A 57671-nucleotide genomic window follows, 5' to 3' on the forward strand; every position below is an offset into this window, starting at 1 on the left:
TCCTTCGTCTTTTTGTTTCCTCGTGAAAAAATTTTTAGCTGTGGCCCAACAACAAATCCAGAGAGTGGCTGCCCAATTTTCCGATCCAGTTGAACCGACATTGACCGCAAATCCCTGGTCAATTCACGTAATGGAAAAAAGAGAACTTCAGAACTGTAATAAGCGACAAGAACCAATAGAATCAAAATTAAAAACATGAAAATGGCCAAACGAAAATTAACTGTGCTCCACCAACTCATGAGCGTCGGGTCAAGAACCATGCCCACTTGAATCATGATTCCTCCACTAGGAAAATTAAAAACTCGCACATTCCGGCCTTTAATAGACTCCGTGCTCCATCGATCCTTATTATTAAATCCTAATGGAAATTCAGATCCAGTAAAGTTTTGAGCCAAAAGTTGACCTTCAGAATTGAAAATATTAATAATTTGATCAACTCTCTCCTCGCCCAAAAGATCATGTATCAGATCATCAGTCGATTCAAGATTTTCAATTAAACTCACTGACAATCCGGAGGCAATCAGAGTCGAGGCTATGGTTTCAAGGCGCAGGTCCAATAGACGCATTTTTTCATTTTCAAAAAATAAAAACTCAAGAACAGAAACAACAGAAATGGATCCAACCAAAAAAGCGAAAACTACAAAGAAGAATCTTTTTCTCATCTATTCTTCAATCCAATATCCAAAATTTCTCTTGCTTTCAATCCGCGCTGAACTACCAGAAGCCTCTAATTTTCGCCTTAAGGTTTTGATTGTGCTTTCAACGACATTTGATTCAGTCGTCCTGTCAATTTCCCAAACTCTGTCGAGAATCTGAAAACGATTGTAGACTCGACCGGGATAATCCATGAATAGACTCAAAAGTTGATATTCCTTTCTGGTCAAATCAATCTTAGTCGAACCAACCGAAGCATTTTGAGTTTTCAAATCTATGAACAAATTGCCTAACACGCGAAGGTTCGCATCTACCGCATGGGCACCATTGGAACGACGAATCACAAGTCGCAGCCTCGCGGAAAGTTCCTCCAAAGAAAAGGGTTTTGACAAATATTCATCTGCACCTGCATCAATAATCCGGGCCTTCTCGGACGGTGTGTCGAGTGAGGAAAGAATCAAGATTCCCGCCTCCGGAAACCGGCCCTTCAGCTTTTTTATTAGAGTGGCGCCATCCTGACGACCTAACATTCGATCCAAAATAACAACAAGGGGAGGTTCAGTTTCGGTGGCCATAAAAGCCTCGACTTCTCCAACGGAAGTACAAGCTACCACCTGGTAACCCTCACGCCCGAGCGCCTGAGTCAAATATTGAGAGAGCCGTGGATCATCTTCAACCAGCAGGAGAAACATAAACGCGTTACATCTCATTTTTTGGGGTTCTGGTCACCAACTATATGCATGGGATGAAAGACGGCCCGACCAAGCAAAACAGCTCCCTGCTGATAAAATTGGTCAGCAGGGAGAAATCTGAGAAGAAAGGAAATTTACATTGCTTTGGATTCAATGCACTTCTTAAGCTCTTCACCTTTGAGATTTTTGTTTTCGGTAAGACAAGCCTTCTTTGCTTTCTGTTCATCCTTACTCACCTTCTTTGAAGCCTGAATAGGAGTTGTGGTATGACCACCCCCCTCTGCGAATGCAATTCCTCCAGAGGCCAACATTAGGACAACTAATAATTTGTTCATGATCTGAACTCCTTTTTTTGTTCAGTTAATAGTTGATTCCACTTTAACTCTTTAGGATGGTTTTAAGGTGAAGCGAAAATGAATATTTTCTCACAATCAAATCCTCCAGACCCTAGAACCAATTAATTATTCGCCTTTTTATGAGTCCTCTTGTAGAGTGCCCTGGCATGTTAGTTTTATTTGAAAATAATTTGAAAAATTTATCTTTTCGAATCGGTGAGTCCGGGCCTCAATGTGCCCATTGTCAATACTGGAAGGCTGGAAATAGATCATGAACTCTCTCGCACCAGGCATCTCAGTGGCCCCCCCCTGGTTATGGGTTTCTTTTGTCGCGGGAGTCCTTGTTCTCCTGATCATCGACCTGAGTCTTTTTGGTCGAAATCATCAAAAAGTTAACCCCAAAGCGGCCCTCATAGAGGGATTCATTTGGGTTGCGATCGCACTTGCCTTCAATTTTTGGTTCGCCTCTGCTTTTGGAAGAGAGCTGGGAGTTCAATTCCTGACTGGATACCTTGTTGAAAAGAGTTTAAGTGTTGATAACCTTTTTGTTATTCTGTTGGTATTTCGATCTTTTCGAATTCCAGAGGCCTATCAACATCGGGTTCTCTTTTTCGGAATTTTGGGCGCTATTGTTCTCAGAGGGATTTTCATCATTTTAGGCGCCCATCTTGTAAATGCGTTTCATTGGGTGCTCTATCTCTTTGGCCTTGTTCTTGTGGTGACAGCAATCAAGTTCATGCGGGACACCGATGACGAAATCAATGCCACGGAAAATTGGTCCATTCGCTTTCTGAAACGCTTCATTCCAACAACCACCCAAACTAAAACGCACCACTTTTTTGTGAAAGAGAGCGGGAAGTTGAAGGCAACACCTCTCTTTCTTGCTCTCGTCGTTATTGAGGTGACTGACCTCGTCTTTGCTGTGGACTCGATACCTGCAGTTTTTGCCGTCACTCAAGACGCCTTTGTCGCTTTTGGATCAAATATTTTGGCGATTCTTGGATTAAGAGCACTCTACTTTGTTCTCGCAGACTGGGTCACAAGATTAAGATATTTGAAGCCGGGCCTTGCCGCTACTTTGGCCTTCATTGGAACTAAGATGCTATTGATGGATTTGATAAAAATTCCAAGTTGGATTTCGCTTCTCGTGATCGTCTCCATTTTGGCCACCGCTGGCTTGAGTTCCTGGTATGTTTCAAAAATTGAGGAACGCCAAAAGGCAAAAAAAGATCCTTTTTCGAATTGAGAAGCCGAACTAAATGCGAAGCAAAATCCTTAAACGACACATCAGAAAAAAAATTAGACATTTGCAACTGTTTGCCGATCGTATTTGGTATCCGCCCATACTCGGATTTCTTGCGGCCTTGGACAATTTAATTCTTGTCATTCCAAACGATGGGCTTCTGATCTCAAGTTCCATGCTCACCCCAAGAAAATGGCTTGTCCTTGCCATCAATGTCACAATTGGATCGACTCTTGGGGCGCTCGCACTCATTATAGTGGTGAAATCGCAAGGTCTACCTTGGATTCTCGAGGTTTATCCCGGCGTTGACCAAAGCCAGATCTGGCTCTGGTCTCTTGACTTTTTTCAGAGATACGGCATGCTCCTTGTTTTCTTTGTCGCTCTCACTCCAATTGCGCAGCAACCAGCCCTGATATTGGCAAGTCTTGCTCAATCATCAACGCAAGAACTGTGCTTCGTGATATTTTCTGGTAGACTCATTAAGTTTATTTTTTTGGCATATCTCGCCTCCCACACGCCAAAGTTAATCAGTAAATTGTGGGGTGTACAAAGAGAACTAAAAGACTTCGACAGTTTGAATGGGACGGAAGAAATGCAAAAACGAAAAGGACCAAAGGAAGTTCGCGACGATGGCTAAACTCAAACATTTTTCCTTGGGCGTTCTGTGCCTTGTTATATTTGTTTTAAACACAATCATATTCGGTGGCCTTATCTGCATTTTCGTCCCCGTTAAACTCCTTTCTGCCACACTGAGTTTCAGGAATTGGGTGTCAGCAAGAATGGTCCAGCTTGCGGAGACATGGATCAGCGTGAACTCCTTGTTTATGAAAAAAATCCACCATGTTCAGTGGGATGTCTCGGGAATCGAAAATCTCAGTTTCGACAAATCTTACCTGATTAGTGCAAATCATCAGTCTTGGGTTGACATTCCAGTTCTTCAGGAAATTTTTAATCGAAGGATCCCCTTCATACGATTCTTTCTTAAGAGTCAACTCCTCTATGTTCCCATTCTGGGCGGAGCCTGGTGGGCTCTTGATTTTCCATTTATGAAAAGACACTCTCGTCAGTATTTATCTCGGCATCCCGAAAAGCGAGGGGAGGATTTTAAAACAATACGAAAAACCTGCGCGAAATTTAAGAATACACCGACGTCAATTTTGAATTTTCTTGAGGGGACAAGATTCACTAGGACTAAGCATGAAGAGCAAAAATCTAACTATCAGAATCTCCTAAATCCAAAAGTGGGAGGACTTGCATTTGTGTTGAACGTCATGGGAGAGCAGTTTGATTCGCTTCTTGACGTCACAATATTTTACCCAAATGGGACTCCAAATCTCTGGGATCTTCTTTCAGGTAAATTGCAGAAAATTGCGGTTAGAGTGGAGCGGTGGCCAATTCCACCAGAATTGACGAACTCCCATCATTTAAAAACCGAAAAAAATCGCAAACTGATGCACGAATGGATCAGAGAAATTTGGGCAAACAAGGATCGCCAGCTCAAATTGATGGCTAAGTGAAGTGGCGCAGGCTACCAAGTTAATTTCGGCGTGGCGTGATCACGTCAATATCCAAGCGCAACACGCCCTCAAGACTTACCTCTTCGTTTAAATTCAAAACGCCCTGTTCGACTTTGTAGTAATCCTTTGGAATTTCCTGAACAGATCCGTTTTTGTAAACCAAGCGAATCCTCCAAACCCATTCCGTCAGAGGATCAATAGCCAACTGATAGCTATGACTGACCCAGTTGACAACTAAATCCAGAACAAAGCCGAGAGACTCCTCATAAGAGCTGAGGCAGACTGGAAAAACACGCGAATTTCCATCTCCCAACAAAGTTCCCAATTGCCTGTAGCGATAGGCTGGATCAATATATTGGCTTTCCGGTTTGCAATCTGGATCACCCGGTGGAACAACGAATTGCGCAACAAAAAATCTATTGGCAAATGCCGTTGTCAAGCGATTCGCCGTCTCGGAAATGATCGTCGCATTGTCGGCAATCATTCCTGATTTCACCCAGGAACCGACACGAGCATTGTATTGCGTTGATGGTTGAATTTTGTAACCCTGATCTCGCCGACAACTGGCTTGATCAAGATTATGACCACTTACTGCGCAGGAGGTCAACAAACCCTGTATATTATCAGTGGAGCACATTTGAGGCGAATCGTATATCTTACCTGAGCACTTCGCGCGTGGTGCCAGGTTGTTGCATTCGTTATAACACTGTCCTTGAACCATGAAAAGCTCACTGGTTCCGCTATTCGATAAAAAATGGACAACGGCACTGTTCCACTCATCTGTCGAACACTGAGTTTTTCCTAATTCACAGGTAGACGGATTTGCGACATTCAAGGTTTTATTTCGAATGGAATGGGAACAGGTGTAGAGACAATCTCGAATGTTTTCAACTGTAGCCCCTCCGCCCAAATGGTTCGCCGCCAGTTGTTTTAGATTCTCATCAGACATACAGCTAACCTCTCCCGCACTTCCGTTTTGTGTGGGGTTTACTCCATTGCAATGATAGATACTTCGGTCGTTCAATGCCAAATTTCGCCAAGGGTAAGTTGGAGCAGGACACTTAACATCGCACTCGAATATGTCTTCTGGATCAATGTAGGCCGGAGACTTCGAATCAGCAAACTCTCTCTGAGTTGCACTGCAGGTCTGGCTGCAATTGGATGGCCTTTCAGTCAAATTTGCCGACCTTAACGAATTGCCGTCGGTCACGCAACTGTGGCGACAACTTTCAATATGGCTCGCATCCAGTCCCACAAGGGCAGCTGTCGAATTACTTTCAGCGGGATTACAAGGCCGAAAACCCTCTGTTTCGCCATTTGCAGAGCATGTCCCGCCAGCGTAGTCAGCAGCAAGAACTGACTTCTCCGTCGATATTTCGTTCTTACAAAACACCATGCAAGAATCAGGAACGAGCCCATAGGGTCTAAGATCAGCGGGAATGGTCGCCAAAACCTGATCACAACTGACCGCCGTGCCAGCTTCATTATTGACCTCACAATAGCCATTTATTGGATTGCCTCCGTTTTTATTGTAGACTCGGCTGGCCGATTCAGCTTGGGGGAGGTTGTCCACCAATGTGTATCTGCGATAACTCACCCATTCTTTTCTCTGTTTAATTTTATAGTTATAGTTTCGTCGGTGTCGACTGTATCGATATTCTATCTTCCAGGTTTCTACGGGCGTCGTTGATTGATACTTGATGGATTCCGTCACCTGCCTGTAGGAATAGCTCAAGTGATTCTCTCGGTTTGGCAAATAGTCCATCTCGTAGCTGTACTGGCATCCTTGGTCACCTGGCTGACAGGCCACACTCGTTGGATCTGCTAGCTCCTTGCGCACTTCCTGCACTTCCTCCTTGAGACAAGAGTTGAGGTTACTTGCATCATCCTCATTTGCAGCGATAATAAACGCCTGATAGGCTTGGGAATTCCTATTTGCCTCAGCAACGCGAAGAACTGAGCACAGTCCCTGTTCTTGATCATCACCAGAAGTCCCTATTCCAGCAATCGAGCTTGAATAGGAATCCGTAAAATCGGCAAACTGTTGGTCAGTCATATCGGACCAAAACGAGAGTGGCAATCTCCCCGCAGAGTGCGATTGAGAGATAGAATAGCGTTTGACATTCCAATAGGAAGTTGATGGAAGAAGGCTTCCAATTTGTGAAAGCGGAAGCTCAATCCAGTCCGTACCGTTCTGATATCGAACAAGTTCAGACATGGAAACTGACGATTTGTCACCCGTTAAGCTTTGGGTTGTTGTGTAAAGTGACATGTTCCCAGAAAATCCTCGAAGTCGACTTGTAACCGTCTGAAAGGCTTCTGCCACATGATTGTGTATCGGTTTCATTGAATTGGAATTATCAAGAATTGTCGAGACCTCAATTGATGGCCGACTTTCTTTTTGTTCCGGATCCAGCGAAATGTGTCTGAGTTCGCCAATAATACCCGCCTTGATCAATTCGTCGCTCGATTCAAACCCCACTCGCGAACAGTTCTGAAATACCAAGCCAACAAATACTGTCAAAGAAAGAATACCGATGATCATCCTAGCTATCATTTTTGAATCCATCATGCCCCACTACTCCCAATGCCGCTGTGCCCATCATTTCTCAGATTACAGTCCCATAACAATTGTATCTGATACTCTTCCAATTGTCTCAATACCAATATCTCGGAGTCTCAAAATAAGCCGCTGAATAGTGGGAGCGCAGGCTATTTTATCATTCACCCCTCACGAGTATCGTTGAAGCGACTTCTGAAATGACTCATTTTGAGTCTAGGAAAAGAATGTCGAAGAAGATCCTTTTCAAAATCTCCGATTCAGATTGCGTTGGCTAAACAAATAGACCAGATGGACTTCACTAGTTTGCGAAAAGGTTCTCCGATTGCAATCAAAGGAACTCCGACCAATGAAAATGCCAGGTATAAACAAAGAGTCCAAAAATCTACCCATAAACGCCGGTACCATGGTTGAAGTTTTCGCATGAGCCAAAGTCGCAAAATCAGAGAAAAGGCAAAAGCTCCCAGCTGAGTCCACCAAAATAGTCGCCAATTGGATTTTGAAAAAAGATCCGATATCGCTTGCAGGAATTCCCTATCGACGACCCCGTTGAGAATATTCACGACAGGTTTAGAAAGCTCCTCAAATTTCTTTTTCATCTCATCAATTTGTTGAAATCCTTTCTCCATTGAACCCTTAAGATCTTCAACGACTTGCTCACGAGTAGTGGATTTCGGAACTTCTTCCGTGGCATAAACTGAGGACGAACCGATAGTCGCAAGTAAAAAAGGAAAAATGAAAATATAACAGCGAGAAAAAAAGGAACAAATGAGGGAACGATCGCAAAAAAAATAACGCATACGCATATTCTCCAAATGACTATTGACTGAATATCAGATTCATCCAAAATTTACACCTTCCTCGCCATTTTCTGAGTAATTTTTTGGCTCTAAAAATGTGCAAACAAAATGAACGAGAATATTCGCCAAATCCGGCAGGAGAATAGATATGAAAAAGGCTAACATTTTGTGCTCTGCTCTGTTCCTTTCTCTTTCATTTGGGGCTTTTGATATTTTTGCCCTCGAAGCAACATCCAATGTCAAATTTAAGGGAGATCTTCGATTTCGAAATGAACTGATCAAGGAGGAAAACAAAAAAGATCGCTTGCGGCAGCGACTGCGAGGGCGCCTCGGATTTGAATCTAATGCCAATGAGTCCATCGAAGTGGGTGGCCAACTGGCAACAAGCGAAGGCAACAAAGCAGCTTCTACAAATGCAACTCTTGGTGGGCCAGAAAGTACCGGGATGAAAAAAGATCTCGCTTACATAGATACATTTTATTTCAAATGGAAGGCATCTGAAGCTCTTTCTGTGACTGGCGGAAAATTCAATAATCCTTTTTACAGACCTGGCGGAAGTGAAATGATTTGGGATAGTGATCTCACTCCTGAAGGATTGGCACTTGCCTATTCCTGCCAATGTTCAGATTCCTTTGCCTGGTTTGCCAAAGGCGGCGGGTTTTGGTCAAAAGAATACGACCAAGAGGCAGATGAAGTCCTGGGTGCGGCACAAATTGGAGCCAAAGCAAAAGTGGGTGATTTTGATCTCACCATCGGTTCTTCCTACTATGACTTTGCTCAGACCGACAGAGCCCCAGACGACCCCATCTACAATGGACCACACACCGTGCCAGTTGACCTAAAGGGATATCAACTCTTAAATCTATTCTTTGATGTGAGCCTGAATCTGGGCGATCATCCCATTCTGTTTTATCTTGATTTTGTTTCTAACCGAAAGGTCGATGACGATAACACAGGCTACACTTTAGGAGTGAAGTACAACAGGGCAAAAGAAGTCGGCTCCTGGGATATCGAACTTTACCATCGAGAACTCCAGCCGAGCGCAGTGATCGCCAACATCGCAGACGGAGATATTGGTTCCAGCGATGTTGAGGCCACTCGCTTCACGGCAAATTACATGCTGGCTCAAAATTCTTTGACTCGTGTTTCATTTCTGACCAATCAATTGAACGCAAGCACTAGCACCAAAACCAAAACTGACACGGTTCAGTGGGATTTTGTTTTTAGCTTTTGATTTTTCTGATATTTGCGCTTTATCTCAATGTGAAATTTTGTCAAATAAATGATCACCCATTAGATCCTGACACTTTTTAACTGTAGTAACTGCCCGAGATCAACATTGATCTCGCATCCTCTTTGCAAAGTACATTGTTTGGGGGATGTTCTCATATGAAACAGATCATTGGAATTTTCTCGTTGGCTGTGATTGCAATATTTTTTCAAAACTGTGATCCCTACCATTCTGACTTAAAGGGTTTGAGTTCCAGCTCAAATGGATTCCACAGTGGTGCCACCCTGGACGTAGATCAAAACCTGCAGAATCAATCTTTAGCCATTCTCAGTGCCAAATGCGCCAGTTGCCATGGCAGCGGAGCTTCTGGTGGAGTTTCGCAAATACTCAACGTGACCCATTTGATCGAGGTTCAATTGGTCGTACCTGGAAATCCCACTCAAGGTCGTCTGATCGGTTCAATTGCAGACGGAAGTATGCCGATCGGCACGGTTGTCTCTAGCACAGAATTGACGACTCTAAGAAATTGGATCAGTTCGATGAAGTGGGTAGGCACTCCACCACCATCAAATCCCCCCTCATCTCCCCTACCAGCAGGTAAAGTCGTGAGAGCAGACAGTGTATTACACGGCAAGGCTATCACCATCCTCAATATCAACTGTGCTGGCTGCCACCAAGGAGCTGCTGAAGGTGGAATTTCCAATATTCTCGATATCAATCGTTTGACAGCCTCAGGACTTCTCACTCCTGGAGATCCAACAAAAGGACGATTGATGGGTTCAATCAATGACGGAACCATGCCAAAGGGAAATGGAGCAAATGTCATTTCAGGTGATTTATCCATTCTAAAAAACTGGATTAGCTCCATGACCATTGTGAATGAAAATCCAAATTTACCTCCGCTTCCTGCTCGCGCCGCCCTGATGCCCACTTTCGCCGGAGTCAATGCCCACGTCATTCAGCCTAAATGTGTAGGATGTCATGGCCCCGTTGTTGCCAAAGATAATTTAAATTTTTCGACATACAATGCTGTAAAATCTCAGGCATCGAAAATACTCAGCGAATGCAAATCGGATAAAATGCCGATAGCTCCATATCCCTTTTTGACCACTGATGAACTCTCCGCTCTGCAGGCGTGGATTGATAGTGGTGCGTTAAACAACTAGTGCCTTTCTTCCATTTTTATAGGCTTCAAGGCTGCAAGTGGATGAGCGAATCGAGAATTATTTTCAGTCCCATTTCCATTCCCATCTTGACTTGCTTAAAGTGAAAACTGGGCTCCCATTCCCGTTCATCTTGCAATAGATCACTGACAGCGAATATAGCAGCGGCCGATACCTCTCGGTATTTGGCCACGGCAAAAAAGGCTGATGCTTCCATTTCAACTGTCAGAATTCCAGCCTCGCGATAATAGCGCAACTCCTCTTGAGTTTCTCTGTAAGGACTATCAATCGTCCATGAACTCCCTTTGACAAAAACCACCCCTAAGCGACGACAACTCTCCTCGAGTCGATTCATGAGAACTGGATCTGCCTTCGCTCTGTCAGCTGGTGCTAAGTAGTGATGAGAGGCCCCTTCATCACGGATTGATTCTTCACAAATAACCAATTCACCCAATTTTAGCTTTGGCGAAATTCCTCCAGCCATTCCTAACGACACAAATTGGCGCACTCCAAATGCGGTCAGCTCCTCCACTTTAGCTGCGACAGCAGCCGCTCCGATTCCAAATCCACTCAGGTAAGCAATTCTCAAGCCGCTAGCTTTGAAAAAGCCAAGCTTGCCTCCCAGAAAGGGGCGAACAAGGATGTCATGCTTGGAATCGATTTTCTTTTCAAATCCCGGTGAATAGATGAAAATCACAGCATCAGGTGGATCATAATCCATTCGACCCTGCTTCTTCATATATTCGATCATTTTTTCAGGATTCACCCACCCCGGAAGCCGCCACTTTTCCGGGTAATGCGGAAACGACATTTAGGACATCTCTTTGAGGAACTGATGCAAATCGGACTGTATTTTTGCAAGTCGAGAATTCAACTCTTCGACGACCCCATCGAGATGATCAAGGCTGTTTGACTTTCCAGCGCTTTCAATCTGTTGCGCCAAGAGAGCCGCCTCGTTAGCGTAGAAATTTCGTAGACTCCCTTTTAACCGATGAGCAGCCTCTTCAACGGGTTTTGCCTTTTTCTCTTTCAAGCCGGCTCGGATTTTAAATATTAATTTTGGCCAATCGTCCTCAAAGAGACTAAGTAAGCTGGAAAAAAGCTCTTTGTCTCCTTCAATAAGACTCATAAATGACTCACGATCAAAACTCACCGCTTACCTCAAACCAAGACTGCTGAAGAGATCAATTCAAAGTCTGTAATACCAAATCATAACGGAACCTGCCGGCACTTACCAGCAAATTTTTAACCTACGAAGGCGAGGCCTGTAAGAGCTCAAGAGCACGAGGAAATACAAGCCAGTTGTCAGTTTCCATGAGTTCTCTGAAGGACTCTACCCAGACGGGGTCAGAATTCAAACAAGGAACTAATTTGAGTTCTTCCCCGCCGAGGGATCGAAATAGCTCTCTCGTTCGAATTCCAATTTCCTCTAGGGTTTCGAGACAATCTGAAACAAACGACGGGCAGGTGACGAGAAGTCTCTTAACGCCTTTCTCTGCGAGCCTCTTTAGCTCGACCTCAAGACTTGGGTCTATCCATTTGGCTCGTCCCAATCGGCTTTGAAAAGCAATGGAAGACTGCTCTGTGGGGTGACCCAGCTCTTTTAAAAGCAATCGAGTTGTTTCAAAACACTGCGCTCTGTAGCACAACCAATTGTCTTGTCTCAAATTGGCACAGCACTTTTCATCAAAATTACAAACTCTCTTGAGATCCTGCCTCTTTGTTAGATGCCGCTCAGGCAGACCATGATAGCTAAAGAGCAGATGATCTGGCCGAAAATTATCTTTTTCCATTTTTATGATTTTGGTCGTCGCCCGAATAAAGCCAGAAAACCAAAAAAAATGGGGAAGGCATTTTACTGTTTCCGGGTTCCAATGCAAGCCCCTCAGTTCTTCTTTGACCTTAAGCAAACCCGTTGTGGTCGATGAATCCGCAAATTGAGGGTACAAAGGCAAAATATAAAGTTCGCGGATGTCGGCCTGTTGAAATTCAAGGAGAGCCTGGCGAATAGATGGCTCCCCGTATCTCATCCCTAAACTAACAAGCCAACCAGAGTCCATTTCTCTGCGCAGTGCCTTGAGCAGGGCCAGACTATGAAGCAAAAGCGGTGATCCCTCTGTTCTCCAAATCTGGCGATACGCATGGGCACTCTTATAGCGACGGCGCGGAACAATGATCACGTTCACAAAAAACCATCGAAGAAGCGCTGGCACATCAATGACCAGGGGATCCATCAGGAACTCACGCAAATACCGACCCACAGCCTTCGGCTCCGCAGCGCTTGGCGTGCCGAGATTGATAAGCAGCAATCCCTTTTTCATTTGGTTCCTCGCTGAGATAAAATCTCATTTGAAATATTGAGACTTTTCTCAATCAATCCCGCAATGCCGATCTTTCCAAGATAATTGCCCGTCAAAAATAAACTGGCAGGCAAATGCAGCTCTGACAAAAAGGATTCCAAATAAAGATCATAAATGGGAAGAGCCTCTTTCCAAATAAAAATATTCTGGGACAAAGGTTGTGATCTCCTTCCAAACAGTCTGGCTCGATCTTCTAAAATTTTCTTGAGTATTTCAGCTTCGCTCAATTCAATCGCTTCTGGCTTCACCGCTCCTCCCAAAATCCAAGTTTCAGAACTTACAGAACTACGACCTGGAAAAATGCAGGTTGGAATGAGCACTCCCAAAGAATTGGCCCTTTCACTTTCGCTGAAGAGACAGCCAAAGCCCTTCAAGGCTGTGTCTCCCTTTGAAAAAAACAAAGTTGCTGAGATCACCGGCACCATGCGAATCTGTTCCAATCCTTTTGAGAGAACGGGAAAGACAGCTTTTGTGATTCGGGCTGCTTGAGCCGCCGAAGTCGCTAGCACGTGGGGAGTTTTTCCATCCTCCCATAATTCCCACCGGTAGGTAGATCCCGTAAAAATCTCTACCCCTAAGGCTCGAGTCCTCTCCTCTAAGGCCCGAATGAGCGCTCCCATGCCTCCGAGAGGAGCCACTGTTCCGCGCAAAGATGGCTTAGGATGTTTGGGCCGACCAAATAGGGGACCCAAAACCAACGAAGCACTCAGCTCTCTCGAACGCGAAGCATAGATTCCTAAAAGTGCAGGCCCCAGTAATTTCTCATCCACCCATGGACCAAACCAACGAGTGAGCCACCCGGTAACGGTTTCTCCTGAAGTAGGAGCTATTCGATCTTTCCCTCGAATTCGATACCACAATAGCTTTGAAAGGAAGCTAAAGCTTTCAATTAGCGAAAATGGCCAACGCCTGGCCTTGTTACCTACGTAAACATATCGGGAACGCGCCGAGGGAAGTGTCCCTACAAGAGGCACACCCAAGCGCTGACAGAGGTTTTCTACGATTCTAGAATTGAGAATCCCGTTCGCTGCTGACTCGGATATTCCAAATTCACTGCGATAAGTGCCGATAAGACCGCCGACGGCATCCTTCTCTTCGTAAAGCTTGACTGAAAATCCAGCTTCAACAAGTCCAAGAGCGGCTGTCAGACCAGAAATACCACCCCCAATAACTACCACCTTAGGTTTGCTCATCACATGGCCTGCGAAAAAACCTTAGTGCTCGGTTTTTGCTGGCGCAATCGAAGATCCAAAGCCATGCAAGCATTTCGCAAAAATGGCATCCCAAGATGAGTTATTTTGAGAATTCCACTCTCAAGGCTAACAATTGAGTCATCTATCATTGCAGAAAGAAAGTGACGAACATCTTTCTCTTGTTCCCTATTGTGCATAGCAACTTCTCCCCGAGTCATAAACAGCAGAATCTGCTCCCTCTGCCTGAGATCTTCCTCGCTCAATAGATGCCCCCGAAAAGTTGCTAAAGTTCCACCCGCAATCTTTCGCTCATAGACATTAAGAACCTTTTCATTTTGATGAAAACAGCTCGGAGATTCTGAAATAGCACTCACTCCAAGACCTAAGAGCACAGAAGTGCGTTTGTCCGTGTAGCCCATGAAATTACGATGCAAATCTTTTGAGGCTTGAGCCTTCGCGAGAGCATCAGATGGTAGCGCAAAATGATCCATACCAATTTCAACATAGCCAGCCTCGAGAAGAATTTCCCTGGCTATTTCATAAAGTTCGCGTTTTTGGGCCCCGGCGGGAAGATCTTCGTCCTTAAACAGTCTCTGAGCCGGTTTTATCCATGGCACGAGAGCAAAACTATAAAGGGCAATGCGATCAGGTCTCAAATCCACAGTTTTCAAAGCCATTGCTCGAATAGATTCAGGCGTCTGCATGGGCAATCCATAAATCAAATCAAAATTAATTGAATTGTACCCCAATGATCGAGCCAACTCATACACGCCCTTCGTCATTTCATAAGGCTGAATGCGATTCACAAGTCGCTGAGTCTCAGGATTAAAATCTTGAATTCCAAGACTGATTCTTCGAAAACCAATTCTGTGAAGTTCGGACAACTGCTCTTTGGTCGCTCTCCTTGGGTCGACCTCAATTCCCGCTTCAAAATCGCCCCTCCGAAATTTGACTTTATCAAGAATGGGCTGAACAAGGCGAACCAAATTTTGAGCCGAAAAAAAAGTGGGCGAGCCTCCACCTAAATGAATCTCACGCAACGGATGAGAAAGAAATTCTGGTACCCTCTCCAGATACATAGAAAATTCTCGATGCAATTGCCCAATGTAAGGATCTTCTTTGTCATGATTTTTTGTAATCGAAGTGTTGCACCCGCAAAAAGTGCAAAGCGATTCGCAAAAAGGCATATGAATATAAAGACTCCAGGGGACCTCGGCACCTTGAGAAAAACCCTGTCTCAGGGAACTGACCCACTGCTCTGAAGTCGGAGAATCTGTCCAATACGGTACTGTAGGATAACTCGTATAGCGAGGCGCAGGCACGTCATATTTTTGCAGAAGTTCAGAATACTTCATTTGAAAACCTCCCTCACCCGTCGAACAAATTCGCGCACGTTCTCTTCTGGAGTTGCTGGCAATATACCATGTCCGAGACCGCACACCCAACCCGCCCTCATCTCAGGGCTCATCTCAAGAAAAGGCGCCAGGAACTCATCAAGACGCTTCGAAAAACAATCAGATCTCGAAAATAAAAGAGACTGATCAAAATTACCTTGTATAAAACCGATCTGACTCAGGCCAAACAATGAAGATAACTCCCATCGGTGATCAAATCCAAACCCAGCTAGCGTAACTTCAGACTCAAGAATTGGCAGAAGATGGGCCTTTTGAGTGTGGTGACTGTAATATCCCAGCTGACCAGGAAAGCGTTTAGCCAAACTGATAATTCCCGGCGCGACTCCCTGAGAAAACAGAAAAGGAGACAACTCTCCCGCCGCTGTGTCCAAGACCATGACCACTTCCGCACCGCCATCGAGCTGTAATTCAATATTCTTTTCAAGGAAGGAAAGAATAATTTCATTAAATCTCGGGAACAGGTGCCAAAGAGATTTGGCTTCCCCCAAACCTCCCTTGTGGCTCCCCTCAACGGCGTAACCAAACAAAGTCCAAGGTCCGCCCACAAAACCAATCAGGCTTTTGTCGGACGGCAGTCGAGCACGGGTGGCCCGAAGCGCCTCGCGCTGAAACTCCATAGCACCGATGGCATCGTCGACAGGCAAGAGTTTGCCGATTGTCTTCTCGCTCAGCCTCCATTCCAACTGCGGACCGGGTGAATAGGTCAGGCCCATTCCCAGAGCTTCCAAGGGAAACAATAGATCGCTGAACAAAATAGAAATATCAAAGTCAAAATCCTCTATCGGTCCCATCGCCGTTTCGGCTGCAAGTTCTGGAATTTTACACAGTTCCATGAAGGAATATTTTTCTTTTAGCTTTTGGTAATGAGAATGATACCTTCCCGCCTGCCTCATCATCCAAATAGGGGGAATCTCCTGAGGAATCCTAGCCAATGCGTTGGTAAACCGCTTATTTGCCATTGTGTTCTCCTTCAATCAGCCACTGATATCCAACCCCTCTTACTGAGCGAATTAATTCTGATCCTCGAGGGCCGAGCGACTGACGAATTCTCAATATTACGTTATCTACAGTTCTATTGGTTGGGAACTTGTCATGCCCCCAAACGCCTTCGATAATGTCATCACGGCTCACTACGGCCGGACTTTTATCTATAAGCATTTTCAATACTTGAAAATCTTTGAGGGGAAGATGCTCTTTTTGAGCCTGAGCTCGCTCAATCACCATTCCATCAAAATCAATGACGATGTCTCCTAACTCTAACCGCCTGAGAGTGCTGTGATCGCTCAAAACATGCCGAATACGCATCAATAGCTCTTTGAGATGAAAGGGCTTTGGAATATATTCTTCAGCGCCTAGTTCATAAGCTTCGAGTCGACTCTCTGCCGAATTCTGGGCTGTCACAAAAATAAAGGGATAGGGTCTCATCTTTCGAATCTCACGAGCAAAATCAAACCCCGATCCATCAGGAAGACCCACATCTAAAATAACAAGATGAAATTCTTCGCAGCGAACAAGATCACGAGCAAGAAGCAAATTGTCCGCCCATTTGACTTCAAAGCCTTCCCGAATGAGACGCTCTTGAAGAGACTGTCCCAATGTTTGATCATCTTCGATCAAGAGTAGTCTTTTCATAAAAGACTTCCAGGCAGGTGCAGCGTCACACAAAAACCTCCGCCCGACTCAGGAGAATTTGAAAAACTCACACGACCGCCCATTCGCTTTACCAAAACGACAACTGAATAAAGGCCCACACCGCTCCCGCTCGAAGGATTGTGACGCTCAAAAAGACTGCCTAGATTCGCCAAATCCCCACCAAATCCCTTACCCGTATCGGATACCCTTACCTCGATGAGACTGGAATCAATTCTCTTTACCGAAATTGAAATGTTTTTTGCTCGCCCATGAACCTGAGCATTCTGAATCAAATTTCCAAAGATACTATCAAGAGCGCGACGATCAGCCCGAACTACGGCATCCTGGTTGAGATCTATTTTTAGGTTGGGCCAATTCTCCCTATAGGATTCAATCAATTGTCGCAAACTCAAATTCTCAATAAAAAATTGCAGATCTTTTTGGCTCGCCAGAAAGAGAGAGTTCTCCAACTGCAACTGCAAGCGAACAACGTCTGAATCAAGACGATTGATCGCCGGAATATCACCAACTTCCTCACGCAAAATATCTGTCTGAAGCCGTAAGCTTGCCAATGCCGTCTTCACATCGTGAGAAAAAGTCGCCAAAAACTGTCGCAAGCTTTGTGATTGAAATCTTTCTCTTGAAATGAGAAAAATAAGCGTGATTCCTCCCCCAAACAAAAACACCATCCACGCAAGGCCCTCCCAAATCAACATGTTCTTCTGACGTAATGCTATCTCCTGTTTGAAGATTTCGTGGTTCTCCAATTGAGTCAAAAAACTTGTGCCCAGATAAAACCACCAAACAGCCATAGCAACAGTACAGCAAATCCATCCGACGGCGAGGGCAATCTTCCAGTTCGACCTCTTCTTCAAAAAACCATTAACCATACATTTCCTGTGTCACCTCAACGAACACCTCAAAAGCCTTATCCAAGGCGAGTCCTTGGTGAGCCCAAGACATAAACCCCACTTCAAAGGCACTGGGAGGCAAATAGACCCCACGATTCAAACAACCATGAAAGAATTTTGAGAATTGGGTCGCATGACCCGCAGCGAAATCTTTCACCGATCTCACTGGCCTATCTGCGAGAGGATGAAACCAAATAAGGGAAGCATAGTTGGTGACTCTCCAAGGCCTATCAATCCTTTCAAATTCCGAATTGAGCTGCTGGCAAAATTTTGAGGTAAAATCATTCAATTTTCCCAATAACTGACCTTGCTCAATCTTCTTTAAAGTCGCAAGTCCTGCAACCATTCCCACTGGATTCGCACTCAAGGTTCCTGCCTGATAAACTGGGCCGTTTGGAGCGACCAAATCCAGCAAATCTTTACGTCCTGCATAACACCCCACAGGAAACCCGCCACCTATGACTTTTCCGTAAGTGACAAGGTCAGGACGAATACCAAGGCGCTCTGCCATTCCGCCGATAGCAATTCTAAAGCCGCTGATAACTTCATCAAAAATAACGAGAGCACCATGTCGACGACCCAGATCCACCACTTTTCGAAGAAATTCATCTCTTTGAATCAGAAGACCAAAGTTTGCGGGAAGAGGCTCAATGATAACGGCTGCAATTTCAGAACCCGAACGATCAAAAACTTTTTCCACTGCACTTTCGTCATCAAGTGGACAAATCAACGTCGTCTCGGCAATTTCTCGAGGAACCCCCGCACTGTCACTGGCCACATCTCCTGCCAATCCGCTCCCAGCTTTCACGAGCATGCTATCCACATGCCCATGATAACAACCTTCAAATTTCAAAATTTTAGATCTACCCGTAGCTGCTCGCGCAAGCCTTATGGCGCTCATTACGGCCTCAGTTCCCGAACAAACAAAACGAAGTTTTTCGGCCCAAGGCACTTTGGCCTGGATCCACTCAGCTAACTCCAATGAATAGGGCTCGCAAGTCCCCAAGGTCCATACGCGCGAAATAATCTTCTCAACTTCTGATGCGACATCAGGATCACGGTGACCAAGAATATTTGGGCCAAAGCTCTGGCAAAAGTCGATATATCTCTTGCCTTCGACAGATTCAAGATAAGCTCCTTCCGCAAATCGAAAGAAAAGGGGCTCTCCACCTACACTCTTTCCTGATCTGACAGGGCTATGAACCCCTCCAGGTGCCACCTTTAACGAACGATCATACAAAAACAAGGAAGTTGTCGGATCAGCCATTTAACTCTCTCCTATGAGGGTCATGTGTCGCCAATTTTCAAAATCGAGGAAGACCCGCAATCTATCTGATGGGAGCAACTTCGCAAGGATTTTATATGTGTTACCTGGACCACAACCATGATGGCCCTGAGAAAGAATCTCCGGATACAACTCAAGGGCTCGCTGGAAACTGCTTCCGCTCATCCAAAAAAAATGAGTTTTTCCTCTGATATCTGGAGGAGGGGTGATCGGATGCAATTGGTATGTCGGAACCATTTCCATTTCACCTTCTTCGTAGCCCTCCAAATGAGAAAGCTTAACCCATTTAAAGTCAGCACCAGCCATCGATTCGATCATCGGCTTTTCCTGTTCACCCATCGCTTCGGCACACCCATTTACCCATACGTCCCGCTTGGCGAGCTCCTGCCAAGACCGTAATCCACTGATCCAAAGGGCCCTAAATGGTAGTTTCTCCCATTCCCTAGGAAAACTCTCTGCACGAGAAATCCAGACTCCGACTGAAGACGCTCTCTCTTCGATCTTCGCTTCACTGAGGTCTCTCTTGGCAATTCGAGAAAACCAGCGCGCTTCTGTCGGTTGATTAGGAAAAATTTTTTCCGGCTCGGCTCTCCACTTGGCCGGAAGAGGTTCATCAAGAATCTGTCTCGAATCCAAAATCTGCCCTTGATCTGTCAAACCCCGTAAAAACTCAACCCGGCCGTAAGGACGATTTAAAATGGAAATCCCAATTTTTTGGTGGCATCCTCCTCCATACCCCGCCAAAATGCGCCTTTCTTCTGAAACCGCCTGAAAAGTAGCTTCGCATTGAATGGATTTAAGCAATGTTCTCAAATCCTCGCGACTTTCGAGAATCTCTATTGCCAAAGCACCTTGAGCTGCCGCCGCCGGGTTCAGAGCCAGAGGCAACACACACCAATGGCAGTGCAGCAAAACATCTCGAACATATCTTTGAGTCTCAGCAAACTCATCTTCCGGTGCCTCAAGAAGGCGATCGACAGCCGCCTTCGCCAAAATAAGGCCATCAGCCTCGCTCTCCAGCAATTTCTTGAGTCGAGTCGGAATATTTCCTCGGACTGCAACAAACTCCAACTCGGGGTGCCCGGGAAGAAGTGGGGGTAGACTCGCCGCCAAATTGTGAACCCGACGAGGCGATGAAGACAAAATATCTAATTTGGATTTCTTTCTAGATGTTTTCTTTAAAAACAACAGATCTCGAAGGTCAGCGCGTGGCAGGGTCGCGACCACTTTGACCCCAGGCTTCTCCTCGATTGGGAGATCCTTCCAGGAATGGACAACAAGGTCAGATTTTCCAGAAATAAGATCTTCATAAAAATCCTGAGTGAAAAGACCTTTTGCGGGAAATTTATCGATCGCCAAATCCAAACGCAAATCGCCAAAAGAGGATTTAAAATTAAACTCTACGACCAACTCTGGGTGAATTTTTTTAAGGGCCCGCGCGACCATATAGGATTGGATACGCGCCAAATCACTTTGGCGCGACGCAATTCTTAGGCGCATAAGTCGTCCCAACCAAAGGGACGGTTGCGAACAGACTTTCGCAGTTCATTTAAAACGACCTGAATTCGATTTCGTGCCCCAGCTAAGGCAATCTCGGTCTGCCGCCTATTTTCTTCTATCGCAACAAAAAACTCTTGCAATCCAACGACCGGAACGGAGCCCTTGAGTGGATCTTTGTCACTCTCTCCCCTCAAATCCAATACCAGTCGCAGATCCGGAAATCGACTCGCTGACCATTTATGGAACCAATCACTTTGCACCGGCGCTGCGACCACCAAGGCCTGAGATAGAAAAGGCCCATTGCTCTCCATTTGTACCAGATTTGAAAAAGGAAACTCCTTACTCAAGAGCTGTGCCTTTGTGAGACAACGAACAAAAACATTGACCTCTTTGTCCAAATCCCTCTTCGCAAACCAAGGCAGAATATCTAAGACAAGGCGACCCGAGCCCAACAAAGCCAGTTGAGAAAATGGGGCCAAATGCTTTCTGGCCAAACTTCCGTAGCTTTGGCCTCCCAGGCCAACGAGATGCTCCTGCCGAATGGCTTTTACCTCTCTAATTAGCTGCACCATCAAGCAACGCACAGACCAGTGCCCTTCCCGCCTCCTTATAACTTCATCATAAAAATCCTTAAATTGACCAAAAACTTCAGTTTCACCAATTAACGGCGAGTGAAGTCCACTGACAATCTCCAGTAAAAACTGATAAGCTTCATCGTCCCTGTAGACTTCCCCTGGCAACTGAGAAAGACGGGCTCCATCCATATCAACTTCTGATGAGTGCGCGATCGCAATATGTCTCAGGCAAGTTGTCCATACTTCCCAAGGGGAAGCAGGAGAAATCCAGTTAACGGAGGGCCTCTGCTGATGGAGAACAATCAATCCTGAATGCATAGAGGATCATCATATCGTGAAAGGACTAGACTTTTGTCACGCCTATGTCACAAAGCAAATCAGTTCGACATCTGTTGCTCCTAATTGAAAACGAAAATCAACTCTATCTCAGAATCTCACTGCAAATGGGGCCCTCTCAACTCAAAAAATGGATAAATCTATTGGGGGAACCTTTCTCTCGACTTAAGTCTTTGATCAAAAAAAAATTTGTCTCAGCGAGATCTACTCCGTCTCATCATGGTACAATTTCAATATGAAACGCGTGGGATTTTTATCTGTTATTTTTGGGTGCTCCCTTGTGGGCGCCGCTTGCTCTAGCCTCTCTCCAAAACCTCATTCCTCTGAAAAGTTCGCCACAACTAAGCCGTCTCGCCACGCCTTTCTAAATCTCTTCTCAAAATTTCTCAATAATCCGTCGGTGTCGGGATTAAATGGCATCAGAGAATATATGGCTAGCTCGGATGGCGAGGGTGACAAATACTTAATAGCCTACAAAACACAGCGCCGATTTGCAGACAAGTTCTTTGCTCAAATTGTAGCCAATGTTGAAAAGGGCGACGTTTCAACAGTACGTGCCCTGCTCTATTTGGCCTATGACCTAGGAGAAGAGAACATGGACGCTGAATCTCGCTCCATCTCGTCGGAACTCATCAATGTCGAAAAGGGAAAGAACTTAAGAACAGTAAAATCTGCCGAATATCTCCTGGGGGTGCACATTTCTTACAACCACCCTCAACTTCTGCTCAAAGCGATTTCACAAGAAATGGCTTCCGAAAAAAAGGCGAACTCCTACGCCAGAAAAATAGCAGAATTTGGTCTTGATGACGAGCTATTCAAGCCTCTATGCCCAAACTGTCCCACCTACCCTGTTTCCTTTCAGGAGCAAAAATATCGAAGACTCACCTCTCCCCTTGCCACAGAGTCCAGTGAATCGAAGGTTCAAGATTACTTTCGAAAGTCTCGTCTTGCTAAGGTCAACGAAACTCCCGTTCTACAGCTGCGCCGTTTGATTTTTGAACCCAAGGATAGTCGTATTGAGGAGTTAAGAGAGGCGTGCTACCCCAAGTCTAGTCCCTCCTCTCAGAAGCCAGACATCAGAGATCTTGGAGATATGGTAAATCAAAAAATTGTAGAATCTCTCAACAAGGGCGATGTCGAGGTCGCTCGAGCCTTGGTGCTCGTTTCAAATGAGCGTTGTTGGAACGAAATAGACAACATTGATGGTCCGCAACCATGGCTGGCCACCATTCTGATCTGTTACCGTCCTGACATTTTTGTTCAGGCCAGCGCTCTAGAGAGTCCGACTGAAATTTTCTTTGAAAAGATAATGAAATTCAATTCTCCACAGGCGCTCATGAACTGCACCGGACAGGCAGCTGGATCAGGAGATATTCAACAGATTCGTTTAGAAAAAATCAAATCAGTTGAAGCAATAACTCCTATGGAAAAGCGCATTGTCGACTATATAGTGAAAAATTTCAGTGCTTCCGAGATCCAAAATCAAAGCTCCGACCAAGAACAAAACATCGAAAATAACATCAAAAATTAAGAAATAAAATCAATCTTGACATGACCCTTTTTGAGCACAACTTTGGGTTGTGGTGGTCGCTTGAGTTTTATCAAACCTAAGGAGGTACTTATGAAAACTGGGCTAACAAAGTGGAATGATCGTGCTTCACTGTGGGACTTGTTTGGTGACGTTGATGCTTTTTTCGGCAACGGTTTCTTGTCTGATAAGGGTGTGAATCCTCAATTTGGTTTTCAGCCCGCTGTCAACATCGTAGAGAGCGATAGCAGTTATCTTATCAGCGCTGATTTGCCTGGACTGACAAGGGATGATATCCACGTTGATTTGAATGACGGAATCCTCAGTGTGAGTGGCGAGCGCCGTGAGGAGAAGGAAGTCACTGAGAAGAGTTTCCGGCGCTTTGAGAAACGTTATGGGAAGTTTGTTCGTAGCTTCCGACTTCCTGAAAACGTGCGATCTGACGCAATAGAAGCCAAGTATGAGAATGGCGTTTTGGAAGTTCAGGTTCCTAAGGCGGAGCGGGCGGTGCCCAAAAAGATTGAAGTCAAATCTTAGTTGGGACCGGCTGGGTCGGCGGGCTTGGTTCGCGAGGGTCCGTTGTTTTCTAAATCCACACAAATATGGCGGAAGTGGGAAACCACTCCCGCCGTTGTTTGTCGTTTGTTTCTATGGAGACGCTCAACGAAAAAAGAGGAAGTAGTAGAGAAGTGGGCAGGTTGTCCAAAATACGACCTGCGCTAAAAATCCGAGGGTCTTTTCCCAAGATGCGCTTGTATCCGGTAACATGGGATCCTGTTTTCGAAAGAGATGCATGAAAACTCTTTCTTCAAGGTGATTTATCATTAGTCCCCAAACGCCGACATAGAGAAAGTGAAAACCCAAAACGACTACCAATTTTTGACCCATATCTACGGGTGGCTTTGGATAGTACTTTGACCACCATATCATCACTAAAAAAATAACAAAGGCAAAATACTTTAGAACGAGAACGGGCCAATATTTTATTTTTCGCCACATTCTGGCCCACGATACATCTACCATTCGAGAAGTTAAGATATACCTAATCAGAGTATTCTCCGAAAAAAGTTCGGGTCTATCTCTACAGATAGCTTCAAGCACCAATAGATTTCCCGATAAAGCAGATGGAATCCTAAACTTCACGCCGTTTTTCAAATGTATGATAAATCCGCTAAAAAACCGCGGCGATGAGGTTAAGATCGATACCTTTTTGATGTTTTTGAATGCTATTTCATGTTCAGATTTTAGATCATCAACAATCAATCGATTTGGATCAAGCCAATAACGCGATCTTATTTGAGGTCGAATGAATAAAATAAGATAAATAAAAGAAGCCAAAGGTAAAGAGGAGACCGTGAGGAGCCGAATCACGGTAGTTTGAATACTGTCCCCAAGAAATTTACCCAAGTGAGCGCTGAAAATAAATATTTCGGACAGAAAACAAATAGCAAGCGCAAAATAATACAGGCGAAAGGAGGCTCGTCGATATTCAAGAGTTTTTTCCATTACATTACCGATCGCAACCTAAAAAATTCCTATGATTTAGAGATTCTGCAAACATCAAAATCCTATTGCACAATCACCTCTACCGCCCTAAATAGAGATTCCCACAAATAGACATATTTGGAAGTCCAAAAATGAGCGAATCCCCCCTATTTCTCCCTTTTGGTCCCGATTCCCCCCTATTCCTTAGCCCTGTTGAGCTCCTGCTAAGCCCAAAAAACACCGGACCTGCTTGAAAGGCGAGCAACTGTCAGGCCCTTGAACCTGTATAAATACTGGCATTTTTGACTTTTGGGGCCTCACTTCAATAGTTTGACACCAAAATCTTAAAAATGTCTGACGAAGTTTTAGACAGGTCGAGGCCTCACCAACTGTTTTTTGCCATTCCCAGCTGGCTCATCTTTTGAAATAGAAGTGTGTATCAGGAGGCTATATCGAATGGGACTGGGTCTTCAAAGGATTGATAAACAAAGGGAATCTGTTTCCTCACGGATTAAGAGGAACCTAGGTTTTTTTGGATAAGAAATGATCCATACTAAAGTCAAAACTTAGCGGGAAATTCATTAATTTGCCCTCGCCATAGTCCGATAACTTTCGTGTCGTTCGGCACTTGAACAACGAAAGGGAGTCGACATGGATCTATTGCGCCGGTATCAAAAGCCAGGTGGATTTCTGCAGCTCGTTCAACTCATAGAAACCTGTGGACCGCAAAAACAGCAGCAACTGCTTACAAGCATCGAAAAAGAAAGTCTCGAGTGGGCAAACGAAGTAAGAGCTAAAATTCTAACTATCAACAGAATTTTTAGCTGGGACGAACAAACCTTGGCCGAGTTGATGTCCCGAGTGCAGGAACTCACTTTGTCAATTGCAGTTCATGGCATAGCTCCGGAAGTCTGGGAGAGATCGACCAAAAGCTTGTCCCATGGCCAACGTCGAAGAATAGACGATCTTTCAAAAACAAAGGCCCCTTCTCCAGCCGAAATTGCTATGGCATTCACAAAAATAATAGTAGAAATCCGAGAAATGATCTCACTTGGATACCTTCACCTCACAAAGGTTGATCCTGGATTAGTGATAGAAACTGATATCGAAGACAAACTTGGAAAGAGGGGAAACGGATCTGTCCAGCCTTCTGGCCATTCAATGAGTTCTGCGGCAAAAAGCTCTTCTTCAAACTCGATGCACATGCAAGCGACCCCTCCATCTTCTTCCTCATCTGCCCACAGCAGCCTATCTCGTGACGAAATATTGACTCCCGCTTCGGGATCTCTCTCTGAGTTGGGCACAGAGGTTGCGAAACTGCGCAAAGACAATCTCGAGCTCAAAAAGGAGGCGCAGTCTTTGGCAAATGAAGTCAACCAACTTCGAACAATCCTTGCACAAGTGAGAAAGACAGTTGCCTAAAAACGCGTAAACTGGCCTGCTTGATGGTTGTTCCAAAATGCAAGGCGGCCCTTGCTGAACCAAATCTCAGGAGTTCAGGATCTTCTCCAATTTTTTAATGGGGGCAAGTTCACTTCATAGCAGCTGGGAGAGGCAAATACCTCGCCAACTCAAGGGATTTAGGCCAGCCTCAGCAACATCCTCGTGAGCCAGATTATATGAGTCTCAGTCAATCTCAAATTTGCGAGAGCGCATCTCGTACTTTTTCGGTGCGACGGGGGTCCATCGTTGGCCTATAATCAGCGGCCCTCTCTTGACAATCACCGATACTGCATCGTTCACAGCTTTCTCCCGTTTGTCGAACTGGAAGTTTTGGATCTTGTGAATAAGAGATGGCTTCGCGAAATTTATCGTTGATCAAGACACCCACCGTCACGGCAGCCATCTCGCCTTTTGGTAGGTCCTTACGAAAAGCCATTGACCACGCCAGGTAGCGACTGCCGGTCCCAGTAAATTGAGAAATCTGACAGCCCAATGCAAAGTTTTCGACCTCACCTACTTGGAGTTTTTCTAAGATCTGAGTCGTCACCCAACGACGGCAATAATGCTCATCGCTTGAAACCGGATGAGGCGCATGCTGCTCAGCAAGGTGGAGCTGCCTAGCCACATGATAGCACTTACGGGTTTGATCATATTCAAGACGCAACAAAAACAACTGATCAATGCCGATCTCTCGGGGTATAATTTGCGTGAGGCGATGGAAAACACTCTCTACGGGACAAGGATATTTAAGAATAAATCCGGTCATTGCTTGAACGTCAAATTTAGGTTGTGAAAACAAAAGCCTCAGTTGATCCGCAAATTCTTTTTGAGGAACTAAAAGTGCACTTGCGAAATAAGAAGCAGAGAAATGATTGAACAATTGATGAAAAGAGTCGAGAGAATGAATCCAACTGCTCGATGGACGATCCTTAAGGCCCAGGTACCCAAAACCCAGCTCACGCGCAAGAATTAAACAACGCTCTTTACCACCCAAGGCGACGTGAATAAATAACCTCTGCCTCCCACCCTTCTTTTTAACATGATAGAGAATATGACTGAGGCTTGGATTGATAGACCCAAAATCCACATAATCGACATCCGTGGAATAATCTCTCCTCAGCAATTCTTGTAGATCTCCAGCAACGCGTTCCTCCGCCGCCAAGGTATCAAGGCCGTGAGTTCTTCGGAAATCTTCCGCCTTTTCTTCGAGGTTAGGAAAGAAGTTCTGATGCATATCCAAATACGCCCTCAAGGTCGCATAATAGAAATCATCAATGGAGATATTGTGAGCTCTCGCAATTTCGAACAGAGTCCCAATCAAGGCTCCCATTTTCTTTGGACGCTCCGAGAGAAGTTCAAAGACTGATTGAGCTGGAATTCCAAAAATATCGAAGGGCATACCCGTCAATATATTTCGTTCCAATAGATCAGTAATTAAACTCAACTCTCGCTTTAATTTGACAGAAATCAGCTCCTCATAAGACTCGCCGAGCGCATTCGCAAGAATCATGACCTTATCATTTTTTGGATATTTCTTACCCTTTTCAATTTCATTCAAATAGGAGGGAGAAAGACCCGTCAGCTCTGCAAGCTCTTTTAGGGACATGCCCCTATCCAAACGCAGACCCCGCATTTTCAGTCCAAAAATGTACTTAAGTGTATCCTGATCGAGCAACATGGGCTGCAACATAGTCCCTGGTCAAAATTTTTCCAACTCTTCCTTCGCGAAATTAGCCGTTCAATCGAAATAACTAATTGCGTCATAAAGTCAGAGGGAAGGACTCCCTTGCCCCTTATGCGTCTGCCGTCGGCATAACGCCTACTCGTAAACCCTCAACCTCGTAAAGGGTCTTGCCATCGCATATCAAAACTCCCTTACCAACTCCCATAAAAAGCGGACTCGTTTTAACTCTAGAGAGTTCAACTCGATACAAAACTTCCTTATTTTCGGGAAGGACTTGACCGGAAAACCGCACGTCCTTTGCTCCCAAAGCACGCCCGCGCCCCTTGGCTCCAAGCCAACCGAGGTAGAATCCCAGCAACTGCCACAATGCATCAAGCCCCAAGCACCCAGGCATAACCGGATCTTTCTTGAAGTGACAGGCGAAAAACCACAGACTCGGGTCAATAGCCAACCGAGCCTCGATAACTCCCTTACCAGCTGCCCCGCCCTTTGGATCAATGTCAGTCACTTCATCAAACATCAGCATCGGAGGAGAAGGCAAAGGAGGAAATGAAATCCCATGCATCAATCCCTCTCCACACTTCAAAAGCTGTTCCTTTGAGTAAGTGAAAAGCCGATCACTTGGAACTCCAGGTGGAAGTTCTCTTGTCCGGATGACTTCGTGATTTGAATTATGATCTTCGCCGATATTTAGATCCACTTCCTGGTCCTCCCCAATTTAAAACAAACACTTGTATCAGAGTCGCTAGGGGCCTCCTAGAAAATAAAATATTCGACCCGACATTCTGCAGCCACAAAAAACTCTAATAGCTGGCACTTAGATTGCAAGATGAACATTGAGCAGAACAGGCCACAACCTGTATTTCTTGCCCTGACCTCTAGCTACAGATCAAATTATTGATTAATCCGAAAGGCATAAATTGAAAAAACTTCCCGGCTCCGTCTCTTTTTTAGCTACATTTACTATTGCCTTTTTCCTTTCTGAAAGAATCTCAGTAGCCGCCCCTACAAATCAAGAAAGGCAATTTCAAATTATTCTGAATTCCGAAAGGGCCTTATTCACTTGCCGTATGAGCCTGGGAAAATTTCAACGAATTCCAGGCATAACCATCAAAAAAATAAGAATTTCCGAAGACAGCGGTCCTCAGGAAATTTTCGCTCTAAAGAAAAGTTTGATACCGGATCAAACGGTAGTAGTCACAATGGAGAGTTTATTTTCTGAAATGGATAGAGAGGGAAAAACTCCTTCTTTGATTTTAACAAGAAAATATGAAGATTATTTATATCGAAAACACAATGAAGATGCTACGAAAAGAGGGCGATTTTGGATCTTCGAAGTGATTTCTGGAAAAAAGCAACTGATCCTTGAAACTGCGGGATCCATTAATCTCTTGGAAGTTGACCACAATGAACATCCTGATGCTGATTTTTTTCTCGTGCAATTTACGCCCCTGACTGACGCCACTCCGGTGAAGATCAACAGTCGCCTTTACTCAAATTTTTCTGGTAGTAGAATTGGTTTCACTAATGGCAGTTCCGAGTTTACTTCCCTTACTTCCCTTACTTCTGGGTCTGCTCGTGCCATAGCACCAAACGTCCCAAGTGAAAAACTTCAACTCTCTCCTGTTCGAATTCCACTCTTGGCCTACATTCGAATTCCACTCTTGGCCTACAGAGGTTCAAAGGGGCCTAACGGAACGGAGATCATCTTCATCCCAGATGTATCTGTATCACCCTAACAGGAATGATACAAATTCAAACAAGCATGATTCAACATGCCCTACGTCCCCTCTGAATCAGCTTCTAAAAACTTTAGCGCGTTTGAAGAAAGACATTGACAAGCTTATTTGGTAACCACTCAGCACGATAAATCTGCACGTTCTTTTCATGTACGTATTCCTGTGGTGGAAATCTCCATTTCCAGAGCACCGTACCTGACTCATTGATTTCTATGACTGAACTTCGTTCGCACCCGTAAGAAATAAGTGTGTGGCCGTTGGGGAGGCGCTGAACAGAACCCAGAAGACGGCAATCCATTTCACCCAAAGGTGAATCGGCGAAGCTCCAGACTATTTTCTTCGTCACAGGGTCTACTTCAAGGGCCGATGAAGAAACACCCGACTGGCTGGCTGGCCCATCGATCCCGCAATAGCCCTCGGCCACACTGGGAGCCGTTCCAGAATTTGGATGACGATTAGCAAACATTAAAAGATTATTGTTAGGAAGCCAACGTACTGTGTGCAATCCACAATGGGCTGGCACTTGGTAAACCCAAACAACTTTCTGGGTTTGTCTGTCCACGACTATAGCCAATCCATTGAAAGCATCCGTCAAGAGGATATTGCCCATCCGAAACTCTGGATGAGTAAGCATGAGATCGTTCTGCGGAATAATTTGCACAGAATTGATATGAAAGGAACCAAAAGAACCATTTTCAATCATCTAGATTTATACATAATCGGATCATACAAAGGTGCTCCAACTAGTTTTTCAATATCCTTGATGTAATCATGGGGACGCCAGCTAAAGAGTTTTTCACCATCAAGACTGAGGTTGACGACCGTATCAATCTTGATCCGCTTCTCATTTCTTTGCTCGAACTCTAAATCAATGTACCAAACAGACTTATCAGTGGGAGACATGGAGATATCGTGTGAGACATAAGCCGGTACCTTCCAAAGTTTTTGATACCCTCTGACTCGGGTGACAAATCCTGTAGGCGGCCCTGGGAAGATGTTGGTGACTACATCGCCATTTTCAAGAATATTGCAATGAATCCCTATGAGCCTTGCGACAAATGATCCTCATTGAGTTTCCATCCATTTTTCAACCAGAGAATTGGGAATCCATTGAGCCCGATAGACCTGAACAGGCTTTCCCGTTTTCATATCCGATTGAGGATACTGCCATTTCCAGACAATTTCACCTGATGAGGTGATTTCTGTGATAGCGCTGTTGTCACAACCATACGAAATCAAAGTATTTCCGTTGTCACGTCGCTGAACGGAACCGTATTTATCACACCTCATTTTTCCAATTGGAGGCTCCGTATAAGCCCATACAATCTTTCTTGAAATCGGATCAATTTCTTCTGCCGCTGACACCTGTGGACTCTCTGAGAGCATTGAGAGATTGGAAAATATCAATATCCGATCAGAGTCAAGCCAGTGAGCTGTGTGGATCCCAGAAGGCTTAGCTTCATTTCGATAGATCCAGATGACTTCTCCAGATTGCCTACTAATTATAAAAACCATACCAAAAGCAGCTTCAGTCACCAAAATATTTCCAGCCCGAAACTCTGGGTGGTTTTTTTCCAATCCGTTCGGAGGAATAATCTGAAAGCCGTTGATGTGAGTAAAAATATGGGACGGCCGCTGCAGGGACCCAGCCTTCTCAAATACACGAGGTTTCTCAAAAGAGACTTTTGACAATTTTGATATTTCAGAAAAGTGGTCATTGGCCCTCCAGTAGAAAATATTCCGACCCTCCTCATCCACTCCGTTGATCGTATCCACTTTGGTAAAGAGTCCTTTGTAAGTTTCGAATTCGAGCGCCAAATACCAACTCGAGTTTTCAGGAGGATAAAAGCTCACCTCGTGCGTTACCATTCCAGAAACCTGCCACGCTTTGCGATAACCCCTCACTTTTGCAAAATAATCTCCCTCTTGATCACGAATGTAGGTAACCACATCACCGCTAGGAAGAAAAGTCGAATACATCCCAGGCATTTTTCTAAAAAAAGATCCATCCCTCTTTATCAAAGACCATCCCTGCTCGAAGGTACCCACCAATATGTAGCCATCATTTTTTGAAACCTTCATCTCGTTCCAAAAAACCAAGCCATTCGTCCTATATTCAATTTTGAGTTCCGTCTGCTTCTCTGTCCATGACCAATCTACCATTAGAACAAATATGGCAATCAGGCCACATAACGAGAGTCGGCCGATTTTTATGCGCACGCCAACACCATTCATCTTTCCCCCCTCAACTTCCTCCCTCAAAAAATTTAGCGCGTTTGAAGAAATTCCTCGACAAGCTTGTTTGGCAACCACTCAGAACGATAAATTTGTACGTTTTTCTCCTGTACATATTCTTGTGGTGGAAATCTCCATTTCCAAAGGACATTACCTAACTCATCAATTTCTATGACTGAACTCCGCTCACAACTATAAGAAATAAGTGTGTGGCCATTTGAAAGTCGCTGAACTGAACCGTGAGCATTGCAATCCATCTCTCCAAGGGGAGAATCATTAAAGCTCCAAACAATTTTCCCTGACACCGGCTCTACCTCAATAGCTGAGGAAGACACGCCCGAATGTTTGGCTGGCCCGTGAATTTGACAAAAGCCCTCGGCCACTTCAGGAGCAGTGCCCGAATTTGGATGACGATTGGCAAACATTAAAAGGTGATTATTAGGCAACCAGCGCACGGTGTGCAAACCACAGTGCGCTGGTACCTGATACACCCACACAACCTTCTCAGTAAGTCTGTCCACGACAATTGCCAAGCCATTGAGGTGATCCGTCAATAAGATATTTCCGGTCCGAAATTCAGGACGAGTGGCCGAAAGACTGTTGGGAGGAATAATCTGTACGGCATTAATATGAAAATACCCAAATGAACCGTTTTCAATCATTTGTGATTGATACTCAATTGGTTCCTTGAGTGGCACGCTGACAAACTTTGCAATATCGCTCATGTGATCTTGTGGGCGCCAACGAAAAAGCTTCTCGCCATCAGGACTCAAGTTAATTACCGTGTCGATCTTGACCCGCTTCTTGTTCCTTTGCTCAAACTCTAGATCAACGTACCAAATAGACTTATCAATCGAAGAAATCGAAATATCGTGCGAAACATAAGCTGGAACCTTCCAAAGTTTTTGATATCCTCTTACCCTGGAAACAAATCCTGGAGGGGGCCCTTCGAAGATGTTAGTGACCACATCGCCATTTTCAAGAATATTGCAATGAACTCCAAGAAGTCTTGCGACAAGGGTGCCGTCTCTTTTTATGATTGAGCACCCGACGCCAAAGGCTGTCACCATTACATAGCCATTCCCATTCTCAATTTCTTTTTGATTCCAAAGGAGAACCCCCTTTTTCTTTGCCTCTTCGAATTGACTTTGATGCTTTTTTTGATCAAGAAGCCAGAAAATAGACGCAAAGATCGAAAGACTGAAAACGGCCAAAATGGCCAATTTGAGGGAGCGCGCTTTAATCACAGGACCACCTTCAACTATTTTTTTTAACAGTCCACACAGTCCGACCGAGACCCCAATTCTAATTCAAGAGTCGAATGAGTGATACAAAATCGATCACGTAAGATCGCCTTTGCCTTCTCTTTTATTTGCTCCATAGACTGAACATCTCCGGCTTCAATAACCAAATGAGCCTCCAATGATCGTAACCTCTCATGAAGCTGCCAAATATGAACATGATGAACGTCAATCACAGACCTGATAGTTTTGAGCTCCGTCTTTACTTCGTTCAGGCTAATATCGTCGGGAACTGCCTGCATCAAAACGGCAATGCACTCCCTGATCAAAATAAAAGAGTGGTAAAGAATATAGAGTGAGATCAGAACGCTCGCGGCCAGATCGACCCAGTAAACCTGATACCAGAGAATCAAGCCCCCAGAAATCATTACGAGCAGAGATGCGAAAGCGTCTGAGAGATTGTGAACAAACACCGCCCGAATATTAAGGCTATCTTTGGAGCTCCTGAGCGTAAGAAGGGCGGTAATAATATCAATGATCAAGGCAACCCCCGCGACCCAAATCACTGTCATTCCCTCAACGGGTTGAGGATGAAAAAATCGCTCGAAGGACTCGTAAAGCAGGTAAAATCCAACAACGACCAAACTGGTGCTGTTGACTAAGGCGCCCAATATCTCAGCTCGACCAAACCCAAAGGTCATTCGATCAGAAGCAGGGAGACCAGCTACCCTGCGCGCAAAAGCAGCAATCGCTAAGGACCCAGCGTCACTAAAATTATGAACTGCATCCGCCACCAGAGCCAAAGACCCTGATAACAGACCGCCAACGAGTTGAACAAGAGTCAGCACAACATTGATGAAAACCGCAAAAATCAAAGAGCGTCCTTGCAAATCGTGCTGGTGGTGGTGGTGGTGGTGGTGGTGACCTTCGTTTCCCATTTACACTTTTTTAACTCCAATCAAAAGGGATAGCGTACAAATGAAAAATGCCCTTGCCAATTGCTAAAACGAAGCCTAACCCAGTTATCTATAATTGTCTTGCCCCAAAGTCCAAAGCCGATTATTTCATTGGCCAATATGATACATGTTTCGAATATTTCAAAACACTACGGACCCAAAGTTCTTTTCAAGGAGGGCTCCTTTCAGATCAATTCAGGTGAAAAAATTGGTTTGGTCGGACCAAATGGGGCAGGAAAAACGAGTCTATTTAGGCTGATCGTTGGGGAAGAGCTTGCTGATGAGGGGCGAATCACTAAGCCGGAACGTCTGGCCGTCGGATATTTTTCTCAAAATATTGGAGACATGAGCGGACGATCGGCATTGGAAGAGGTCAAGGGAGCAAATCCACAGATACCTAGAATCCAGGAAAGATTGAAAGAAATAGAAACTCTGCTTTCAGAGGAGATCGACCCGGATGCCATGTCCAAAATACTTGAGGAATACGGAGACCTGCAAGGAGAATTTGAGAGGTTGGGCGGGTACAACATCGAATCTCGAGCCAGTGAAATTCTGACGGGTCTGGGTATTGGTCCGGATTTGTTCCATCGACCGGTCGAAACATTCAGTGGTGGCTGGAAAATGCGAATTGCCTTGGCTAAAATTCTTCTCCTTAATCCTGATGTTCTCTTGATGGATGAACCAACAAATCATCTGGATCTTGAGTCTATTATCTGGCTTGAGACCTGGCTCACGAATTTCTCTGGGGCGATTTTTATGACCTGCCATGACCGCGAATTTATGAATCGGGTGGTGCGTAAAATCGTTGAAGTCGCCAATCAGAGAATCACTGTCTATTCCGGAAACTATGATTTCTATGAGAGCGATCGTAAAATTCGAGAGGAAAAGCTCTTGGCCTCAGCGAAGCGCCAAGATGAAATGCTTGCCAAAGAAAAGGAGTTTATTGCTCGCTTTGCGGCGAGAGCCTCCCATGCGGCCCAGGTTCAATCAAGGGTGAAGAAGTTAGAAAAGATCGACATCATTGAAATTCCAACTGAAGAAAGAACAATGAGTTTTGAGTGGCCAAACCCACCAAGGGGAGGAGATGAAGTCCTTAAAGTCGAAGATCTTGGAAAATCATGGCCCAATCTCGATGGAACTGAAAAACAGGTGTTTCGTCACGCGAATGCTTTGGTAAAACGCATGGATCGAGTCGCTGTTGTTGGCGTCAATGGGGCCGGAAAATCCACATTTATGAAAATCATCACAGGTCAAACCTCTCAAACTGAAGGACGCTACGTGATCGGACCGAGTATTGAATTTGGCTATTTTAGTCAAAATTCCCTCGACGTCCTTAACCCTCAGAATTCAATTGTGAGTGAACTCGAAGCTCGCCTCCCCAACGCTTCTCTCGGTTACATCAGAACACTGCTAGGCGCTTTTCGCTTTTCCGGAGAAGAAGCCGACAAGAAAATTTCCATCCTCTCTGGAGGAGAAAAAAGCCGCGTTGTTCTTGCTACAATTCTCGCTCAACCCGTTAACCTGTTAGTGCTTGATGAGCCAACAAACCATCTTGACATAAAATCACGAGAAGTTCTTCTTGAAGCTATTAAGCGATTTCCCGGAACAGTAATGATGGTGAGTCATGATCGTTTTTTTCTCCGCGAATTGACAACGCGAGTGTTTGAGATCGATCAGCACGAGCTTCATGTCTACAATGGAAGCTGGGATTATTATCTGGAGAAAAAGGCCTCTTTGCAATCGAGTTAGCCCTTTGTCGAAATTCGGTGATTTTATCGAATAAAAGTATTTCCGGCGAGAACCTGCTGAATTTTTATAACGAACGCGCTAACATGGAGCATGACATTGCGGAGATCAAGGGGGAGTTCGGGTTCGATGTCATAGCCTGCCGAGACTATCAGGGAAACGGGGCACACCAACAGATCTCAACACTTGCGTACAACCTAGTGCGGAACTTCCAGTTGGACGTGCTGAATCCAACAAGTCGTCCCAAAACTTCATCTCAAACGAATCTTTCTAGTTTACTTCATTAAAATCTCTGTGGAGAGAAAGTTCTCAGACTCAGCCAATCAACAATGCGCCGGAAATACTTCGAAAAAGTTCAGAGCGGACTTGATCGATTCGAGTCGCCACGAAAAAGAGCGGGCTTGAAAGGCAGCTGCTTTTTGTCGCGTTTAGGCTAGGTCCGCTGGATTTGCCCTTCACTTCTCGCATCAGAGTATTGGTGATGTGATGGATGTCTCAAACGGTTTCTTGAATCGCATCACTGACAATGCTGCCACCAAAATTGTTCTTAGAATTAATGATCCTGACTAGGCAGAGTTCCTATCTCGATGCCTTGGGACAAGGGACACTCAAAAAACCACTCAACGAATTACCAATGCTAAAAACATTCATGCAGCTGAAGTGGTTGGCGAAGGAACGACTAGAGATGCCCACCAATTCAGGGCATCTCCGAATCTTTTGAAGACGCTGCCAACGGGAGTCGGCGCAGTTCTAATAGCACACGGGCAAGAGACGCCCCACGGGGCATCGAGCGTCTTCAAGATCCCGTTTCCAGAACTACGGAGGCCGGTGTGAACTCAACGAATGAACGAACCGGCGCCATTAGTCCAGGATTTAAGTGCATTTTTCAGCATAAATACAAATAGTTATGAAGTTTAATGCATACTTATAAGTATACATATCATTGACTTTTATATCTTTATAAGTATACAATAAAATCTGACATGCATACTTTAAAGTATACAAAGACGAGGGACCAATGAAGACCGACAAAAAGAAGAAGAGCAATCAAAAGCGAATCGTTCAGCAGAAGCTTGATCAGCTCTCAAGGCTAAATGAACCAATGCCGCCTTCAGGTTGGATCAAGGCTATTCGGGGCTCTCTCGGTCTTTCTATTCGACAACTTGCCGAACGAGTCGGCGTCGGTCATGGATCGATCAATCAGCTTGAAAAGCGCGAACCGAAAAAACGAGTGACTCTCGAATCACTCGAAAATGCGGCCCGAGCGATGGACTGCAAGGTCGTTTACGCCATTGTTCCGCAAGAGAGTGGCGCAACTCTCGACGACATCATTAGAAATAAAGCGATCGCCGCTGCATCGAAAATTCTGAAAGAAGTTTCCCACACGATGAAGCTCGAGGCACAGGGCACTTCAGACAAGCAAGTGCAGAACGAAATTAAGCGCATCGCAAATCAACTAATCGAGGCCGCAGACAATCGAATTTGGGACGTGGAAACCAAAGGGAAAAAGAATGTCTAAATTAAAAGTCACTTTCCCGAGCGGCGCTACGCCCATCGAACCAAATGGCCTTCGGGATTTAATCCCCGATTACATTTCGACAATGAGCGAACTAAACCAAGCGGAGCAATCAAACATTGCCGATGGATTCGTTTGGGCAGAAAAACAAATCCAAGAGGATCTCTTAAACGCGTCCTTCATTTTTAAACTGCATCAGAAGATGTTCGGTCAAGTTTGGAAATGGGCCGGTACGATCAGACGATCAAATACAAATATCGGCGTCAGCAAAGAGCACATCATGAATGACTTGGGCCAGCTTCTCGGAAACACTCAGTACTGGTTTGAGAACAACACTTACAGTCTCGATGAAACTGCGGCGCGTTTTCATCATCGGCTCGTCCAGATACATGTTTTTCCAAACGGCAATGGCCGCCACGCTCGCCTCATAACTGATTTGATTCTATTAAAGAACGGAGCTTCGAGATTCAGCTGGGGAACAAGTGGAACCTACACCCCACTCGAAGTCGAAGGCAAAACTCGTTCCGACTATCTCGCGGCACTTAAGAAAGCTGATCAAAATGACTTTGATGCACTGATTGCATTCGCTAGAAGCTAAAGAAATTTTATGAGTTGGTATTTACAGAAAGATTCGACGATTCGCTTCGAATGGAACTTTTTGTCGCGTTTGGGCTAGTTATTCTCTTGATTTTTTTAAAAATCTTGAGTTAAGATTGAAATCTATCTTATAGAGAGGGGGCAGCTTATGATTAAATCATTTATTTTATCGTCTGATGGAAGCGTTCCGTTTCCCGTGCTGTCTCTCCTACCTCTGGTTTCCCGACAATCTCGGGCAGATCGAGCCTGTTCGGTGATCAGCCGTGAAAATTAAGTAAGCGGTTAGATATCCAAGTTAAATTTTAAGATTGAATGCATCGATTTCTCGGAGAGAAATCGAGCTAGCTCTCTTGCATTTCATGTTGGAGCTTTTCTTGAGTTTCATGGAATCGAACTCTACCCATCAGTTCTGAAGAACGAGTCCAAGGACTCCAACATCTTTCATCCTAATCAATATTAAATATGTTTTTTCTATATAGTAAAAGAGGTTTTTTGTGGACGCAGTAAGAGAAAATCAGGCTTTTGTGGGATTTGAATCGGAGGATTCCTATGATCCCGAGATACCGATATCAAATGAATTATCGGCAAACGAAGCTGCAAAGATAGCCAACGAGCCAATTGAGCGAAAAACTCGAGGAGACTCACTCATCTGGAAAATTTGTAATCAAATCTGGCACGCCCTATTTGGCGCAGCACTCGTCCGCCAGATTGGCCCAGGACAACAAACCGAGTTGATTCGCAACTATGAACACGAACTAAATATGCGATCCTACCACTGGAGAATTTAACTAGTGATAAGCTGAAGAGTCTGGTAAATATCCTAAGTCTTAGAATTGCTATTGGGGTTCTTTAGCTCGGGGGGGCATTTTGGCACGAAATTTTAGAAATGAAATGGTCACATCAATCGCTTTTTTCGTTTTTTTCTCAACTGTTTTTTCTTACGCCTTTCCAGTTAGCGCCCTCCCTGATGCTGAACGAGATGGACTTGAGGCCGTAAAAAAGTGGTCGAGGGAGTATTCTGCGAAAGGTGAAGAAGATTTTTTAAAAGCAGAATTACCTCGTGAAAGATCCCCTGATTTTTGGGGAGAGCAGATCGTTTACCAGATCCAGGTGGATCGCTTCAACAATGGTGACTCCTCAAACGATATTTCAAACCTGAGTCTCAATCAGGAACATGAAGTCAAGACAGGAAATCTCTACGGAATCCTCGATTACCGTCATGGAGGTGATCTCCGTGGAATCATTCAACGCCTCGACTATCTTAAGGATCTCGGAGTGACCAGTTTGTGGCTTACTCCCATTTTTAAGCACAACGGGTCATACCACGGCTACTGCACCTCAGATTTTACCGAAATCGATCCCGGCTTTGGGACCAAAGAGGATCTCAGAGAACTCTCCAAAGAGGCCCACCGGCGTGGGCTCAAAGTAGTTTTGGATCTTGTCGTGAATCACATGTGCGACGCTCAGACCTACTATAAAAGAGAGGCCGACCATTATCGCTGTAGCAATGACCTTAACGCTAGCAACTGGAACGGATCGCCCAGTGGAAGTCCTGGCCAAGGCGAGCTTTCCTTTTCTTCTCGATTCTTTCCTCCTCTTAAGAGCCAATATTTTTTCAATCGCTGCGGACCGAACTCTCAAAGCGACATGGAGGGCACTGGCCCCGCCTCTGTTTATGGCGATTTTGTGGCCACGATGTTTGACTTAGACACTCGCAATCATGATCTCCAAGAAATATTCACAAACCTCTATAAATATTGGATTGGCTACGCCGATGTAGACGGATTTCGCCTGGATGCGGCCAAACACATTTCCGAGGATTTCGTTGCCTACTTCAGTACCCACATCCGCGCCTATGCCCGCAGCATTGGCAAAAATAACTTTCTTATTGTCGGAGAAATAGCAGGTCCAAGTGACTGGATCGGGCGAAGGCTAGGAAAGATGTTTTCAAATCCAAATAATCCCAACGAACACGGCGATGTCCCGAAAACTCTCACTGATCGCCTCGGAACTCTTAAGAGTCTCTATCTCGCCAATCCAGCGGCTCCTTATCCCGGCTTAACGGCCGCCTTTGAATTTGCCCACGGAGGCACGGCTCGCGATGTTCTGCTTGGCCTTCGTTCACCAAAATCCTTGGAAGCTCATTTTACAAGTACCTACTTTAATGATATCGCCAGCCAAAACGATTATCGCCTCAGCTGGAATTTACTGGAAATCCATGATTGGCCTCGGTTCTCTTCAGTTCATAAGACCTCCCAGGAGAAGACGATCTTGGGTCTCGGCTACCTTGCTTTCTCTGAGGGCACTCCCATCATTTATTACGGAATGGAACAAGGCTTGAATGGAGATTGCCATTTTGACAAAATGGAGGTGGGCAATGCCATTCAGAAAGTACAGAGTGACTGTCTTGGATCTTCCCACGCGCTTTATCGCCAAGATATGTTTATGGGCGGAATGACTCGCTTGGGGTCCACAGTTCCTCAAATCAATCAACTTGCCTATATCGGCCTTCCTCTCACCAAGGAGTCCCCTCGCTGGGAAGACGACCCCTATCTGAATCGGAGTCACAAGGTCTACCAATCTACCCAACGATTTCTTCAAATTAAAAAATCTTGTAATGCTCTTAAATATGGCAAAACAAAGTTTCGTTGGGTTGATAACAATTCAGAAGGAATTCTGGCCTTCTCTCGTGTGGACGAACCTTCCCGTGACGAAGTCCTTATCGTTCTCAACTCAGCTGGGTTAAGTCATGGAATTCCAGAAATGGCGGTCAAGGCTTCAGCCAAAGGGGAAAGGTGGGTAAATCTACTCAACACAGCTGAGCAGGCCTGGACGACTGGAAATGGATCACTGACGTTTGGTCCACTCACTATCCGACCCCAATCTGTTATGGTTTTTGTTCCTGAAAAAAATGTTTCATTGAGCGACCCAGAGCACGGTTTCGCGATTTGCAAGTGAGTCAGTAGTTCCTTTTTTTCGTGACCGGGACTGCAATCTATTTTAGTTTTAAACAGCCACTCAGCAAAAAGAACCCACTTTAGCTCTTTAGGCAAAATACTCAATCGTGCATTCAGGGGGCTGTCGAAGAAACCTTGAAGATAAACTTGCGAGGTTCGATTTCGTCTCCCACTTTCAAATTCACTCTTACTTCCCAATCTCCGTTCATAACAAAATAAACATCAGTCACCACATATTGGCCCACCACAGGAACTCCGCCGTTCATTGCCTGAGCGACAAGCACCCGAGGAGCCCCGTGGCCGTGAGCTGGCATCCAAAGTTCGACCTCTGGTAGTTCTTTGGCATCGAGCGGTCCTTCCTGACTTGCAAGGTGCAGAGAAAACTGACTTTCTCTCATATTCACCTTCATCGGTGGCCTGACCTTTAGATGAGGACCCTGAATCCAATGCAATTCAAGACAAAACTCACCTGAACGCTTTTCATATAGACACAAGATCTGGTCCTTCGTTGTTCCAGAAGCTCCAACTGTTTCTACGGTCAACAGGCCAGGCTTAGCTTCCAATGAAGAGCCCTCTCCTGCAAAGATGCTTTGAGAGACTCCCAAAAAATAGCCGGCCACTGAACCAACTGCCAGCAATAGGACAATTCCCAATCTCCGAAAAAACTCCCACAAGGTATATTTCATTTTGCCTCCCAGGCTTCTTTATCGACTTCTTTTGCGTCAAACCAGAACTCTGCGAATCAATCAAATCAGAAATTTGTAATATCCCTAATCAAGTTGGTAAATTTAATCAATTGCAAACGAATCAATTGACCCAGACATGATCAATATCTGAGAGAAATCGATTTCCCCGCAGATCAACGGCCTCGACATAGTAGTCGACAAGAACATGAGCCAATCCCGTTATTTTGGCCCAATAGTGAGTTGCAATCATTGGCGGCATGACAAAAAAATCAAGATTGGGAGAAGGAGGCTCCCCCCGAAACTGAGGATCAATTGGGCGCGACTGCATTTCCAAAGTTTGCCAGGATCCGACACTCGGACCTCCACGATAGGTTTCGTTATCAAAATCTCGCATCGAGTTTTGACCACGGGTAGAGATTCGATATTTTAACCGAAGGCGGCCGATCCCAGAAACATCATGGGCCAAAGTCCACACGTAAAAATCTCGAGAGTGAGGAGGTTGGCCGTTAAAGCCAATCGGCTGATACTTTGTTGTCACGCCCCAACCTTTTCCCCCTGGATTGTAGGGCCACCTTTGAGGAGGCAACAAGGAGGGAGGTGTTCGATCAAGATTTGTGTCAAGAGCCGAACGGGACTCTCGAAAAGCTTCCGAAACTGCCACGGTTTGTTTCACCTCATCATCAAGCGAATCACCGTAATACATAAATCCACTGTCCAAACCCGCAAGAAAAAAGTGCCAACAGCGCTCAGCTGCAACGGCATTGACTTTGGGTTCGCGAATTTCTGAAAAACGCAATTCTCTGAATCCTACCCGCTCCCTCGACATCTGTTCAATGCTTTCGCAAAGATTTGAGCCGGCAATGATAACAGCCCAGCTACGCCACGAGGCAGAGAAGCCTTTTTCAATATCAATGAAGGATTTTGGATCCCTCCAATTATACAGAGGGTCCTGCGGAGATCGAGCCGGAGGATAGAGCCACTTCACAAATTGTGGATCCCCCCAATCTCCCTCGGGATTGACCCAGCCACCATCCTCAACGTGAATCATGTCATTTGAGGGCACAGGATGATCAGCTAAATACTGATCGACCGTTGTCATCTCAAAGCCCCGGGATTGAGCTTGTCGCGAAGTATTGGCAACAGACTCCATGTAATAGGAATAGCCTCCCCCCCAAGCATTATCTCCATCGTGTCCAAGGACAACAAGAGGAGGGCGTTCTGGAACAGAGTAAGGACGAATGTTTTTATCGAGAACGTCTAGACTCATGGGTCCAAATCCGTCCATGTATCCCAATACATCATCCATCGGAACAACAACGAGCTCACTGATCTCTTCAGTTTCGGGGTGGATGTACTGAACCCGATGGGGCAGATAGGCAAAAGGGGCCGGCAATTTAGCTCCACGTCCATCCAAGGTCCCTGACCACCACTGAGCGGGTAAAACGGCTGGATTCAGAAGGTCCGCGCGATTGGGAGGATTGGTGTTCCAAGTTCCAGTACCAGGGAAGGGAGCAACGGGTGAATCAAGAAAATTTTCTGAGCTACGAGCCAAATGAACGGCCGGCACAAAACTCCATTCAAATCCCTCTTGTTTGAGAATCGGAATCAGTCTCCGGGAGAAAGCCACCTCTGGAGGGAAATACCCCTTCGGCCCCCGCGCCCCGCCAGAAGATGAGGAGCAGGAGCTGAGATTCCAAGTCTGGCACCAAGCAAATTTAAATAACTGAAGCTCTTTTCTTAAAACAGCGGGAGGCAAAAGGGGAGCAAGAGAGTGATGATAATTGATACCTATCAGATTCGCTCGAGAAAATCCCCCTGAAGTTTGCCAACGGGCAGCCTCTTTCAAGCCCGCAGCCCAATCTGGGGAGTAACCAAAGAGCCGATTCCTTCCAAAGCTCTCAATGTTATCTATCAATGAGCCTGTAAAACTGATTTGGGCTCCTCCCTGAGGAGAGGCACGAAGCAGCCCAATAGAATCACGAAGCCGCTCTTGGTAAGAATGAATTCGATCCTCTTTAGAAAAAATAGGGTCATATTCGCCCTTGTCGCCTTCAGCTAAATTATTTCTTGGGTGCAAATAGGGGCTTCCCGCGTATCGGTTGAAGCCCTTTGCCTTAAGATCGTAAGAATCCGCAGCCCATTGAACCCTTTGTCCTCCCGGAATTCTGTCTGGCCAATAGATGGGTTGATGCATGTGCCATTGGTAGCTAACATGTATTTTTTGAGAGTCTGCACTTCCTCCAATGTGAGGATCCACTGGCAACCCATTCGAATGAAAAGCAGCAGTGGCTAGAAGCACAAAAAGAAGACACAAAATCGATTTGGTGTTTGCCTTGATTGGTATCTGAAAAATATTCATTTTCAAAAGTCTACTGACTCGACAGATTTGTTCAACCCTCATTTCTACTTCATTTTTACTGATCTAAATCAGAAAATAGTCGCAATTACAAAAAGCCTGATTAAATCAAGGCTGAAGAACATATTGAAAAGTTTTCTCTTTCCTAAAGATCTCGTTTCAAGTAGAAAGTCAGTCCCAGTTTGGAGCCAAGTTAAAGTGGTCTAACCCCTTGTTTTGAATGGGGCGATTCCTCTTTCTGCTGCACTTCTGAGAACGGGAATATTCATATCTTGTGAGCCAAATGTGCAATCCGCGAAAGGAAAAGATAATTTTGAAAAAAATAAATAGTGCCGGTCAGGGCCAAGTCTCTTTCGTCTCCTGTACTTCCGATACCATTGTTTTTTTGCGCTATGCATTATTTATTCTTCTGCTTCTTCCTGTTCTCATTTCTTTTCCTCAGACGGGAAGGGCCAACACTTCTCAATTCGTCCGAGTAAGTAAAACATGTTTGATCCAATTGATCGAAGAGTATGCACCTGAAAGGGCTAAAACTTTAGCTCGCTACTCAAAGGAGGCGGAGAAGGTCATTTCTGAAGTTCGCGAGCAACAGAAACTTCCCCGACATGGTTCTTTTTTGGAAGAAATGGCTTTGGCTTCAAAATGGCAGGGTGTTTCTGGTCCCCAAGCCTTCGAAGCTTTTCTTCCAAATGGCCTTCAATTTTTATCAAATCCGACTCCGAACAGCGAACATCCCTTAATGGCAGGGCGCCTTGTTCCTGAATCCTCAGCAATGGCTCGAGTAAATTTCAATTGGCGAGGCAATGCCTATGGCACAGACATCTATTTTACAAAACCAATCCCCACTGATCGAATGACAATTCAAAATAGCCAAGGATATCTCATCGGACCTGAAATTCCCGTCGTCTATTGGCGCATACATGGTGGAGGCACCCCCAGCGCAGTTGCGAGTAACGCCAGCACCACCGCCAGCTTCATGGTGAAGCACGGCATCGCCACCGTTGCGGTTGATCAACAGGGACATGGACGTGGTATTCGTGATTTGGTTATGAGCATGGAAGAGCAAGTCGAGATGAATCTAGAAATCATGAGGCATCTGGTCCATCCGGAGGTTAAGGTTCTCTTCGATGGGCATAGCTGGGGAGGGCAGGCGGCCTATGTTGCTTGGCTACTCGACAAGGGAGATAACCCTCTCTACAAGCAAATCATCGGCTACATAGCTGAATCTCCTCCCGGAGACGTGACTCTTGGCGGATCGTCGAGAGAGCGACTTTTTGGTGAAGAGGTCATCTGGAAAAGACTCGTTGGGAGCGATCGCCATCTGGTTGCGGAAAGCGACTGGAATTTCATGAACAATATTATAAGAAATCTTAAAATAAGCATGGTGGCGCCTTGGGCAACTGACTTAACTTTTATGGGCTACAAATGGAATCCAATTTCTGCACAAGATCTGAACAAATTGAAACCCCTGCTGGTTATCGTGGGCCAACACGATGGTCTCGTTTACGTGGGCCGCGAAGAGGCCTTTCAGGAACATTTGGGGAAAATTCTTCCTCCCAATCGCTTTGTCGTACTTGGGCCTGGCAGAACCTACGAAAACGCCAAGCCAACAGATCCACTTAAGAACACTGGCCATCAAATTAGCGATCGTTATCGAGATGGCAAAGACAAACCTGATACACTTCTCAGAGAACTTGAATTTGTTTCTGAGATTTCAAAAAGAGACTTTCCTGAAATAAAACCAAATCCGGAAATGGAAAATGCAGTAGGCCTCCTCTATCGCCTATTTCTCCTCTATTCGAATAACTTTGCAGCGAGAGCATTTTTCAACGATCACGTCGAGTATATTCACCAGCCAACTCCGGAACTGGTGAGGCGCCAAGAAAGATCGACGGAAATCATCAAATTCTTTGCGAGACGCCAAACTGAAATCGCAAGGCTTGCGAACAGGAATGAAACTGACAGGCAAAGAACTGAGAAGGAATTCGATGATCAGTTTAAGATCAAAGGCGGATATGAGGGCGCAAGAAAGGAATTGGAAGTTGATCACTCCCCAGAACGAAAAAGAATATTGCACGACTATGTAGTGTCCATCGACCAAGCTGAGAAAGATGCGGGAAGGACATTTGATGAGAATCCTTCGAAGGAAGAACGTATCCGTTTGGTGAATAAGTACGGAGAGCCTCTCGTCAGTCAAATCGAAACTTCAATTGTGCTTAAGGATATCAAAAGAACCGTCGGGATCATTCGAAAGTCCTATGAGGAAGAGGGCCCAGTCCAAATTAGCCAGCGCATTGAACATCTTTTTAGGGAAAATGGAATTGATCCTCCGATACAAACTGAGATTGACTCATTTCTGAGCGGTGAGATAGATCGGCTAAAGGCACCCCCGGCAGGGCATGTATTTAAAAACCAAAAGATGGAGAACGATTTTCCTAAAACCTTTGCCTCCGCCGAACAGGCTCTGATTAATTTGAAAAGGACGAGGGCTTCTCGCTATGCGAACCACATTGCTGAGATTCAAAGACAAGTGCCAACCCCTAAAGGGATAAATCGTCCAGCAGAAGCCATGTGGGAAATGAGGCTTCTCCCGCTTACCCCAGAAAGAAGATTCCAACTATCCACTTATATTCGAACCCATGGGAGCGTGACACTTGAGGCTGCAACGCTGAGAGAACTCCGTATGGAGCAAGAATTAGCCGAGTGGGAAGAGAAAGAACTCTCTAACCTTTTAGACGGAGACTTTGAGAGTGTGGATGACATGGGCTACAGAAGTGGAGAAAACAGTAGAGAGGAGACAACCGGTCAATCTATAGGTACTCGAGCCCTCTATTTCACAGGCGACCAAGAGAGACATGTTGGTTCGATTCATTCCCCCGAAAGAGCTCTGTATCGAAGATCAAAACTGGCAGCTCTGGAAGAATTTCTCTTCATCACAGGTGAAATACGTGACGGTGAATATGTCAGGCCATTTACCACCGCTCGAATGACGGATTCCCAAAAACTCAGGCAGTTCGTCGGTAGGAGAAAAGCAATCAAGGCAGAAATAGATCAAATGGCCGCGGCACTTCAGGAGACAAACGCAAGCTTAAGCCTTCTTAGAACAGATCGAAATAAAGCTTTAAAAACACTCGCCACTTACTTGTCAGAAGGAATATCTAACGGATTGAATCTTGCCATCGACAAGGCCGAAAAAGAGTTGTCAGAAATTGAGCAAATTTACGCTCAATTTAGTGAGAGAAGAATGAACACCCTGCTCGAGCTTGAAGAGACAGGTCAGTTAACAAAAGATGCCGTTCTAGGTAAGCTCGATAGTTTTACAGATATTGAAAGGGAATTTACTTCGAAAAGAGATAACTATCTTGCGTCGTTGCATGAGATCAAAATGGTGCGTTTAGAAGAAGCTCAAAGTGGAAATATAATATCCCCCGGAGATATCGATGGATCGAAAACCAAAACCCTCATTGAATCTCTCCTTGGTGATTTCAGGATTTCAGAGGATGGGAGTCTCATTGCTTCACCTGACAGTCTCGAGGGCAGACTCCTGGCAGGCGAAAGAGAGCGAGATAATATTCTCGCAGTCTTGACGACCAAAAAGGGAGAATGGAATGAGATTGGGATGAGAATTTCCGAGGCTGACCAAGACCCCTCTGGATCGGGAACTGCGGAGGGCAATAGGTACACTCGTTCATTCAAAATTGAAATCAAGAGACTTTTAGATCACAATCTTGAAACTGTTTTGATGATGTTGACGGAAGGAAACATGGCCCCTATCTATATGGAGGCCTTGCGGGCGACTCTGACCCATTGGGAAAGTCAGGATATGTGGCGCCGAGTCCTTCAACAACAAGACGACCCGAAAAATGAATGGTACGCTTTAAAAGGTCATTGAAATAGAGGATATGGCTCGATTTGTGCAACTTCCATGCGCTTGCAGCGAATTTAATTGTTGTGACAACGTAAAATGGAGATTGGTTGCAAATTTTTTATCATTTTTTTATGAATTTGATCGCAATTGCCCTCGTGCTCTGGGCGCCCTGCAGTGCGGGGGCCCTTGGGGGTATTTCTGAGAAAGCTTTCGTCAAAGGCACCTTGGAACATATCGAAGAGATCCAAGTCGCTGGCCGCTTCTTGCTTGAAAATCATAGTGTTTATCGAGATTGGTTTACAATTACCGAATGGCAGGTACTTGAATATCACTTAAGGAACTTTTTGGAAGTCCACGATCTTCCAAAAATCTGGGACCGAAATGAATTGACCAGATGGGGCTATCCTGAGCATTTGCCTGTTGTAAAGGCAGTTCTTTCTGTCACTCATGGCGTTTCAAGAGGATCACTGCCAAATGGTCACATCTTTTTTAAAGTTTTGGCCGCGATGAATGCGACCGAGTCCACCTATAAAAAGGCTTGGATGAACCACAAAAAAATCGACCACGAATCGGCAATAACGCTCAAACGAGTTGAATATATTCTGGATGTCATTGTCACCAAAATGTCCATAAAGCGTGCTGAGGAGATGGGGTTTTCTTATAAAAAATATGATGCCACTGATTGGCTCATAAACCCGCGCGTGCCGTTAAATCAAACTTACAACTACAGAGCAGAGGTTGATTTTATTTTGAGATTTGAACGAGACTTCCATAACTACTTGTTAGTTCAATCAAACCAGTACCGCTGGCGGCATCCGCTTTCTAGTTGCCTTAATATCCGAAAACATTTGGGTAATTATCGTCGAAAAAATAAAATTAAAAAGAGTTGTCGATCTGATCTCGCATATTCCGGGTTTGAAAGTTGAAATATGCCAACTGCAAACGAGTAGACGAACTGCTCTCTAAAGGTGCCGACGTGGGCGTAAACTCACGAAGTTATAAGTTCGTCCATCAACTTGAACCCACTTCAGAGGGATCGGGGTTAAATTACCTGGGATAAACTCGATTTTGATAGCACCGTAGCCGTGATCATAACCATACGGCAAACTAGATTCCAAATGAAAGATGTCAGATCCGACTTTTCTGATGTCCCAGAAATCGACAAATCCAGTTGTGTTGGAGAACAAAGCGATCAGTTTTTGTCGATAATATTCCTCAGATTGGGGCAAGACCACTTCACCGGGCCAGATTTCAAGGTTCAGTTGCGGGTACTCCACGGGCCCATGCACACTCTGATTTCCAATCGTGGACACGAACATAGTGACGCTCTGGCCGTTTTCCGCATCCACCAAGTTATAGGCACCCGCCGGCAACTGAGCCATCGTTTCATAAAGAAGACGGACCCTAGTCACCGAGGAGTCGCTAGGGAGGGGGCCGATAGGAGCACCGTATACAGGAATTTCTCGACCATCCATCATCTGTATGCCGGTGATTTTGGGCTGGCTGTTAGCGGCCATGACCATAAGTTCCGCAGGATCTGTTGTTTCCACTTGAAAGACATTGCCGTCACGGTTAACGATTTTATGGCTCGGATTATCTTTCAAAACCCCGATCAGTTTCGTCCCGTGAGCGAACGGAGGATGAACGTTTTCGTCGAAAACGGTCAGCCGAAGCAAGCAAGAGGGTTTTTCACTGACCTCCCAAGGGACCTGCGGGCCCGCAAAGGCAGGTGCATTGACAACCATAGCCGCGCAAAACATGATCAAAGTCTTCATGGCAGAACCTCCGGTGGAGGGCCGTATACACATTGCAGATGTAGGGGGTCAAGGCCAAACCTCAACAATGTCTTGCATTAATATTGGGAAATGACAGAGAAAACCCAGATGATATCGGCGGTTGGCCCTTAAAACTGTAGGCCTTGCATCTTGAGTCATGGTGCGTAATAACCCCCGGCAGAGTCCGGTAAAGGAGCACCAAATGAAGAAGAGATTTAGCGAGGAACAAATAATTTCTGCGGTAAAAAACTGGAGACGGGATCGCCAGCAAAAGAGGTGTCGCGCGAGATGGGCGTGACGATTCAGACTCTCTACCATTGGAAGAAGCGTTTTGGTGGTATGGACGTGACCGACGCCAGACGGCTGAAAGACCTGGAGATGGAGAATACGCGCCTAAAAGGATCGTGGCGGACCAGGCCTCGACATCGTCTTTGAAGGATGTGAACTCAAAAAGTGGTGAGGTCCAGCGACAAGAGAACGGAGGCCTCATACCTTGTTGAAAATACGAGGTCTCCAAGGCTCGAACCAGCTGTCTGCTGGGCCTCCATCACCACCTTGTATTATAATCCAAAAGAGAATGGAGACCAGCCTCTGGCGTCGCGATTGTCGAGCTAGCGACAGAGCATAGAAGGTTCGGTCACCCGCGGCTATTTGTTCTTCTCAAGAGGGAAATATCTGATCTCAACCACAAACGATCGCGTCGGATTTATCAAAACTAAAGCTTCAGATTGGACGCAGGAAGAGAAAGCTTGGTCCTCCCAGACTGCCGGCCACACAATGGGACCCAATCAAATATGGGCTATTGACTTCATGTTCGACTTTATCGAGTCAGGAAGGCGCCTTAAAATTCCACCATTGTCGATGAATTCGCAAAACTCTCCCCGGAGTTCTGGTTGATCAATCCATTCGAGGAATTGACGTCACCGAATATCTCGACCACTTAGCCGGGGAAAATACCCTCAGATCATCCGGGTCGATCAGGGTACGGAATTTACGTCGAGGGCGATGCTTGACTGGGCCTATCGTCATGGCATTCAGCTGAGTTTACAAAGGTAAGAAAACCTAACCAAATTGTCGAATCTTTCAATCGAGAGTTCGTGACGAGTGCCTCAACGAGCACGTCTTTTCTCTCGAAGATGCTCGAGAGAAAATCGACACCTGGCACTGGAGGTACAACAACATCAATCCACATTCAGCACTAGGAATGAAATCTCCAATTGAATTTGCAAAGGAACAGGAATCTATGTTAGCAAGCTAACGCCACATGACTCAGGTTACTCGACCTACAGAGTCTTGGGCCAACCGCCTATCCCACCGCTCATTGCCATGCGATTATTGATCAGACCCAACTATTGAATACATTCGCACGAAGAAAAGGTCTTGGATCCGTTCCCATTCTTGCCTACGATTTAGTTTTTCCCGATTATGAACGCCGTGAAAGTTTAAACCAGCTCCTGCCAATTCCTATGCTTGTGAGACAGCTCAAATTCAATCAATCTGAATTTGATGAAAAATTGGTTTCCGGCGACCTTGAGATGGCCCTCCAAGTCTTTGAAAGTGGAGGGTATTCGTACCAAAACTCAGTGCTGCTGCTCAGTTATGCGGCGGCGTTCCTACAACTTTCTCGCCCCGAGCGTATGAGTCAATTACATATTCAGAGTGTTTCAACTTGCAAGCCTATCAGACCAAACAAGGGTTCTTCTCGCAAAATTCTCTAGCATTTCAATACGAGAGTTTGTCCGATTCTGCGAATTCTAATCGAATATGAATTTGTCCGTTTAATCTATCATTTAAGCGATTCACCAGCCATCGAAGAACCTCTTGGGTATTGCTGCTATTAAAGCGACTTAAATCCGTGGAACCGTCTAAAAGTATGGAATCTCTGATTTCAATAAACCCTTTCAGAAGCTCATCTATCTCTGATAAGTCCTCACCTAGGCCTATAATAGTTCTTCCCAGACTATGTACAATTACAAACTCCGGTTGAATGTCATGCCGAGTGTTTCGAACGAAATCTAAAAAAGTAGAAAGATCCTGTCGACTGGGGAGTATTACGGGGAATAGTTTTATAGGCTCTTTTAAACGAGGATTCGCAAGCTGATGATTAGGAATACTGCTCCACCATTCCAATGACTTTGGATGAATGTGAACGAATTTTGGTTTGAGACTCAATTCACCCAAGTCATAATTCACAAAAGTTGTACGCACTATGTACTCCAAGGAATCTACTTCTGTATCGCCCCCCAATGAAAACCAGCGCTCTTCAAAGGGGTCAAATACAAATGCTCCTTCTCTCTGCTCGTCTAAACTTAAACATAGATCTCGCAAATCACTTATTCCAGAATCATAGGTTCGATGGAGTTGGTACGGTCGATTAGAATGCCGAACCGGACCAGCGATCAAAGGAAAATCATTATGAACAGAAAGTCCTTCTTGATTTGATGATGGAAGTCGAGTCTCACGTTTAAGCAATTCGAGATAGGCAACCCTTACACCCTCGAAAGGAAAACCGCGCTTATTACGCCTAACTTCGGCCACAGCCTTTGGGATTTGCTCGAATAAGGAATCAGCTGAATGCCCCAACCCCAATTCGAGGTATTCAATCATATTGGGCAGATCTTCAATTGCCGCCGCACTGTATTGCTCACTGAAGAGACTCCTCAATGCTAAATATGAAACCTGTTTGTCAACATTATATGCAATCATCGATCTCATAAGCTTTGGCAGAAAGAAATAATATCCAATCTCATGTCCCCCCTGAGCTCGTTCCAATTCTCCGTACAACTCGGCTATTTGCTCGAGAGTCCAGCCATGTCGAATGGCCAAGGGTAAATTAGTCAATGCATAGCGGAGTGCCCTGACTGCAACTATTTTTTTAAGATCCTCCACCTGCGTAGACAGATTTGTGTTTGATTTTCTTGCAGCCTCAAAGCTCTGGATAAGCAGCTTTGAAAAGTCACCGAGTTCTAAAAATATATATTCCCTGGAATTCAAGAGAACATGAAGGATAGCAAGGATTTGTGATTGGGATATCCCAGAATATCCTGCCGTACGAACCAAATTTGGAAGATCTTTTAAAAATAGTTCTGCGTGATCTGCATAGAATCGGCTAAGAGCTCCCTTGAGGCCGTCCTCTTGCGTTTTCGTCAGAATAACCGCACATCGTGACTGGTGTCCCTCAGATGCACTAGCGCTATAAAGGGGGGGAGAAAATCCGATCAAGAGAAAAAAAACCAAGCAGAAGCCGTTCAGAGCTTGATACATCTAGCCTACTCCCAATACCTGTAGCATTTTTGTTCGTAACCGTAGAACCCAAACCGATGATCCCAAGAGCTGAAAATGGTAGCGAGGGAGGGACTTGAACCCCCGACACGCGGATTATGATTCCGCTGCTCTAACCAGCTGAGCTACCCCGCCACGTTCGAAGAAAATGCCCTATTTCTCGTGCACAAGCGACAATGACGATGCATGACAACGTCCACGGTATTTTCGCTTGAGAACACACGCATAACGATAGGAGGGTCTTTTCTACACATAGCAGGACACTTCTGTCAATGACCCGGCAGCATCCTTGCCGAAGCACCGATGGATTGTTTTTGCGTCGCGCAAAATAATAAATACCATTCCAATTAAGGGGTCGACTTGACCCCCACATTGGCCTCGACGAAAGTATTGATTGGGGGTTTTCTGTCAGATACACGCGCTCAACTTATTAAGAAACAAGGAGGGGGAAGATGAGATTTATGAACAAGAGGGCTTTGTTTTTTGGGGCTATGCTGCCAGTTTTTTTGACTCTAGCAGCCTATTCAGACGAAGTTGCCCAGAATTATGAGCAACCTCACACCGAAATAGCTGGAGGTATAGACACTGAAGATTCTGTTTCTCCCATTTCCCGTTTCGCCGCAAAACTCGAGGTCGTGAACGAAGATGGGACTCCGCTAGCTGGAGCCAAAATCTTGATTGGATACGAAGTTAACGATCCCTTTCCAAATAATGAGCTCATCACGGATAGGGCAGGCTCCATTGCTCTACCAAGCCAATGGAAATCAGCACTTCCTGTGACGGTGATCGCAGCGGGACAAGTGAGAACCACTTTTGATGCTGTGTTGCCCACTCAAGGTAAACTCTCTGTTTCCAAGGTCGAAGGCACAGAAAAGCTTGAGATCAAGGGAAGCACATTAAATTTCGGTCCGCTCACACAGGACGGACAAGTTGATTTTGGTTTGGTCATTCCGGCCTTTAAGATCCAAGATCTTTTTCACTTTGATCTCTCAGCGGTGATTAGCCCTGAAACCGATCAAATCCGCGTGGCTGGACAAAAAATTGATTTGCCCTCGAATTTGACCTTACCCAAACAAACAGAGAGTTACATCATTCCGATTGTGTTAGAAAAACCAAAATACCGGATCTATGTGCGCGAACCTGGCGTTCATTCCTTTTTTGCACTTCATGGTCGTTTTCCTCTCAAAGATGTTGTTGGAGACATTCGCGATGGGAAAAGCATCTTTGAGGTTATCAACTATTTTGATTTTCTCGAAGGAGGTCTCACTCCTCTCAATGTTGATAAATCGGGAGCAAAAGCTGATCTTCAAGTCGACAAGTTTCGTTTCAACAAAGAACTGACTGTCATAGCTCCTCAATTTCGCAGCGACAAGTCACTTCTTGCGCTAGCAATGGCCGAAGTCGACGGATTGTTTGTTCCCACTGACGTGAAGAGACTACTGCCCAACCAATCCCTAAAATTAAAGACTTCCTCGATGGCAACCAGCACTCGTGTTCTACATGTCTTAACCAATAGCCAAAATCTGCAAGGAGAACGACCCGAGGCGGTGGCCGGGCTAGACTTGGATGACAATTCTCATTCCCAAGAATCAGGCAAGCCAACTCAGCCACATGAAAAGCCAGCTTTGCGAATACTGGCAGATGCTAGCCTTGCGCCGTCAACGATGTTCAATCAACTGACTTTTGTATTGCAAGACAGTAAGATAAGCGGTGCTCCGCAATTTTTGGAAATGATTGGACCACCACACGTAGAGCCTAACCTTATTCGCTTGCAAACTCCACGGATTCTGCCAGACGTTAGCCCTGTTGCAACTTATCTAGTTCTTTCTGATATTGAGTATTTCACGTCGGGAAGCGTGAAATCAGAAAAAAGAACACGGATCTGGGAGGTTTTTTCAAACGACTGGGTCAGCCAGGTGCGCCTTCCAAATTTTACTCTCAATCGCTTACCCAATCACAAGTATCGTTGGGAAGTGATGTATTTTGCCCGCGGTGCCGGGCCAGGGGCGAAAAATGACAAAGGCAATGTGTTGGATGGTGTTACCCATGTCACTCGCAATGCAGTTGATTTTTAGGTCGCTTTTTTTCTGTCTCTGGTGTTTGGTTCTGAGCCTTTGCGGATGCTCCCTCTTTGCAGAAAAGGGGGAGTTACCCACCAGCTTTGGACCACGGGAGCAGATATTTTATGGCGATGTTGACCAAGTCTGGCGAGCGACTCAGATTGCTTTTTCAAAATATCCGATTCGCATCAACAACCTCGATCTCGGAATACTCGAAACTGATGTCTCTACGGGCTATAAAGTCTGGACGCCCCCACATAAGCCAAGCGTTTCCGGCGGATTGTCCTCAAAACTCAGCGTCAGAGTCGTCAAAGGCCTTGTCGAAAATCGTTCAGCGATACGCGTCACTGTGCAAAAAGAGAGCGAACTCAAACGCGATTTTTTTGCCGAAACTCAAAAACTCCCAAGTGATGGTTTGGAAGAAAAAGCTCTCCTATACCGGATAGGCCGTGAGCTCCAAATAGACAAGGCCCTAAAGAAGGCTCAAGAAAGCCTGAATAACAAATAGCTGCAACAGATAGCTGTTGGGTCCTAAATTCATCTCAGGTGTCGAGTTAGAATGGCTGGTGGCTGGTCAGATATGCACGGTCTCTTAAACTTTCGATGCTCACATTGATTTTTTTGAGCCTTGATCAAAGGCCAACCACTTTTCCCGTTTTCTTGAAACTGGATCTTTGGATTCTCCTAGTTTTTTGCCTGTTATTTTCTCAAGTCCTACAATCGCCCATTGATGGAGGCTCTGATCTGGATCTCGTAAAACGGACAGAAACTTTTTCTCATCCAAAGGACTCGGGAAGCGACTCAATGCGCGTACGATGTGCCGTCGAATCCAAAGGCTGTGGGTCCCACGAAAGTTCTCTTTTGCATTCAATTTATTCCACAATTCTGAAGACAGCTCTTTGCCCCCCAATTTGTCTATTGTCTGCACAGCCGCCGTACGTACAACCAATGCCTTATCGCTCAATAAACGATTCGCCCATTCAAGAGATTTTTCTCTTGGTCCGTGGGTCATCGCAATCAAAGCAGCGTTACGAACAAACCACTCTCGGCTCACTATCGCTGCTTCCAGAGTTTTAAGAGCTCCCTGCGAATCTACTTGTCCCATCGCAGTGATCGCCCTCCATCGATCTTGCAGAGCTGCATTCTGATCGAATGCGATTTTTTTTAGTTCCTCAAAGGCCGGTTTGCCGGCCGAATGCAAAAGTGCGATGCGTTCTGGAAGGGATTGCCTGAGTGTCCGAATAACACTCTCTCGATATGGCCCAGTCAAAATGGCCGGGGGTGGTTTCACTTCCAAGAAACCCTGTCCAGGTACCGCCGCCTGTCCTATGGAGAAAAAGAAGAGTTCGCATAAGCCAATAGAAATAACCAATCCAATTCTATTCATTGACCACCAATTTATCTGCCTCCTCCGCCATTTTATCCGTGTCCACGCTGCCTTCGAGAACGGATTCCCCTTCGCTCTGCGCTAAAGAACCCAAGCCTGCCATTTCTTCGAGCATTTTGTCCGTATCAACAGCCGCCTTAGCCTTGCTGAAATCAATGGGATTAGATTCTTCAACAAACGTCCTTTTTTCAGGACTAGATCTCTCTTCCACCAGAGGCTGAGTCATTTTTCCCAAAGATTTACTGAACTCCGCAAGAATGTCGCTGTCCGGGTCTTCTTCCGCCTCACTCCTGGATTTTTTTGTAACAGGAGGCTCAGAATTCCTCGACTCACCAAGTCTCCCTTTTTCAGAACTGCTGGCGGCCCCTATTTCACTTCCGTCATGATCAGCCAATGCTCGGTTTAGAATTTCTAGATCGGAAGTCAATTCAACGCTCGCGTCTTTAAGCATATCATCTTGAACTTCAATCGAGCTTGGATCCAAGGCAGGAGAACTGACATTTTTATGCTGCTCATCCACTGCTGCGGCAAACTCCGCCACAAGGTCTTCACCCTTCTCTGGAAGTGGGATCGAAATCGGATCTGTTGAGACAAGGGATGGTTTGCTCTTCTCAACAAGCTCCGGAGCCGAGGAATCAACCGTGACTGACCCACCCAGCTCCTCTATCTTCTTTTTTAATTTTGCATTTTCCTCTTTGAAATGTGAAAGATCTGCTATGTCATCCTCAATTATTTCGTACTCTTTGAGTTTCCCCTCGAGATCGCGGATTTTTTCTACGTAGCCAGATACATCTATCTCAATTGCTTTTTCTGCCACCGGTGAACTTTGAGTTTGCGTCTGCTTTAAAACCTCAATTTCTGCATTTTTCTGAGCAAGTTCCCGCATGATCTGTTCCAGCGAACCGGAATTCGATTGATAGAGATCTGAACCTTGATTGTATTCACTTTCAGAACTCTTCAAGGCCCCAGAAGAAGATAAGTCGCCGATACTGGTTTTCAATATCTCCTTTAAAGTCTTTTCAAGTGCACCGAGATCTCCAATTTGCATTTCACTTTCAGGATCCTTTTTGCTTTTTCCGAAAATCATAATGGTAAAGAGAGAGCCCAAAAGGAGAAGAATGGCAGCTATGCTCCATTGAATAATATTAGGGAGATAGTGAATAAAAAAAGGAAAGAAAGGCATCCATAGTCTTCTTCCATTGTGTCTGAAATTACCAAATTCGGTCAAGATAACCATTTATTTGAATACCACGAAGGACCAGACAAGAAAGTCAGATTAAAGTTGCACAAAGATTGCTACACCCTATTCACTGCTTGTGTTAGACTTTTGTCCATAGACGCACGAGGTGGGTCGGCCGCCTTTCGTCTTGATATCAAACTCCCCAAATCTCTAAGGCACAGACAAATGACATCAAAACCTGAAAAATTAGATACTGGAACCCTGGAACTCGATCTACTTATTAAGGGCGCCGAAGCTCTGCTTAGAAAAAGCCAGGGCGATTGGCAGACAGAAACAATCGACATTGGAATTCGGAAGAATCGAATCGTTGCACTTGGTTCGATAGGCAAAGTAAGTACCAAAAAAACCTTGAGAGCTGAAGGCCTCACAGTATTGCCTGGTTTGCTGGACACTCAGGTGCATTTTCGGGAGCCTGGATTTGAATACAAGGAAGACCTCTCCTCTGGCACGCGAGGAGCCCTCTTGGGAGGCATCACCGGTATTTTTGA

General features: G+C 45.3%; 53 protein-coding genes and 1 tRNA gene (2 of these 54 cut by a window edge). 23 read left to right on the plus strand and 31 right to left on the minus strand.

All coding sequences use genetic code 11. The features are described 5' to 3' along the window. The 3 genes from IPL83_11905 to IPL83_11915 all read right to left on the minus strand — a co-directional run. Positions 1–662 carry the 5' portion of a HAMP domain-containing histidine kinase gene (locus tag IPL83_11905; GenBank protein MBK9039845.1) on the minus strand. It extends 703 nt beyond the left edge of the window, so 662 of the gene's 1365 nt are visible here — the first part of the coding sequence; the start codon lies at positions 660–662; its stop codon lies beyond the left edge, outside the window. After that, complete coding sequence (locus tag IPL83_11910) at positions 663–1346, minus strand: response regulator transcription factor (protein ID MBK9039846.1); 684 nt, start codon at positions 1344–1346, stop codon at positions 663–665. A 134-nt stretch (positions 1347–1480) separates the two neighbouring features. Continuing rightward, entirely contained in the window at positions 1481–1681 is a 201-nt protein-coding gene (locus IPL83_11915; protein ID MBK9039847.1) for a hypothetical protein, read from the minus strand. Between the two features lie 271 nt (positions 1682–1952). Between IPL83_11915 and IPL83_11920 the strand changes: the two genes are divergently transcribed. Genes IPL83_11920 through IPL83_11930 form a run of 3 tightly spaced genes read left to right on the plus strand, consistent with a single transcriptional unit; the run spans position 1953 to position 4441 of the window. Further along, positions 1953–2927 (plus strand): TerC family protein, encoded by a 975-nt coding sequence (locus IPL83_11920; GenBank protein MBK9039848.1) that lies wholly within the window; start codon positions 1953–1955, stop codon positions 2925–2927. Positions 2928–2940: 13 nt separating this feature from the next. Next, positions 2941–3561, plus strand: a complete 621-nt coding sequence (locus tag IPL83_11925; GenBank protein ID MBK9039849.1) for a hypothetical protein — start codon at positions 2941–2943, stop codon at positions 3559–3561. Further along, entirely contained in the window at positions 3554–4441 is an 888-nt protein-coding gene (locus tag IPL83_11930; protein MBK9039850.1) for an acyltransferase, read from the plus strand. Before IPL83_11925 ends, IPL83_11930 begins: the two co-directional genes overlap by 8 nt. A 19-nt stretch (positions 4442–4460) precedes the next feature. Here the strand turns inward: IPL83_11930 and IPL83_11935 are convergent, their stop codons facing one another. Both IPL83_11935 and IPL83_11940 read right to left on the minus strand, forming a co-directional pair. After that, the gene (locus tag IPL83_11935) at positions 4461–7013 is read right to left on the minus strand and encodes a hypothetical protein (GenBank protein MBK9039851.1); all 2553 of its coding nucleotides are present in this window, start codon (positions 7011–7013) and stop codon (positions 4461–4463) included. 248 nt (positions 7014–7261) lie between these two features. Further along, positions 7262–7801, minus strand: coding sequence for a hypothetical protein (locus IPL83_11940; protein MBK9039852.1), 540 nt, complete (start codon positions 7799–7801; stop codon positions 7262–7264). A gap of 148 nt (positions 7802–7949) precedes the next feature. Here IPL83_11940 and IPL83_11945 point away from each other — a divergent pair, with 148 nt between their 5' ends. Then, a complete protein-coding gene (locus IPL83_11945; GenBank protein MBK9039853.1) occupies positions 7950–9035 on the plus strand; it encodes a putative porin in 1086 nt (361 codons plus the stop codon). A gap of 155 nt (positions 9036–9190) precedes the next feature. Continuing rightward, positions 9191–10198, plus strand: coding sequence for a hypothetical protein (locus IPL83_11950; GenBank protein MBK9039854.1), 1008 nt, complete (start codon positions 9191–9193; stop codon positions 10196–10198). A 25-nt stretch (positions 10199–10223) separates the two neighbouring features. On the opposite strand, the gene IPL83_11955 is transcribed toward IPL83_11950, so the two are convergent. From IPL83_11955 to IPL83_12005, 11 genes are all read right to left on the minus strand, one after another. Then, positions 10224–11006: a nucleoside phosphorylase gene (locus tag IPL83_11955; protein ID MBK9039855.1), complete on the minus strand. Its 783-nt coding sequence runs from the start codon at positions 11004–11006 to the stop codon at positions 10224–10226. Continuing rightward, entirely contained in the window at positions 11007–11348 is a 342-nt protein-coding gene (locus IPL83_11960; GenBank protein ID MBK9039856.1) for an Hpt domain-containing protein, read from the minus strand. A gap of 97 nt (positions 11349–11445) precedes the next feature. Continuing rightward, on the minus strand, positions 11446–12516 hold the full coding sequence (gene hemH / locus IPL83_11965; protein ID MBK9039857.1) for a ferrochelatase: 1071 nt from the start codon (positions 12514–12516) through the stop codon (positions 11446–11448). After that, positions 12513–13748: an FAD-dependent oxidoreductase gene (locus tag IPL83_11970; protein ID MBK9039858.1), complete on the minus strand. Its 1236-nt coding sequence runs from the start codon at positions 13746–13748 to the stop codon at positions 12513–12515. The genes hemH and IPL83_11970 overlap by 4 nt, the downstream gene beginning before the upstream one ends. Then, entirely contained in the window at positions 13748–15103 is a 1356-nt protein-coding gene (gene hemN / locus IPL83_11975) for an oxygen-independent coproporphyrinogen III oxidase (GenBank protein MBK9039859.1), read from the minus strand. The genes IPL83_11970 and hemN overlap by 1 nt, the downstream gene beginning before the upstream one ends. Beyond that, the gene (locus IPL83_11980; GenBank protein MBK9039860.1) at positions 15100–16122 is read right to left on the minus strand and encodes a uroporphyrinogen decarboxylase; all 1023 of its coding nucleotides are present in this window, start codon (positions 16120–16122) and stop codon (positions 15100–15102) included. Before IPL83_11980 ends, hemN begins: the two co-directional genes overlap by 4 nt. Beyond that, positions 16112–16795, minus strand: coding sequence for a response regulator transcription factor (locus IPL83_11985; protein ID MBK9039861.1), 684 nt, complete (start codon positions 16793–16795; stop codon positions 16112–16114). The genes IPL83_11980 and IPL83_11985 overlap by 11 nt, the downstream gene beginning before the upstream one ends. After that, complete coding sequence (locus tag IPL83_11990; GenBank protein MBK9039862.1) at positions 16792–17685, minus strand: HAMP domain-containing histidine kinase; 894 nt, start codon at positions 17683–17685, stop codon at positions 16792–16794. The genes IPL83_11985 and IPL83_11990 overlap by 4 nt, the downstream gene beginning before the upstream one ends. Continuing rightward, a complete protein-coding gene (locus IPL83_11995; protein ID MBK9039863.1) occupies positions 17678–18973 on the minus strand; it encodes a glutamate-1-semialdehyde 2,1-aminomutase in 1296 nt (431 codons plus the stop codon). Before IPL83_11995 ends, IPL83_11990 begins: the two co-directional genes overlap by 8 nt. Continuing rightward, positions 18974–20491, minus strand: a complete 1518-nt coding sequence (gene hemC, locus IPL83_12000) for a hydroxymethylbilane synthase (protein ID MBK9039864.1) — start codon at positions 20489–20491, stop codon at positions 18974–18976. Continuing rightward, entirely contained in the window at positions 20482–21384 is a 903-nt protein-coding gene (locus tag IPL83_12005; GenBank protein MBK9039865.1) for a hypothetical protein, read from the minus strand. The genes hemC and IPL83_12005 overlap by 10 nt, the downstream gene beginning before the upstream one ends. Positions 21385–21637: 253 nt before the next feature. Here IPL83_12005 and IPL83_12010 point away from each other — a divergent pair, with 253 nt between their 5' ends. Next, positions 21638–22933 (plus strand): hypothetical protein, encoded by a 1296-nt coding sequence (locus IPL83_12010; protein MBK9039866.1) that lies wholly within the window; start codon positions 21638–21640, stop codon positions 22931–22933. 90 nt (positions 22934–23023) lie between these two features. Beyond that, entirely contained in the window at positions 23024–23467 is a 444-nt protein-coding gene (locus tag IPL83_12015; GenBank protein ID MBK9039867.1) for an Hsp20/alpha crystallin family protein, read from the plus strand. Between the two features lie 123 nt (positions 23468–23590). Here IPL83_12015 and IPL83_12020 read toward each other — a convergent pair whose 3' ends face one another. After that, positions 23591–24436 (minus strand): hypothetical protein, encoded by an 846-nt coding sequence (locus IPL83_12020; GenBank protein MBK9039868.1) that lies wholly within the window; start codon positions 24434–24436, stop codon positions 23591–23593. 630 nt (positions 24437–25066) lie between these two features. Here IPL83_12020 and IPL83_12025 point away from each other — a divergent pair. Next, positions 25067–25837 (plus strand): hypothetical protein, encoded by a 771-nt coding sequence (locus IPL83_12025; GenBank protein MBK9039869.1) that lies wholly within the window; start codon positions 25067–25069, stop codon positions 25835–25837. A gap of 214 nt (positions 25838–26051) precedes the next feature. Here the strand turns inward: IPL83_12025 and IPL83_12030 are convergent, their stop codons facing one another. Together IPL83_12030 and fabA are read right to left on the minus strand one after the other, a co-directional pair. After that, a complete protein-coding gene (locus IPL83_12030) occupies positions 26052–27464 on the minus strand; it encodes a helix-turn-helix domain-containing protein (protein MBK9039870.1) in 1413 nt (470 codons plus the stop codon). Positions 27465–27651: 187 nt separating this feature from the next. Beyond that, entirely contained in the window at positions 27652–28107 is a 456-nt protein-coding gene (gene fabA, locus IPL83_12035) for a bifunctional 3-hydroxydecanoyl-ACP dehydratase/trans-2-decenoyl-ACP isomerase (GenBank protein ID MBK9039871.1), read from the minus strand. Positions 28108–28462: 355 nt separating this feature from the next. On the opposite strand from fabA, the gene IPL83_12040 reads away from it, so the two are divergent. Continuing rightward, positions 28463–29281, plus strand: a complete 819-nt coding sequence (locus IPL83_12040; protein ID MBK9039872.1) for a hypothetical protein — start codon at positions 28463–28465, stop codon at positions 29279–29281. A gap of 73 nt (positions 29282–29354) precedes the next feature. On the opposite strand, the gene IPL83_12045 is transcribed toward IPL83_12040, so the two are convergent. From IPL83_12045 to IPL83_12065, 5 genes are all read right to left on the minus strand, one after another. Next, entirely contained in the window at positions 29355–29984 is a 630-nt protein-coding gene (locus IPL83_12045) for a hypothetical protein (protein ID MBK9039873.1), read from the minus strand. After that, positions 29981–30184 (minus strand): hypothetical protein, encoded by a 204-nt coding sequence (locus IPL83_12050; GenBank protein MBK9039874.1) that lies wholly within the window; start codon positions 30182–30184, stop codon positions 29981–29983. The genes IPL83_12045 and IPL83_12050 overlap by 4 nt, the downstream gene beginning before the upstream one ends. Before the next feature lie 162 nt (positions 30185–30346). Further along, on the minus strand, positions 30347–31516 hold the full coding sequence (locus IPL83_12055; protein MBK9039875.1) for a hypothetical protein: 1170 nt from the start codon (positions 31514–31516) through the stop codon (positions 30347–30349). A gap of 32 nt (positions 31517–31548) precedes the next feature. After that, positions 31549–32763, minus strand: a complete 1215-nt coding sequence (locus tag IPL83_12060) for a hypothetical protein (GenBank protein ID MBK9039876.1) — start codon at positions 32761–32763, stop codon at positions 31549–31551. 23 nt (positions 32764–32786) lie between these two features. After that, positions 32787–33695 carry a cation transporter gene (locus IPL83_12065; protein ID MBK9039877.1) on the minus strand — a complete coding sequence of 303 codons (909 nt, stop codon included), beginning with the start codon at positions 33693–33695 and terminating at the stop codon, positions 32787–32789. 138 nt (positions 33696–33833) lie between these two features. Between IPL83_12065 and IPL83_12070 the strand changes: the two genes are divergently transcribed. The 6 genes from IPL83_12070 (at position 33834) to IPL83_12095 (ending at position 40530) form a co-directional block, all read left to right on the plus strand. Further along, complete coding sequence (locus IPL83_12070) at positions 33834–35462, plus strand: ABC-F family ATP-binding cassette domain-containing protein (protein MBK9039878.1); 1629 nt, start codon at positions 33834–33836, stop codon at positions 35460–35462. A gap of 17 nt (positions 35463–35479) precedes the next feature. Next, positions 35480–35746 carry a transposase gene (locus IPL83_12075; GenBank protein ID MBK9039879.1) on the plus strand — a complete coding sequence of 89 codons (267 nt, stop codon included), beginning with the start codon at positions 35480–35482 and terminating at the stop codon, positions 35744–35746. Positions 35747–36477: 731 nt separating this feature from the next. After that, complete coding sequence (locus tag IPL83_12080; GenBank protein ID MBK9039880.1) at positions 36478–36978, plus strand: mobile mystery protein A; 501 nt, start codon at positions 36478–36480, stop codon at positions 36976–36978. Then, positions 36971–37573, plus strand: a complete 603-nt coding sequence (locus tag IPL83_12085) for a mobile mystery protein B (GenBank protein MBK9039881.1) — start codon at positions 36971–36973, stop codon at positions 37571–37573. Before IPL83_12080 ends, IPL83_12085 begins: the two co-directional genes overlap by 8 nt. A gap of 493 nt (positions 37574–38066) precedes the next feature. Continuing rightward, positions 38067–38360, plus strand: coding sequence for a hypothetical protein (locus IPL83_12090; protein MBK9039882.1), 294 nt, complete (start codon positions 38067–38069; stop codon positions 38358–38360). Positions 38361–38439: 79 nt separating this feature from the next. After that, the gene (locus IPL83_12095) at positions 38440–40530 is read left to right on the plus strand and encodes a hypothetical protein (GenBank protein MBK9039883.1); all 2091 of its coding nucleotides are present in this window, start codon (positions 38440–38442) and stop codon (positions 40528–40530) included. 112 nt (positions 40531–40642) lie between these two features. Here IPL83_12095 and IPL83_12100 read toward each other — a convergent pair whose 3' ends face one another. Together IPL83_12100 and IPL83_12105 are read right to left on the minus strand one after the other, a co-directional pair. Beyond that, positions 40643–41215, minus strand: coding sequence for a FixH family protein (locus IPL83_12100; GenBank protein ID MBK9039884.1), 573 nt, complete (start codon positions 41213–41215; stop codon positions 40643–40645). 121 nt (positions 41216–41336) lie between these two features. Further along, complete coding sequence (locus IPL83_12105; GenBank protein MBK9039885.1) at positions 41337–43616, minus strand: hypothetical protein; 2280 nt, start codon at positions 43614–43616, stop codon at positions 41337–41339. Positions 43617–43884: 268 nt separating this feature from the next. Here IPL83_12105 and IPL83_12110 point away from each other — a divergent pair, with 268 nt between their 5' ends. Together IPL83_12110 and IPL83_12115 are read left to right on the plus strand one after the other, a co-directional pair. Then, positions 43885–47463, plus strand: coding sequence for an alpha/beta hydrolase (locus tag IPL83_12110; GenBank protein MBK9039886.1), 3579 nt, complete (start codon positions 43885–43887; stop codon positions 47461–47463). 83 nt (positions 47464–47546) lie between these two features. Continuing rightward, a complete protein-coding gene (locus IPL83_12115) occupies positions 47547–48365 on the plus strand; it encodes a hypothetical protein (GenBank protein ID MBK9039887.1) in 819 nt (272 codons plus the stop codon). 36 nt (positions 48366–48401) lie between these two features. Here the strand turns inward: IPL83_12115 and IPL83_12120 are convergent, their stop codons facing one another. Then, positions 48402–49214, minus strand: a complete 813-nt coding sequence (locus IPL83_12120) for a hypothetical protein (GenBank protein MBK9039888.1) — start codon at positions 49212–49214, stop codon at positions 48402–48404. Positions 49215–49502: 288 nt separating this feature from the next. Between IPL83_12120 and IPL83_12125 the strand changes: the two genes are divergently transcribed. From IPL83_12125 to IPL83_12135, 3 genes are all read left to right on the plus strand, one after another. Next, a complete protein-coding gene (locus IPL83_12125; GenBank protein MBK9039889.1) occupies positions 49503–49649 on the plus strand; it encodes a transposase in 147 nt (48 codons plus the stop codon). 643 nt (positions 49650–50292) lie between these two features. After that, positions 50293–50472, plus strand: a complete 180-nt coding sequence (locus IPL83_12130) for a transposase (protein ID MBK9039890.1) — start codon at positions 50293–50295, stop codon at positions 50470–50472. A gap of 94 nt (positions 50473–50566) precedes the next feature. Then, positions 50567–50932: a hypothetical protein gene (locus IPL83_12135; protein MBK9039891.1), complete on the plus strand. Its 366-nt coding sequence runs from the start codon at positions 50567–50569 to the stop codon at positions 50930–50932. 4 nt (positions 50933–50936) lie between these two features. Here IPL83_12135 and IPL83_12140 read toward each other — a convergent pair whose 3' ends face one another. Both IPL83_12140 and IPL83_12145 read right to left on the minus strand, forming a co-directional pair. Beyond that, the gene (locus tag IPL83_12140) at positions 50937–52478 is read right to left on the minus strand and encodes a hypothetical protein (GenBank protein ID MBK9039892.1); all 1542 of its coding nucleotides are present in this window, start codon (positions 52476–52478) and stop codon (positions 50937–50939) included. 76 nt (positions 52479–52554) lie between these two features. Next, positions 52555–52631: transfer RNA gene (locus IPL83_12145), tRNA-Met, on the minus strand. A 317-nt stretch (positions 52632–52948) separates the two neighbouring features. Here IPL83_12145 and IPL83_12150 point away from each other — a divergent pair. After that, entirely contained in the window at positions 52949–54571 is a 1623-nt protein-coding gene (locus IPL83_12150) for a hypothetical protein (GenBank protein MBK9039893.1), read from the plus strand. Then, the gene (locus tag IPL83_12155) at positions 54543–55064 is read left to right on the plus strand and encodes a hypothetical protein (protein ID MBK9039894.1); all 522 of its coding nucleotides are present in this window, start codon (positions 54543–54545) and stop codon (positions 55062–55064) included. The genes IPL83_12150 and IPL83_12155 overlap by 29 nt, the downstream gene beginning before the upstream one ends. 99 nt (positions 55065–55163) lie before the next feature. Here the strand turns inward: IPL83_12155 and IPL83_12160 are convergent, their stop codons facing one another. Then, on the minus strand, positions 55164–55943 hold the full coding sequence (locus tag IPL83_12160) for a HEAT repeat domain-containing protein (protein ID MBK9039895.1): 780 nt from the start codon (positions 55941–55943) through the stop codon (positions 55164–55166). Further along, complete coding sequence (locus tag IPL83_12165) at positions 55936–57126, minus strand: hypothetical protein (GenBank protein MBK9039896.1); 1191 nt, start codon at positions 57124–57126, stop codon at positions 55936–55938. Before IPL83_12165 ends, IPL83_12160 begins: the two co-directional genes overlap by 8 nt. Before the next feature lie 222 nt (positions 57127–57348). On the opposite strand from IPL83_12165, the gene IPL83_12170 reads away from it, so the two are divergent. Further along, a protein-coding gene (locus IPL83_12170; GenBank protein MBK9039897.1) for a dihydroorotase crosses the window boundary here: on the plus strand, positions 57349–57671 show its start. Its footprint extends 1060 nt past the window's final position; only the first 323 of its 1383 coding nucleotides appear in the window; it begins with the start codon at positions 57349–57351; its stop codon lies off the right edge, out of view.

Source organism: Bdellovibrionales bacterium, from assembly GCA_016716765.1.
Lineage (GTDB): Bacteria > Bdellovibrionota > Bdellovibrionia > Bdellovibrionales > UBA1609 > JADJVA01.

Excerpts from the sequence above, each read along its gene's own strand:
- hemH (MBK9039857.1), bottom strand. The coding sequence starts at position 12,516 with ATGAAAAAGGGATTGCTGCTTATCAATCTCGGCACGCCAAGCGCTGCG.
- IPL83_11945 (MBK9039853.1), top strand. The coding sequence starts at position 7,950 with ATGAAAAAGGCTAACATTTTGTGCTCTGCTCTGTTCCTTTCTCTTTCA.
- IPL83_12015 (MBK9039867.1), top strand. The coding sequence starts at position 23,024 with ATGAAAACTGGGCTAACAAAGTGGAATGATCGTGCTTCACTGTGGGAC.
- IPL83_11935 (MBK9039851.1), bottom strand. The coding sequence starts at position 7,013 with ATGATGGATTCAAAAATGATAGCTAGGATGATCATCGGTATTCTTTCT.
- IPL83_12050 (MBK9039874.1), bottom strand. The coding sequence starts at position 30,184 with ATGTCTCCCACTGATAAGTCTGTTTGGTACATTGATTTAGAGTTCGAG.
- IPL83_12160 (MBK9039895.1), bottom strand. The coding sequence starts at position 55,943 with ATGAATAGAATTGGATTGGTTATTTCTATTGGCTTATGCGAACTCTTC.
- IPL83_12055 (MBK9039875.1), bottom strand. The coding sequence starts at position 31,516 with ATGAATGGTGTTGGCGTGCGCATAAAAATCGGCCGACTCTCGTTATGT.
- fabA (MBK9039871.1), bottom strand. The coding sequence starts at position 28,107 with ATGCATGGGATTTCATTTCCTCCTTTGCCTTCTCCTCCGATGCTGATG.
- IPL83_12070 (MBK9039878.1), top strand. The coding sequence starts at position 33,834 with ATGATACATGTTTCGAATATTTCAAAACACTACGGACCCAAAGTTCTT.
- IPL83_12120 (MBK9039888.1), bottom strand. The coding sequence starts at position 49,214 with ATGAAGACTTTGATCATGTTTTGCGCGGCTATGGTTGTCAATGCACCT.
- IPL83_11925 (MBK9039849.1), top strand. The coding sequence starts at position 2,941 with ATGCGAAGCAAAATCCTTAAACGACACATCAGAAAAAAAATTAGACAT.
- IPL83_11920 (MBK9039848.1), top strand. The coding sequence starts at position 1,953 with ATGAACTCTCTCGCACCAGGCATCTCAGTGGCCCCCCCCTGGTTATGG.
- IPL83_11980 (MBK9039860.1), bottom strand. The coding sequence starts at position 16,122 with ATGGCAAATAAGCGGTTTACCAACGCATTGGCTAGGATTCCTCAGGAG.
- IPL83_11995 (MBK9039863.1), bottom strand. The coding sequence starts at position 18,973 with ATGGCTGATCCGACAACTTCCTTGTTTTTGTATGATCGTTCGTTAAAG.
- hemC (MBK9039864.1), bottom strand. The coding sequence starts at position 20,491 with ATGCGCCTAAGAATTGCGTCGCGCCAAAGTGATTTGGCGCGTATCCAA.
- IPL83_12150 (MBK9039893.1), top strand. The coding sequence starts at position 52,949 with ATGAGATTTATGAACAAGAGGGCTTTGTTTTTTGGGGCTATGCTGCCA.
- IPL83_11990 (MBK9039862.1), bottom strand. The coding sequence starts at position 17,685 with ATGGTTAATGGTTTTTTGAAGAAGAGGTCGAACTGGAAGATTGCCCTC.
- IPL83_12105 (MBK9039885.1), bottom strand. The coding sequence starts at position 43,616 with ATGAGGGTTGAACAAATCTGTCGAGTCAGTAGACTTTTGAAAATGAAT.
- IPL83_11940 (MBK9039852.1), bottom strand. The coding sequence starts at position 7,801 with ATGCGTTATTTTTTTTGCGATCGTTCCCTCATTTGTTCCTTTTTTTCT.
- IPL83_12010 (MBK9039866.1), top strand. The coding sequence starts at position 21,638 with ATGAAACGCGTGGGATTTTTATCTGTTATTTTTGGGTGCTCCCTTGTG.
- IPL83_12100 (MBK9039884.1), bottom strand. The coding sequence starts at position 41,215 with ATGAAATATACCTTGTGGGAGTTTTTTCGGAGATTGGGAATTGTCCTA.
- IPL83_12165 (MBK9039896.1), bottom strand. The coding sequence starts at position 57,126 with ATGCCTTTCTTTCCTTTTTTTATTCACTATCTCCCTAATATTATTCAA.
- IPL83_11950 (MBK9039854.1), top strand. The coding sequence starts at position 9,191 with ATGAAACAGATCATTGGAATTTTCTCGTTGGCTGTGATTGCAATATTT.
- IPL83_11930 (MBK9039850.1), top strand. The coding sequence starts at position 3,554 with ATGGCTAAACTCAAACATTTTTCCTTGGGCGTTCTGTGCCTTGTTATA.
- IPL83_12085 (MBK9039881.1), top strand. The coding sequence starts at position 36,971 with ATGTCTAAATTAAAAGTCACTTTCCCGAGCGGCGCTACGCCCATCGAA.
- IPL83_11955 (MBK9039855.1), bottom strand. The coding sequence starts at position 11,006 with ATGTCGTTTCCGCATTACCCGGAAAAGTGGCGGCTTCCGGGGTGGGTG.
- IPL83_12155 (MBK9039894.1), top strand. The coding sequence starts at position 54,543 with ATGTCACTCGCAATGCAGTTGATTTTTAGGTCGCTTTTTTTCTGTCTC.
- IPL83_11910 (MBK9039846.1), bottom strand. The coding sequence starts at position 1,346 with ATGTTTCTCCTGCTGGTTGAAGATGATCCACGGCTCTCTCAATATTTG.
- IPL83_12045 (MBK9039873.1), bottom strand. The coding sequence starts at position 29,984 with ATGATTGAAAATGGTTCTTTTGGTTCCTTTCATATCAATTCTGTGCAA.
- IPL83_12140 (MBK9039892.1), bottom strand. The coding sequence starts at position 52,478 with ATGTATCAAGCTCTGAACGGCTTCTGCTTGGTTTTTTTTCTCTTGATC.
- IPL83_11985 (MBK9039861.1), bottom strand. The coding sequence starts at position 16,795 with ATGAAAAGACTACTCTTGATCGAAGATGATCAAACATTGGGACAGTCT.
- IPL83_12125 (MBK9039889.1), top strand. The coding sequence starts at position 49,503 with ATGGGCGTGACGATTCAGACTCTCTACCATTGGAAGAAGCGTTTTGGT.
- IPL83_12020 (MBK9039868.1), bottom strand. The coding sequence starts at position 24,436 with ATGGAAAAAACTCTTGAATATCGACGAGCCTCCTTTCGCCTGTATTAT.
- IPL83_12025 (MBK9039869.1), top strand. The coding sequence starts at position 25,067 with ATGGATCTATTGCGCCGGTATCAAAAGCCAGGTGGATTTCTGCAGCTC.
- IPL83_11915 (MBK9039847.1), bottom strand. The coding sequence starts at position 1,681 with ATGAACAAATTATTAGTTGTCCTAATGTTGGCCTCTGGAGGAATTGCA.
- IPL83_12065 (MBK9039877.1), bottom strand. The coding sequence starts at position 33,695 with ATGGGAAACGAAGGTCACCACCACCACCACCACCACCACCAGCACGAT.
- hemN (MBK9039859.1), bottom strand. The coding sequence starts at position 15,103 with ATGAAGTATTCTGAACTTCTGCAAAAATATGACGTGCCTGCGCCTCGC.
- IPL83_12005 (MBK9039865.1), bottom strand. The coding sequence starts at position 21,384 with ATGCATTCAGGATTGATTGTTCTCCATCAGCAGAGGCCCTCCGTTAAC.
- IPL83_12030 (MBK9039870.1), bottom strand. The coding sequence starts at position 27,464 with ATGTCCCTAAAAGAGCTTGCAGAGCTGACGGGTCTTTCTCCCTCCTAT.
- IPL83_11970 (MBK9039858.1), bottom strand. The coding sequence starts at position 13,748 with ATGAGCAAACCTAAGGTGGTAGTTATTGGGGGTGGTATTTCTGGTCTG.
- IPL83_12080 (MBK9039880.1), top strand. The coding sequence starts at position 36,478 with ATGAAGACCGACAAAAAGAAGAAGAGCAATCAAAAGCGAATCGTTCAG.